Raw genomic sequence first — 55,587 nt, 5'->3', positions numbered from 1 at the left:
TTCAACGATTTAGGTCGGTGCATCATCAGGTTACTCAGCCGTCGCGTCGTACAGGGGTAGGTGGCGGTAGTATACCTCGAGGGACAGAAGGTTTAAGGTGGTCACATACAGTCTTCCACCGTATTCGCCCCAAGCGTCTGGGATCGGCCCGAGCGGTTCCCAGGATCCGGACCACTCTCCATCTTGCATCTGGGTTCGAATCAACATGGGATAGAGATCTCTATACCACGCCTTCCACTTTTCTCCACCCGCATGGAACATGACTTGGGTGGCGTAATACCAGTAGTACGTATCGCGAGACGGATTGGAGGGAGTCCCTTCGGCAGGGAGAAATCGCAAAAGCCAATCGGTGCCGCGACGCATGTTCGGATGGTCTCTCTTCCAGCCGGTGTAGAGACGCATGAGGAGACCGACGCTCGTCATGGCAGGGGTGGGGATGCGGCCGTGTTGGGTGCTCGGCGTGTTGGCTTGCCAGTTGTATCGATATAAGTAAGGAGCTTCTCGCATTTGCGAATTCTCCAACCATCGTTCGATTCCTTGGTAGGCTTCTTTGGGTACGGAGAGACCCGCCAGTTCCGCGCTTTGAAACGCCATCATCACCCAGCCGGTCACGCTGGTATCCGATCCGATCTTGGGTGTGTAGCGCCATCCTCCCCCGTCGGGATCTTGGCTTTCGACGAGAAAGTCTATGGCGGCTTGCGCACCGGACCGGATCGATTCGTCCTGCGTCATTCCGTATGCTTCGCACAGAGCCAGACTTGCCATCGCGTGGCTGTAGAGCCACGCGTTCGCGTCGGAGACTTCGTCCTCGCGACGATACAGATCCCCATTGGGTTGTTGGCCTGCGAGGAGCGAGTCGATGGCACCTTTGCAGACCCGTTCGTATTTGAATTGCCGATGGGTGTAGCCTGCCCCTTGAAAGGCCAGCAGTGACAGCGCGGTGGCGGCAGTGGTGCTTCGCATGCGAACGGGCTGGTCAAAGTCTTCTAAATGCCAAGAGCCGTCGGTCCTTTGATGTTCGGCTAGAAACTCAAGTCCTCGTTCGATGGCGAGTTCGGTTTGAGGAGCCAAGGGGCCGAGGCTTTGAGAGGCTTGGGTTTCTCGCTCGCGAATGCGCTGGATCCGCTGCGAGAAGGCAGGAGTTGGAACCGGGACACTGGAAGCGGCGATGCGAGGACCGCCCGGGTCCGGGCGTTTCCATGGGAGCGAGGAGTCTCCTGCGGGTACGAGCGAGGGCAATTCCGAAATGCGAAAGGCGGGAGCCTGCAGTCCCGCCAAGGGAGGTTGGCTCCTTCTCGCCAAATCCGAGCTCGATGCAGGTTGGGGAGGCGCATCGAGGGGTAGTCCGGGGGCGGGAGAAACGGCGGTCTCTCCACCAGGTCGATTCGCACGCGGAGATCGAAGTCCCGTATCGCGAGGAGCTGTGGCATCGATTGGGCCGATCGGTGGGCTCGAGGGAGATGGGACATCGGGTACGGGAACCGACGATGCCAAGGGGGTGGAGGCGTTGGTCCCCATTCTGACGGGGCTGGATTGGAGCACCTCGGTCGTCTCCAGACGCTGCATACTCTCTGAGATTTCTCTTTCCACGGACTGCGAACTGCGGGGCGACAATGTCGGTGGCTTGGCGATAGAGGGTGTGCGATTCTCGATCGAGGTGGGATCTGGGGCTGGAGCGAGGGGTGTTGCCCCAGAGATTTGCGTTGGTGACGTTTCGATCTGCTTCGGTGCAACGATTTGCTCAGTCAAGGGCTCGATGGGGCGGAGTTCCGGGACTTCGATGGTTTCGGTGTTGAGAGTGGACTGGGGGATATTTTCGGGACGTTCCCAATCGCGAGCTTGCGAAGCGAGTGTAGGTTCCGCGGCGCTTTCACGCTTTCTTTCGACGGAGAAGGTTCGTTCGGCGATACGGCTTTCCGGTGCCTCTTGCGGGACAGCCAGGCTGACTTCGGCATGTTCGACCGTCTGTTGTTTTTCAGCGGGGACCGGTTCGAGCGGCGGCGGTTCCAATGGAATCGGTTTAAGATAGTCGGGTCTATCTGCAGGTTCGGATGGTGGGGTAGGTTCGTAAGTCACCGGAGTACGTTGCACTTGGTTGCGAACGGTCGTCTGCTGAACCATGGAATCGGGGGATCCCCAGCCGGAAAAGAGGATCCAATGACGGGCGGAAAGGAGCAGTGCAAGGTGAAGTGCAACGCTCGCTAAGAGTCCGATTTGCAGCGATCGTTCGACGATCTCATTGGAGAGGACATGGGTAAGCATGGAGAGGCCGATCAATGCTGTCGGAACCCCGAGAATGTACGTCCAAGCATTGCGAAGGGGATTGGGATCATCGAATGGCAGGAGCGTCAGAACAAGGTACAGTACCAACCCACCGAGCAAGAAGTAGGCCGTATCGAGCAGGAGTAGGCTGGTCGGATTGTTGGCAGATCGGGAGCTCATGGTTCTGGTTCCGGCTCCGTGGCGATTTTGTATTTTGGGACACAGAGCTTGGTGCACAAGTCCATGACGTAAACCACCGTTTGCACCTCCGCGGATTTGTCCGCGCGAATGATAACCACTTGTCCGATCGGGTTGTCCGCGACCGATTGTCGCAAAACAACTTCAAGCTCCCGCAGGTTCAAGGTCTTTCCATTGACGGTGTAAATTCCTTGACGATCCACGTGAACGACCAACTCGTTAGGTTCCAGGGTCATCGGTAGCGCATTGGCGGCCGAGGGGAGTTGGACGGCCAGTTCTCGGTCTTCTTGGGCAAAGCGGGTTGCGACGAGAAAGAAGATGAGGAGCAGGAAGACGACATCGATCAGCGGAGTCAGGTTGAGCGACTCCAACGCTTTCCCTTTGCGAATCGAGATCGGCATAGGACTGATTGGAAAGAGTGGATTTGTGTGATCTCGGGTGCCACGCGCTCCCTCGATAGATCCCAAGTATATCGGAATACCAGCTTATTCATTCCGAAAAATCGTTAGTCAGCCATTCTCCGGGATGGCGAGAAACCTTCTCAGGGCTTGACTTTTTGTGTAGGTCGAGAATGATGCTTGCGGCTAGGCCGGCGCCAAACGATTACAATAACCAACCGATCTGATGCGACTTTTTTCCCGACAGGGAGTTAAGTCGCATCTTTTTTTGCGTTGAAGGAGAAGAGAGAGATGACTGAATTCGTGTCGATGACTCGGGATGGATACAACCGGATCAAGGCAGAGATTGAGAGGCTGGAAACGGTCGAAATGCCGCTGATTGCGGAGAAGATTGCCGATGCGCGAGCCGAGGGGGATCTCAAGGAAAACGCGGAATATCACGCGCAGCGAGAGAACCAAGGAATGCTGCAGGCAAAGATCAATGCTCTCAAATCCAAGCTGAGTCGCGCGCACATCGTCGACACAAGTGCTTTGCCAAAGGATCAAGTCGCTTTTGGAGCGACAGTGAAATTAAAGGACTCGTGGGGCGATGAAGAGGTCTACACGCTCGTTGGCGCCGGCGACGAAGACTATGAGAACGGGAAGATTCTCTCGAGCAGTCCTTTCGGCGTTGCCCTGATGGGCAAAAAGGTCGGCGAAACGGTCGAGATTCAAGCTCCGAGGGGTACTCTCAAATACGAAGTCCTCTCCATTGCATTCGAGGAATAAGCCGGACTATGGCCAAAGCATCCATGCCTTCGGAAGAGGGAACCAAAGATGTATCTCTCGGACCAGCCTGCGTGGTCCTCGGGATTTTCTTGTTGGTCGGCGTGAGCATATTCTTCGTCTACATGTCGATCATGTTGATGGGGAATCAAGGAAAGGCGGCTGCCCGCTCGGTTCGCGAGCAATTGATACCTTGGGTGGAACAATCCCTTCTGAGCCAAGGGGATCGGCAGTCGATCATTTCCAAACTGGATGACGTTGCCGGCCAGATGGAGCGAGAAGAACTCACTGGCCGTCAGCTCACGCGACTGGGGATCCGTCTCACCGAGAGCACTATCCTTCAATGGGGTGCCGTGGAGCAATTGAATTTGATCGCGCAACGCTCCGAACTTTCGGCGGAAGAAAAGGCTGAATTCGCACTCACCTGCGATCGCTGGCTCCACTGCGCGGCCACGGGGCGATTGAACATGCAGGATATGGAATTTGGAACTCAAAACGTCTGTGTGAAGGAACATCCATCAGGGCGGCTCAAGCCGAGGGACGACATCGATGAGTCAAGTCTTCGGGAGTTCATGAGCCGAATATCCACGATGTGCGATCGATTCCAAATTCCAAAAGAAGAGTTCACAAAGAGCGTTTCGCAAGTCTTCCTCGAGGTGATTGAAAGTGGACTTGCAGAGAAGTGAACCACCTGAGCCGCTTCCTTTTGGTGCCGAGCATTTCATGCGACGGGCCATCGAACTAGCACAGCAGGCGTCCCTCGAAGACGAAGTGCCGGTCGGCGCCATCATCGTGCATCGGCACTCCATTATTGCCGCTGCCTACAACCAGCGTGAACAGCTGGCCGATCCCACCGCCCATGCCGAGATGATCGCTATCACGCAAGCCGCTGCGCAGTTGCATTCGTGGCGGCTCGAGGAGTGCGAACTCTACGTCACGTTGGAGCCATGTCCGATGTGCGCGGGCGCGATCCTACAGGCCCGTATTCCTCGTGTCTTCTACGGAGCCTTCGACCCCAAAGCAGGGGCCGTCGACTCTCTTTATCACTTGCTGACCGACAGCCGCCTCAACCACCGTTGCGACGTCTATGGCGGTATTTTGGCAGAGGAGTGCGGTCGATTGTTGACCGAGTTCTTCGAATCCAAACGAAGGCTTGGAAAGAAGTAGTTTCCGTCGGGAGCTACGCCGTTGTGCTGAACGCGGCATCAAACCATCGGACCAAGTCGCGGTGCAGCGATTTGCCCAAGAACCAGGCGTTTTGCGCATAGCGAGGTGCGAGACGCCGTGGATCGGTAAAGGTTCGATAGAGCCACTCCGCTCCAACGGTTTGGAGTAGGCGGGGTGCTCGCTTGGCTTTCCCTGCCACGAAGTCAAAGGATGCTCCGACTTGGATAGCGAGCGGGACTTGCAAAGCCTCCAAGTTGTCTTCGATCCAGAATTCCCCTTTGGGCTGCCCGAGCGCAATGAGGAGAACATCCGGCTTGGAGTCGCGAATGCTTTGAATCTGGTCCTGCTTTTCTTTCTCGCTTAACGTTCGGAAGGGCGGGCAGAGAACTCCGGCAATGCAGCAACCCGGGTACTTTTCGGTGAGAACGCGCGCGGCCTTCTCCGCGATTCCTTCTGCAGCCCCATAGAGAAAAATGCGAAGCTTGGTCCTCGCGCTTCGTTCTGCGATACGGTAGATCAAATCGGCTCCGGTAACCCGTTCCGGAAGCTGGACTCGTTCCAAGCGGCTTCTCCACTGAACCGGTTTTCCATCGCAAAGGACCAGTGCCGCGCGCTCGGTGAAAGCCCGCAATCTTGGGTGTTTGTCGCAAAGCATGGCATAGTTCAAGTTTGCGGTAATCGCGACACTAGGCTTGCCGGCGGCGACGATGGCTTCCAGGCGGTCGAGCGTTTCTTCCATGGTGATCGCATGGAATCGAACTCCCCAGACTCTCGTTTCGGGTAGAGGAGGCAACGGAGAGTGTAGGGGCTCGGGACGTTGCGTTTCTGTCTGAAGGAACTCATGTCGCGATCTTTCAATTTCCAGTAGGCGCGACTCGAGCTTCCTCTCTATCTCGTTGCCGTCAATGGATTGTTCCGGGGTACGGAATGGTGCGATCGCTAGGTCGGCGCTGCTAGAGGTCGGAGGCTTTCTGGGAACGCGCGGCAGGAAGACCGAGGTGGGTATGTGAGAGTAGGGGAGCGATTCGTTGGACTGGTTCGACATGATGGCATCCTCGCGGGAAGATTGGGGCTCAAGCCACCTTCGGACGAATCTCTGGCAGGTCGACGAAGCTGGCGCTGAACCGTAGGTCATGCCATCGCTGGACGCAAATCGACTTGGTATGCGTCCCTTAGCAGTCCGCGCAGATGGGACGGTTGAACCGATTAATCCATATGCGCGGCCGAGGGTGCTCGCGAGGCAAAGCCCGCTGGCGATTTCAAAGAAGATCGGAGCCTGGGTCAGCCCAATCGAGCATGCCAACCCGTCGCATGCTCCTCTGCCAACACAGGTGCATCAAATAGTTTTGAGAGATGCTCGCTTCGAAAGGATTCACGCTTCGGCATATCGGAAAAGATCGCGCCGCATTTCAGCATGACGACACGTTCGAGTTGTGGGATGACTTCTTCGAGATGGTGTGTCACTAGCAGTAGTTGAATTCCCTGCTCGGCCATGGCGGACAATCGAGTCAGCAAGCGACTTCGGGATAGCAAGTCGAGTCCAGCGGTTGGTTCATCGAGCAGGAGAGCTTGGGGGTTCAGCACCATGGCGCGAGCGAGCATCACGCGACGTCGTTCACCCGTGGAAAGCCAAGCAACATGTTTGACGCTGCTGGGGTCCAATTCAAAAAAGCGGAGCCAGCGTTGGGCTGCTTCGATCCGCTCGGGTGTGTTTTGCTGTTCGGTCGTCTCCAATTCCGAGGAATCGAATCCCGTGAGAACTGCTTGGAGAGGCGTCAGTCGGCCGCTTCGGCCTGAGGTGAAATGAAAATCGATTTCCGACGAAACGAATCCCAGTTTTTTCCGGAGCTCCCAAACATTCCAATCTTCTTGGCCGAAAAGCTTCACCGTCCCGGTCGATTGTTCCAGGACCGATGGGTAATGGAACCGCATCAGCAGTTTCAGGAGGGTTGATTTGCCCGATCCATTGGGGCCGAAAACAACACAATGTTTTCCCGATTCGATGCGGAGAAACGGAATTCCAAGCAAACGGACACCATTTCGTTCGACCGCCACATCGGAGAGCTCAGCAAGAGGCTCGGGCATCAGTTGATTCCGAAGGGCCCGACCCATTGATCGCGGGATGGTTCTGGGGCCAGGTTGCAAGGCGAACCGGTGACGATACTCATCATGAAACGATTCGCAGCGAGAAGCATCGCGGTCGAGAGTTCGTCCGATTCGTCAAAGGAATCCAGTTCACTTTGAAGTTGCCAGAATGTGTAGTTCAATGCGGCGCGGTGAGCTAGACGCATCGCCTGGTTCAAGCATTGTTCCGAGCAAAGGTTGGAGCCCTTGCGTTGCGCGAATAAGAAAGGTAGGTCTCGCGCGTCTTTCCAGTTGGAAAGCGAACCACCCAAGACTGGCGCGGGGCCGCTTAACGACACCACACCTGCGATCCGTTCGGCGTACTGCAATCCAATCCATTGTGCGAGGGTCCCGCCTCGGCCAAAGCCAGCGAGAAAGATTCGACCAGGATGGACGGGCAGGGTTTCCAGGGCAGCTGCAATGCACTCCCAAACGATGTCTTCCGCGTACGCATAGTCAGCGCGGGTATCGCCCCAGCGAAAAACGCGACGCTTCGCATGGCTCCGAATATTTGCTCGGGGAGCGACACCGATGTAGTTCTGATCGCTCAGGGACTCCATGACCGGAGTCAATTCCATCTCACTGCTGTCGTCACTATGAAGCCAGACGACCAACGGGTAGTCGTAGGTGGGTGTGAAGCTTTGGGGCAAGAAGATTTGGTGGGCAACCTCGATGGGCAGAGAGGCTTCGAAATCATCGATCGGTAATCCTACGGCTGGCTTTCGGTCGGAGTAGGAAACGGACGGAGCCAGCAGAGTAGGAAGTCGATTCATCGAAAGGTTCCTGTGAGTGCCTATTCGTGGAGTCGCGTGGGGTCGCGGCTGGGATGGTGAAGGTTTTAGAGGAGGAAATCCCGTGCCGTCAATGGCGTATGCAGGAAGAAATTCGGTCGGCGCTCCGTCCGACCGAATGCTTGCATTTGAACAGAAGAAGCTACGCCGAAGCGAGCAATTGACCCATGGTCGCCACGAGGGACTTGACCGCATCGACGCTCTTTTGGAACGCTGCTTTTTCGGAGTCGGTGAGTTGAAGCTCCACGATCTTCTCGACACCGCCGCTGCCGATCACAACGGGCACGCCTACGTAGTAACCGCCAACGCCATATTCGGCGTTGCAGAGAGCCGCGCACGGAACCAATCGCTTCTTGTCACGGACCACGGCTTCCACCATTTGGGCGGTTGCTGCGGCGGGCGCGTAGTAGGCCGATCCTGTTTTGAGGAGGGAGACAATCTCGGCCCCGCCATCGCGCGTTCGCTGCACGATTTGTTCAAGTCGTTCGGGGGTGATGAGTTGGGTGACTGGGATCCCCCCCACGCTGGTGCAACTCGCGATGGGAACCATCGTATCGCCGTGTCCGCCCATCAGCATGGCCGAAATGTCTTCGACGCTCACGTTGAGTTCCATCGCGAGGAAGGCGCGGAAGCGAGCGGTGTCGAGTACGCCTGCTTGGCCGATGACGCGGTGCGAAGGGAATCCAAGAACTTGGTAAGCGCGCTGGACCATCGCATCGAGGGGATTGCTGACGACGATAACCACGGCGTTCGGGCTCGTCGCTTTGACTTGCTCGGCCACATTCGTAACGATCTTCGCATTGGTGCTGAGCAGATCGTCGCGGCTCATACCGGGCTTTCTCGCAATCCCCGCGGTGATGACGACTACATCGCTGTTTGCGGTCTCGGCGTAGTCGGTAGTCCCGACTAGGCGACTGTCAAACCCCATGATCGGGGAGGCTTGAAAGAGGTCCAGCGCCTTCCCTTTGGGCATGTTCTCCGTTTGAGGGACATCGAGCAAAACAACATCGCCCAGTTCGTTGGCCGCGCACCAATGAGCACAGGTTGCACCGACATTACCAGCCCCAATGATCGTAATTTTCGCGCGTCGCATAAGATATTGCCCTGTAGTGAGTTGTCTATGACAATGGAGGTCGATTTGGATCGACGAAGTATGTCGCTGTGGGAGCGACCGTCAAGAGGCATTGAATATCCCGAGAGATCGGCAAACCGCTTCCCCATGCAGTTCTATCAAACCCGAATCCAGTTTCCGGCGGTGCGCAGAGGCTGCCATCTCATCACGGAAAAAATCCTGGAGTCCCTTCCCGAGTTAAGGAAAATCCAGGTCGGAACGCTACATTGCTTTCTTCAGCACACATCTGCCAGCTTGAGTATCAATGAAAACGCGGATCCGGATGTTCGAGTCGATATGGAATTGGCCCTGGATCACGTGGCCCCCGAATCCTTGAACTACATTCACACCATGGAGGGGCCCGATGACATGCCCGCTCATGTGAAGTCGACTTTGATAGGCTGCAGTTTGCAGATTCCCGTCACCGCTGGCCGCCTCGCCTTGGGGACGTGGCAAGGCATCTACCTTTGCGAGCATCGCAATCAGGCAACTCCGCGGTCGATCGTCTTAACGTTGATGGGAATCGAGCGAGCCTAGGGCGGCGGTAAAAAAACCGGTGCCTATCGAAAAAAATTTGCGATCCCAGAACAGTCCGTTCAGCCGGCAACTTACGGTCGCATAGTTCGCTTGGCGGCCGGATGATGGAGGTGTTTTCCACCTCCGCTCGCCCGATCTGGGGAGAAACCTCTTAAGCGAGTGGTGTGAAGCGTGAATCTTGGGTGAAGGTCTGTTGAAGACTTTCCGAAGCCCGCTACTCTACAGAGATTCCGTTCCCTTCTTCTCCAGGGCACGGTTCCTTTCTTGGCACGGCGGCCGCTATCTTCTTTCCGAATTTCGATTTTTATATCGGAGTAGTTATGCCTTTCTTTCGTCGACCACGCCGCGGTTTTACGCTGGTGGAGTTGTTGGTGGTTATTGCGATCATCGGTATTTTGGTTGGGTTGTTGCTCCCGGCCGTGCAAGCAGCCCGGGAGGCGGCTCGCCGAATGGCTTGCTCCAATAACATTCGCCAGCTTGGGCTGGCCATTCACAATTTCGAGTCTGCCAATCGCAAGCTCCCCCCGTCGAGCGTTCAATACACCAACACGCAGACCTTCACCTCTCCGGTCACGGAGCTCAGTCAATTCATCAAGGCTGGTACCACCGGCTTGAGCGGGGCCCACTATGCCAAGGGGTGTTTCATGGGTTCCATCCTTCCGTACCTGGAGCAGCAGAATGTGCTGAATCAGGGCACGGGTTATGACGTACGTCTGGACTGGTTTGATCCCGTCAACCGACCGGCTGCCTCCAGCGTGATTCCCGTGTACATCTGCCCGTCCAATCCACGATCCGATCGGTTTGTCGACACAGCGCGGCTTGGTTCCGGGGATCGAACGACGTTCGCAGGAAGCGTGGATTGGCGTCCCGCGACGGCCGACTACATGGCGGTCACCCGCGCGTCCAATAACGCGACGGTTTGGAACAATGTGACGGGAAGCAATCCCGCCTTCCCCGGAGCCGATGGAGTCTTGGGGATCTTGGCTGCCAATCGATTTTCGCGATTCGGTTCGGTATCGGACGGATTGAGCAACACGATTATGATCGCGGAGGCCGCGGCCCGCCCCGCTCGTTGGGAAATGGCGCGACAACTGGAGGAGTACGCCGGTGGCACCACGGCGTATATGAACGGACCGTGGGCGCACTCGGGCAACGATATCGCCGTCGACGGTGCGTATCTGTGGACCGATACGACAACGGGATTTCGCCGCGCTTCGAATCTCAATGCGAGCAACTTGACGGCCCCTCGCTGCGCTTTGAATTGCACCAACCAAGGAGAGATCTATTCCTTCCACACCGGGGGTGCCCACGCCTGTTTGGGAGACGGATCGACTCAGTACTTGAGCGCGAACATCGACCTGCGAGTCCTCTACTTCCTGTGCGTTCGCAGCGATGGAATGGTCGCGAGCATGAACGAGTAACAGTCGCTACAGACGTTGCAATGAAACCCCTTTTTAATGGTTAGAGCCCAGCATTCCGCTGGGCTCTGTCTCTTTCTGGGGCAATCGGTTTGCAATTCAAGTCCTGGTGTCGACAATGGAGGGACCGCATCGCCAAGGATCCCAAACGTGAACGACCCCCGCATCCGCCCCGACCAAACGCCTGAGTCCGATATTCCACCTCCGGGCGGTCCGGTTCGATTTCGGACCTTACGCTATTTGTCATCCTTAGGGCCGACCGAACTCATCAGCGAACTATGGGATTTCCTGGGGGCTTGGTATGCCACGCGAAACTGGAAGGCGATTCTCGCGATTATACCCCCGCTCGTTCTTCTCATGACGCTCGGCGGTTTCGTCCTAGCGGGGCGATTGCGATCGAAGGAGTCTCTCAAAGCGTGGTATCGCGAGCAGGCCAGCCAGGCGGTGGGGCTTCAGTTGGATGGCACTCCCGCGGAGAACACCGATCAATTCCAAAAGGAACGAACTCCCGAGGAAGAGGCCCGTATCGACCTTCTTTTTAAAAGGATCTTGCAGTTAGGGGACGACAATCAAGAAGCCCGTTACTTCGTCGCCGTTCACAACCTGCGCCAAGGAAAAGTTGCAGTTGCCCGCTCGATGATGGAGAGTTTGGCCCCCGCCGACGCGATGGGGCTCGATCTCGCTCATGCTTGGCTCGCCGAGGACATGTACCGCAGATCGGTGCAAGGGGAGGCGATCAACCCGGTGGTGATCAAGCACCATCTCAAGTGCTCGCTCGAGAATCCACGCATCCAATACGATCCACTTCTATACGTTCTCTACGCGAAGCTTTTGGAACAGGATGGGGATGTCGATGGTGCGGCGCGGGTCCTAAGTCGAGCGAGCGATCAGGAGCCCAAACTGCAGTTGGAACCGATTCTCCTCTACGCTCGACGAGGGCTGGGGAATCAAGCCATCGTCGCGGCCGATGCTCTCATCGCTCGACTCAGTGCCAGGACCAGCGATCCGCGGATCAGCGAGGAGGATCGCATAGCGGCTTTCTTGACGATCGCGCGCGCCTACCAGATTACCAATCGCGTGGACGAGACCGTACCCGTGCTTCAAAAAGGTCTTACACTTGCTCCCGATCATCCGGATTTGCGGCGAACACTTTCCGACACCTATCGGATCAAATTCCGTATGAGCATGTCGAGTGCGCAGGGACGAGGGCAGGCCTCCATGGATACGCTCAATGCTGCCATCGCCGCCGACCCAACCAATGTTGCCATCCAATCGGAGCTTTCACTCCTGAGTCAACTTGGGATAACATCGACGCAGGCCAATCGCGACGAACTCATCAAATTGATCGCCCGCCAGGGGGCTTCGACGACGGTCCGAATGCTTCTCGCGGAATCCGCCTTTGGACGAGGGGATTACGCCGCTGCGATCAACGATTACGAACTGGTTTTGGCCGACCTTCCCACCATGACGATCGCGTTGAACAATCTCGCGATGCTCTATACCAAGGTCGATCCCCCTCGTTTGGATAAGGCGAAGGAGACCATCGATCGCGCCATCGCTTTGTCGCCCGACGTCGCCGAGTTTCTCGATACGCAAGGAGACGTTGCGGCAGCATCCGGAAACGCCGCGGCGGCAATCGAGGCGTACATCAAAGCGTTGGAACGGGGACCGGAAAGAATGCAGACTCGCGATAAACTCATTGCGATCTACGAGAAAGAGAATCGTGCCGAGGAGGCGCAAAAGCAAAAGGAGATTCGCGTTCAAGTTGAGAATCGAATCAAAGCGATGCAGGAACAGATGGCCAAAGCGCAAGCGGCCAATGCAGAGGCGGTGAAACAAGACGCTGCACCGAACACCTCGCCGAATTCGGATCCGCCAACGCCACAGCCAACAACTCCGTCAGCCGATCCCGCGGCGGATTCTTCCGCAGAGCGAGAGAAGCCGCTTCAGTAGGCTGGAGCCATCGGCCTGTTTATTCGTCGCGGAGACCTAATCGAGAGAGCCAGTTGCCTCGGGGACGCCGATTTGGAATGGACTCTTCCCCGTTTTCTGGAGTGCTTTGCATGGGCTGCATGGCTTCCAGGCTTCGCAGTTTCTCCTGCAGCTCCAGTCGTTCGCGCGCCAGTTTTGCGCGCTCGAGCGACATTTCGATTTCTCCTTGACGCTGCTTCTGCTCCCACTCTTCCTGGAGTTGTTTGAGCCGCTGTCGTTCTTCGACGATCAGCTCATCGGCTTCGATGATCTGGGCAACAGCAGCCGCTCCGACCGCCATTCCATTCGACGCAACCGCTTGCTGTTCTAGCAGACTTTTCAGGTCGGCGATTTCACGGTCTCGTCGCTCGACTTCATGGGTGGTACGTTCCAGGATTTCTTGGATTTCCAGCGTTTTCTTTGCATCCGCAGTGCCTTCGTTCGACTCCTCTTCCAATTGGCGCAACCAAGCCTGTTTTCTCTCTTCCCAGCTCCAAGCCTCTGTCGAGAGACTTTTTGGCGATTGGAATTGAGCGAGTCGGGTGCTCAAGTCGTTGCACTGAAGTCGCAACTCGACGCTTTCGTGACGAGCTTCGATCAACTGGCTTCGTACTTCCGCCAACTGCTCCTGCAGTTCACTTTCGTAATCGCTCCCGATGCTGGGACCGACTTCGTTCTGCAGCAAAGCGACTTGCTCCTGCAATCTGTCCACTTCCAAACGCAGCTCGCGCTCCCGCTCCATCGCATCATTGCGAATGGAGTTGGTGAGCTCGGCGATATCGTCTTTCTCAATAAAGTCGAGCAATGCTTGGTATTCGGTGCGGGCGTTGGCCAGCAGATTGTTCAGTCTCGCGTTTTCGAGCTTCAGCGATTGGATCAATTGGTCCATCGACTCGAATTCCACCTCGCGATGGAGTGCAGGCGATTGCGCGAGCTTTGCCTCGGCCGTGTCGATCGCATGCTGCAATTGTTTTTGCATACGCTCGATGTCGATGCGTTCGCGTTCTAGTTCGCCGGCCTTGCGAACGATTTCGGCTAGCTTCTCATCGATGCGAAGAATGAGAAGATCGGAGATAACCACTTCGGCCTCTGGGGGAGCATCGGTCTCTTCGAGCTCGGTGGCCTCTTCGGGCCCAGGGGCCTCTTCGGAATGGACCGAGATCGCGTCTGCCAGGGCCTGGATTCGTTCCACGGACTGCTCCAACTGGAAAACAGTCGGTTCGATGGGGGCAGGGGGATCTGGAATGGGCGAGTCAGGGGCTGGCGAATCGATGACCGGATTTTCGTAGCTGGTCAAAGTCCGCACAGCTTCGCCACGAACCGGCATTACCGGTTTGAGTTTTCTTTGAAGCTTTTGGGATCTACGCCGACTGCTTGACATGTTATCAATTCAAAAGGAATCCAGCGGGTCTAGAATTTTCCTATGGGAACGATAGGTTACTTCTGAGCGATGCAAGCCAATTCATCGCGAGTTGGTGAAGTGGGACCGAGAATCCGTGGCAAGCTTTACCGATTATTCCGACCGCGCGATTGGAACTGATTAACCCATGAGCCCATCCAGTGCACAAGATTTGTCCGAACTGAGCTTTGAAGATGCGATTGCCTCGTTGGAGCAGTCGGTACGAAAGCTGGAAGGAAATTCGCTAGGCTTGGAGCAATCGCTCGCGGAATATGCCAAAGCGGCGACTCTCATCGCCCACTGCCAATCGAAACTCCATTCCACCAAAAAGAAAATCGAGCAGCTCAAGAGTGTCGCGCGGAGCGGCACCGCTGTCACCGAAGCTTGGGAGGATCCTGAAGATACCGAGGAGCCAAAATCGAAGAGGCGCAAGCCTACCTAGCGGTTTTTCCAAGCCCATCGATGTAGATTCCGCGAATCGGCATACCGTGCTGCCGATCCCGACGCACCCAGCACGACGATGAGAATGCGTTCGCCCTCTCGCTCGCTGCATGAAACCAAGCATGCCCCGGCAGCGTCGGTCGTTCCGGTCTTCACCCCGAGATACCCGTCGATGTCGAGGAGTTGGTTGGTGTTTCTCCATAGGACTTCGCGCTGGTAGCCTACGGTGCTCGATAGGGTGCAGCGATACTCGCGGCACGAGATGATTCCGCTGAGAATATCCGACGCAATCACTTTGCTGGCGAGCGTAGCCAGTTCCGCACAGGTGCTCTTGTGGTCCGGGTGTGTCAAGCCGTGTGGGTTTTTGAAAGTGGTCTTCTTCATCCCGAGGGTTTGCGCTTCGTGGTTCATCGCGGCGACAAACATGTCGAGCGGGTCGCGAGACTCGTCCCAATCTGCAGGTTTGAGACGCTCGCCAAAATGCTCCGCAAACGCAACCGATGCATCGTTGCCCGAGGGAAGCATCAGGCCGTACAGGGCTTCGCGTACCTTCAGGGATTCCCCAGATCGCACATCGGAGGTCGAGCCTATGGTTCCATCGGCTCGTTCCGAATAGGTCATCACTTCGTCCAAGATCGCGGGGTTCTTTTCTGCCTCTTTGGCGATGAGCCACGCGGTCATCATCTTGGTCGTGCTGGCGAAGTCCAAGGGGGTATCATGCTGGCTTCCGTCGATGATCTTCCCTGTTTTCGTATCGACAGCGACCCACGCTTTGCACGATACGAAAGGAGCTCCGTCGAGCGTGTCCGCCGCCCGTTTCTCCGGCAAGGGCCGAACGGGTTCCGGATCGGAAGATGCGATCTGGATCGGTCCTAGTTTCTCCCAAGTATTGGCATCGACCAGTCCCGTCTCGGGGAGTTGGTTGGCGGTTTGAAAGCGTTTGACAGCGGATTCGGTCATACCGCCGAAATCGCCATCCACCGTCAGATCGGGGGAGGGGCTGAGTTTCTCGTTCAGTGCGCGCTGCAAGGCTTTGACGGTGTCGCCGCTCGCGCCGATCTTGACGACCTCAGGTTTGACCGCAGTCGAGGTCCCGGGTGGATTGAACCATTCATACGCGGTGGAGCCTATCTTCGCGCAGAGCAGTTCGGCCGCGTTTGCATTGCCCCAACTAGTGTCCTGATTCTTGGCCGTCAGAACAACAATCGCGAGGGTTCCTTTCGGGGTCTGAAACAATCCTGCATCGGTCCGGACGTCGTTGACGGAGCCGGTTTTGTGGAAGGACTTTACGGCTTTGGGCAAATCGCGAACCAGTTTCGAATCATCCTCGCAGCTGGCGAGATGGGTGAGCATTTGCTCCGACGCTTTTTCGGAGACGAGCATTTTCGCATGCAGAAGCTCGAGCAAACCGAGCATTTCGGCGGCGGTGGTACTGCCGAGACCGTACTTCTGGCTTCGCTCGGGTGCGACAGATGTGTCGCGACGAAAGACTTTGGAATGAAGGCGGGTTTCGCGGAATCCCAACTGGAGCATGGTCTTTGACGTGTTCTCCATTCCGATTTGATCGAGGACCAAGTTGGTCGCGGTATTATCGGAATAGCGGATCATGAGGCGCGCGATCGTTTCCAGCGGGATTTGAGAGCCCGATTGAAAATGATCGGTCAAGATGCCAGAACCGGGAACCTTGTCGGAATCTTGGAGGGTGACCAAACGATCCAATCGCAGATTACCTGCATCGACTTGGCGGTATAACTCCACCAGTACAGGAAACTTGATCAAGCTCGCCGTGGGCATGACAGTCGTTTCGTTATGTTGGTAGAGCTCGCCGGTATCCAGGTTTTTGATCGCGACGGCAACTTCTCCCTGGTGATTGCGAATCAGCGGGTCGAATTGGGATGCGAGCTGCGCATAGCTTATGGCGCTAGGATGCACCCAAGCGATCGCGATACAAATAGCTATCCAGTTCATTCGGAGATGAAACATCGAATGCAGCATCCTTATAACCCTTGCGAGTAAATTCCCAACACGCAGTACACTATTTGATCGGTTGATTGTCTTGATTGATCGGCTGATTGCCTTGATAGAACTCGAGCAGATCGCGACGAAGTTTTTGTAGAGAGGGTTCGTAAATATACATCATGTGTCCTCCCTCGTAGAACTTGGCCGAAATATTAGGACGCAGGGATCGATCGAGCATCAAGTGATCGACGGTGTTCATCATGGCAAAGTGGGGTGTCGCGAGATCCGTGTAGCCGCAGGCCAAGAAGAGTTTCAAGTACGGGTTGGAGGTCATGGCCTTTCGGAGCGTATCGGTACCGTCCACGTATCGGCCTTCGAATCGGCGATAGCTCCAGGGTTGGACGTTCCCGGTCAAGATCTCGTAGACGCGATCTTCGGTATAGCGTAGTTCTGTGCGAACATAATCGTTAAAAGTCGCGGTAAAAGGACCGAAGATCGCGGCACCGCTCGCATCGTATTCGTAGGACTCCCCTGCGTTGTCGCGATCGATCCCTTTGTAGCGACTATCGAATCTCCCGACCGTTCGTCCTTCCTCGCGAAGCAGTTCCTTGGCGAATCGGTCCATGTCAATTCGAAGGTTGGATCGCTGGATGAACTTCGGTGCAAGACCGGTTAAACGAGAGGTTTGCTGGGCGATCGATTCGATTTCCTCTTCGCTTAATCGGGTGCCATTCAGCAGGGCGCTCGCATAGGGCCCCGATGCGAACTTCTCAGCTTGAGCGACCACGTCGCCGACCGGTTGAGATTGCAATTCCGGAGCGAGTCGTTTGTGGTACCACGCGGTCGCCGCATAGGAGGGCAGGAAGGCGATGTAGGGGAGATCGTTGCTCCCGCCAAATCGGAGCGTTTGGAAATTGATCACCCCTGAAACGATCACGATCCCGTTAAGTTCCATGTAATAGCGGTCCTGCAGATAGCCAGCCAATCCAGCGGCTCGGATACCGCCATAGCTTTCACCCAGTAGATACTTGGGGCTGAGCCATCGTTCGTATTTCGAGGTCCAGTCGTAGATGAATTGCCCGACGCTGCGAAGGTCTTCTTCGTAACCATGGAATTGCTCTTTGGATTCGCCATCGGCGGGACGCGAGTAACCCGTGCTGACCGGATCGATGAACACCAAGTCCGTTGTGTCGAGAAGGCTGTAGGTGTTCGATACCAGGCCATAGGGAGGACGGATCGGAGTCGCGTCGTCGGGAAAGACGATCCGTTTAGGCCCCAGCATCCCCAGGTGAAGCCACACGCTGCTGCTTCCGGGGCCGCCGTTGAAGCAGAAGGTGACAGGGCGTTTTTCCTTGTGCGGAATGTCGGTGCGCGTGTAGGCGACGAAGAACATCTCCGCCTTGTTTTTCTTCCCATCCTCTTTCAAGACCAATTTGCCGGTGATGGCTTGATAGGGAACTACTTTTCCATCGATTTCGACTTGCCCTTCCGTGACAACCGTCTTGTCGCCGGAATCTTTCTTTTCCTTTTCCTTGGCATCGTCTTTGGACTCGGAGGAGTCTTCTGCCGCTCTCGCATCCTCTTTCGTGTCTTTTTCTTGGCCGGAGCCTTGCGCGGTCGCTTGGGTTGGTGCGAGGACGGTATTGAGAAGGAGAAGGAGGGCGAAGAGTCCCCAAGGGGAGAATAGAGTGCCGAAGCGAGACATAGAGAAACCTATCCAGAAAGGCAAAACACGAAGGTCGGCGAGGGGGCCGAGTCAAACGAGAGGAGATGGCGGGAGCGATCCCACTCCAACATGGTAGTCCGATGCGATCGATCGAGAAGCGGTCTGGGGCGAGCAAACTTGTTTTTCAGTGAGAGGGATTCCTGTTAAACTGTCGGGGTTGCCCGCGGCTTTTTCGTTGCGTGCCCTGTTCGATTTCCCTCGCTTTGGCTGACCCATGTATCTTCGACTCGCCAAGAGAATGCTGCTTGAAACCGACAAGCGACTCCTTTGGAAGCTTGCTTATCTTGCTGGCTGGCGCGGTTTGTGGAGTGTAGTGAAGCACAAACGGCGACTGAAACGGGGTGAGTTTTTTCCACCGTTTCTGTATTTGTCCATCATCAACACCTGCAATCTTCGTTGCCAAGGTTGTTGGGTCGATGTGGCGGGAAAGCAGACGAAGATTGAATTGGACGCCATGAACCGGACCTTGAACGAAGCCAAGGCGATGGGGAATGCCTTCTTCGGGATTCTCGGAGGAGAGCCTTTTCTCCACAAAGAACTGCTCGATATTTTTGCGGCCCATCCCGACGCGTATTTCCAAGTCTTCACCAACGGCCACTTCATCACCGATGAGGTCGCCAAGCGGCTTCGGGAGCTAGGCAATGTCACTCCCTTGATTTCCGTGGAAGGGTCGGAGATTGTCAGCGATCAGCGCCGAGGCAGGTCGGGGGTTTATAGCAAGACGATGGAGGGCCTGCAGAATTGCTTGAACAACAAAGTTATGACAGGTGTGTGCACCAGTGTGTGCAAAACCAACATCGATGATTTGCTGAACGATCGATGGGTCGATCGTTTGATTGAAATGGGAGTGATGTACTGTTGGTTTCACGTCTATCGCGTGGTGGGGCCGGAGAGTTCTCCCGAACTAGCGCTCGACACAGAAGGGCTGCGACGGGTTCGTGAGTTTGTGGTTTCGACACGCGTTCGCAAGCCGATCATCGTCATCGATGCGTATCACGATGGAGAAGGGCGAGCGCTTTGCCCGGCCGTGACGGGGTTCACACACCATATCGGACCGAGCGGTTCGATTGAGCCATGCCCGATCATCCAGTTGGCGACCGAGTCGATCCACGATGAGCGGCCGCTGCGAGAGGTCTTCCAGAAGAGCGAGTTTTTGAGGGATTTCCGGGAGACGGTGGCCCAGAACACGCGAGGTTGCGTGGTTTTGGAACGCCCGGACTTGCTTTTGTCCCTCGTGGAAAAACATGGCGCAAAAGACACCACGCAAAGGCAAACAGCGCTCGAGGAAATTGCTAAAATCACTCCTAGGCGGAGCCAATACGTTCCGGGAATGGAAATTCCTGAGCGATCCTGGGCTTATCGACTGGCAAAATGGTTCGCCTTTCACGATTATGGAGTGTACTCCAAGAACTTCCATCCGTCCGATTGGGTCGATCCCGACTCGTGCGGATGCGATCCCGCCTCCAGCTCGAGTTGTTCGAGCGAAACGCGCTTGTCGTCCAGTGCGCCTGCCGATTATTCCCTTTCTCACCCCACCCCAACCCCTACCCACGAATAATGATGAGACGATTTAGAAATCGAATGGCCCGCAAAATGGGTGCGCTGATTGCCGGCGCAGCAATGCTTTCCTCTTCGATGGCTTGGGCTGAAGACGTCCAGCTCTTCAACGGAAAGGACTTCAGCAATTGGCATGGCCGGTCGACGATCGATCCGAAGGTATACGCCACCAAGCCCGACGCGGAGAAGATGAAGTGGAACAAGGAGATCGATACCCACTGGAAAATCGATGGGAACGAAATCGTCAATGATGGAAAGGGTGCATACCTCACGACCAACGACGACTACGCAGACTTCGACTTCGAATTCGAGTACAAGATTGTCGCCAACTGCGATTCCGGCATTTACTTGAGGGGGATTCCTCAAGTTCAGATTTGGGACCCCACCTCGGAAGCCAGCAAGGTGCATGGTGCCGAAAAAGGAAGCGGAGGATTGTGGAATAACCCTGCGGGATGGCCTGGCAAAGATCCCGTCGTTCGCGCTGACAAGCCTGCTGGTCAGTGGAACAAGATGAAGATTCGTCTCATCGGTGAACGATGCACGGTGTGGTTAAACGATCAGACCGTAGTCCAACATGCTCGGCTCCATAACTACTTTGCCAAGGGAGAGCCTTTGCCCAAGTCGGGACCGATTCAGCTTCAGACCCACGGCGCGGAGATTCGCTTCCGAAATCTGAAGCTCACCACTCACGACGCCGATGCGGCTAACAAGCTTCTGGTTCAGGACGAAGTGGCTGCGATGGAGAATGCCAAGTTCGAGAGCTTGTTCAACGGCAAGGATCTTACCGGATGGGCCGGTGCGAAGGACAATTACACGGTCGTCGATGGGGCGATCCAATGCTTGAAGGGCAAAGGTGGTGTGCTCCATTCGGAGAAGGTCTACAGCGATTACGTCTTCCGAGTCGATTTCAAACTGCCACCCGCCGGAAACAACGGTTTGGCCATGCGATACCCGACCAAGGAAGAGCGCGCTGAAAAGTACAAGAACAACGCGGACGGCGCGTACATCGGCATGTGTGAATTGCAAGTTCTCGATGATGGCCACGCCAACTACAAGTCAATCGATCCTCGCCAAGCCCACGGAAGCGCCTATGGAATGGTCGCGGCAAAACGCGGTTACTTGCGACCTACCGGCCAGTGGAACCACCAAACGGTTCGCGTCGCGGGATCCAAGGTGACGGTCGAGTTGAACGGCACGACGATCTTGGACACGGATTTGAGCCAAGTCTCCGAGTTCATGGCCAACACCCCTCACCCAGGCAAGGACCGCACCAGTGGTCACGTTGGATTCGCGGGGCACTCGGATGAAGTTCAATTCAAGAATGTGGAAATCCTCCCCTTGAAGTAGTCTTTCTGGACATGGCGTTGCACCGGAGTGGGATAGCCTGCTTCGGTGCAACGATTTCACTATCGATGAGTTGAAGGAATGAAGAAGCTTTTCTGGGTTGGGTCGTTCGGAGTTTTGTTGACGGCCATCGCATGGGCGGAGGAACCGGGCAAGGTTCTGCCGGTGAAGGATGCGCAAGCGACCGATGCGGCGAGCATGAAGCCGTATAAGGAGTTGATTGAGCACACCAATGCGTCGCTCGAATTGCTCCCTATTCCAGGGGGCAAATTCCAAATGGGGAGCCCCGAAACGGAGCCTGGCCGCCGCGCGGACGAAGGTCCGGTTCACGAGGTAGAAATCTCTCCATTTTGGATGGGCAAATACGAAATCACTTGGGATGTGTACGACGTCTGGATGTCGGACTTGGACGTTTTTGCCCGCGAAGTGAATCAACTCCAAGAAACGACGCGCGACAAGCTGGCGGATACCTATCAAAAGAGCCAGCCCACCAAACCGTATTGCGACATGTCGTTTGGCATGGGTCTCAAAGGGTACCCGGCGATTTGCATGACACAGCATGCCGCGAGAACTTTTTGCAAATGGCTTACGGCGAAGACAGGTCGCTATTACCGTCTCCCGACCGAAGCGGAGTGGGAGTACGCGTGCCGAGCAGGAACGACATCTGCTTATTCGTTTGGCGACGATCCCGCATTGCTGGAGGAGTACGCTTGGTTCGAAGACAACTCGGAAGAAAAGTACCAGAAAGTCGGTCGAAAGAAGCCCAATCCCTGGGGATTGTACGACATGCACGGCAATGTCGCGGAGTGGGTGCTCGACGAGCACCAACCCGAGGGCTTTTTACTGGACAAACTACGTAAGAAGAATCCTTTGCTGGTCCCGATGGTTTTGTATCCCCGCGTCGTCCGTGGTGGGGGATGGGACAAATCGGCCGCCGATTGCCGCAGCGCAGCCAAAGAGGGATCGACCGAGGATTGGATTGCCCAGGACCCCCAGGTTCCTGTGAGTATTTGGTATCTCACCGACGCGCTCCATGTCGGGTTTCGAGTGGTCCGTCCACTGGAAGAGCCGACCGCTGAAGAAAAGGAAAAGTTGTGGGAGTATTCCGAACCGATCCTAAAAGAAAGACCTGTGCCGCTCGAGCGGTAGAAGTCACCTCATTTCCACCTACCCACTCTCGTACCTTCCCAATAACCCACCTCACTTTTAAACAATCCGGTGCACCGATGACCCTCTCCCCTGATTCTCCCAATTCGACTCGCAGGACATTTATGAAGACCTCGACAGCGGTGGCCGCGACAACGAGCGTGGCCGCGTCGAGTTTCGCTCGTAGCGTGCATGCTGGCGAAGACAACACCATCCGCGTTGCATTGATCGGGTGTGGAGGCCGAGGATCGGGCGCCGCAGCGAATGCGTTGTCGGTCGACAATGGACCGATCGAGTTGGTCGCGATGGCGGATGTCTTCGACTACAAGCTGAAGCAATGTTATGAGAGTTTGAACAAGCAATTCCAAGACAAAGTGAAGGTGCCGGACGATCAGAAGTTCATTGACTTCGAAGGCTACAAGAAAGCGATCGATTGCCTTCGCCCGGGTGATATCGCCATCATGGCAACCCCACCGGCTTTTCGTTGGGTGCAGTTTGAGTATGCAATTTCGAAGGGGGTCAATGTCTTCATGGAGAAACCCGTCACGGTCGACGGTCCTTCCAGTGTGAAGATGCTTGAACTCGCCAAGAAGTCCATTGAGAAGAACCTCAAGGTGGGGATCGGTCTGATGTGCCGTCATTGCGACGCACGGCGCGAGCTCTACAGGCGGATTCAGGACGGCCAAATCGGTGATATCCTCATGATGCGGGCCTACCGAATGGCAGGACCCACGGGTTCGGCAGCGACGACGAAGAAGCCGGAAGGGATGAGCGAGTTGCTTTACCAGATCAATCGCTTTCACGGCTTTCTCTGGGCCAGCGGTGGAGCCTACAGCGATTTCTTGATCCACAACATCGACGAGTGCTGCTGGATGAAGGATGCTTGGCCTGTCAAAGCTGCAGCCTCGGGTGGTCGTCATTATCGCAACGACGACGTCGACCAAAACTTTGACACCTATTCGGTTGAGTACACGTTCGCGGACGGCACCAAACTCCTTCTGAACGGCCGGACGATTCCTGGATGCAAGAATGAGTTCGCCAGCTATGCGCACGGGACCAAAGGCTCCGCGGTGATTTCCACCGCAGCTCATACCCCGGCCAAGTGCCGCATTTACAGCGGACAGAATATTGGCAAACGAAGCGAGTTGGTTTGGGAGTTCCCTCAGCCCGAGAAGAGCCCATACCAACTGGAGTGGGACCACTTGGTCGCCGCCATTCGCGACAACGAACCGTACAACGAAGTCGAGCGCGGTGTTCAAGCGTCGGTGGTCACCAGCATGGGACGTATGGCAGCTCACACCGGGCAAGAGATCACGTACGACGATATGCTCAATTGCAAGCACGAGTTTGCACCGGGAATCGAGAAACTGACGTTCGATAGCCCAGCTCCCTTGCAGCCACTCGCGAACGGCTTATACCCCGTTCCGCAGCCTGGGATCGTCACGGATCAAGAGTATCAAAGCTAGACACTCTTGGGGTCGTTTCAAAAAACAATCGAGCGTGCCGGAGCGGCACGCTCGATTGTTTTGCGATGATGCGAAGTGGATTCCGCAGAGTGCGAAATCATCACATGGGTTGGGTCGATTTGGAATCGCTCAGAGGCCCGAGAACGATCGTAAAGTCTCCGGTGAGTAGTTGCTCGCCCTCTTTTTTAGTTGGGTCGACCGGCTTTTTCTCAAGGTGTGCCGTGACGGCATCCCGTTGTGCGACGTTGAGCGACATGTAGATCCCGTCTTTGCGATTCCATTCCTCGAATTGCCCAAAGTAGAGTTGGGTGATCAGTTCCGGGCGATCGGGAGAAACGACTCGGAAGTGAATATGCGGGGTTCTGCCTGGATATTTGCCCGGTAGAATGGTTTTGAATCGAAAGGCCCCGTCGTCCCCGGTCACCAATCTTCCCCAGTACTGGAAGTTAGGGTCCATCGGGCGATCGTTGCTATCCTGTGGGTGGTTGTAGCGTCCCGTCTTGCACGCTTGCCACACCTCGACGATGGTTTTCGAGAGAGGGCGTTCGGAGTGGCTGACAACTTTTCCGCCGATTGCGATGATCTCGCCATCGGCTACCGGAGACTTGTCATCCCGGCGTGTGAGGTCGAAATCGAAAAAGGGTTGTTTTTCGATTTCGGGGATCGGGTAGAAGGGACCCTTCGTTTGGCTAGGTGTCGAAACACGATCGTGTCCCCAACCATTCCGTGCAGAAAGGATTCCCAGCAATCCGCTACCGGATGCTGCTCGGAGGAAAAGACGTCTGGAGTTCGCCATCGGATTGCCCTTGATTGGAGAAGAAAGATATTCTGGGTAGGGAACGGGCTCGACCCAGTCGATTATTTTAATTGTAACGAATCGTCCGAGAAACATTGTCGAACTAATAGAGGAAGTTCTTCCGAGGCTTTCCTCCTGACTCAGTGTGTTCTAACTTTGAGTCGATCGACCGTTTGGGACAAGCTTCCTTAAGGTTAGCCAGGATTGAATTTTGCAAGTGCGCCCTACCGAACCATCCATTTCCCAAGCCCCTTCGTCGCCCCAGGAGACTTCTGTTTCCTGGCGGTGGGTGGCTAGCTCAAGCCGCCGTGAAAAGTCGGTCGAGGGGATGATTCTGGGATGTGCAATAGGTGAAGCGTTGGCGATCCCCCGTGACCGAATGCCACGCCGCCGAGCTCTCAAGATTTTCGGGGCAACTCCAATCCGTTTCCAGTTTCAACCTGGTGTTGGCGTTCCAGCGGAGCGAACACATGGCTTGTTGATGACGATCCAAGCCATGTTGGAATCCCGGGCAGACTACCGAGCCTTTGGTCGCAAGCTGCAGCGTCGATTGAGTTGGTATCGCATTTCCTTTCCCATTCGAACGCTCGGGAGATCGCTGCGTCCCGCTCTTGCTTTGACCGATAGACTCGCTATGCCGAAGGGATTGGCGGGCGATCCTCTGATTCGGAGTGTTTCGATCAGCCTGTTGATCCAAGGTTCTCAGCATGCTCTTCCTTGGATTGAACAAAGCACTCGCATTTCCCTGCGCGACAGCAGGGCTGAAGAAGCTTGCTTGCTCATTGCCCATGCAACGCAGCTCGCACAGATGATGGACCCGGGCGAGACTCCCCTTTCCCCCATCGATGCTTTTGCGAAGCTGGAGGGAATGACCGAAGACAATGAACTAAGACAAGGCCTTGAGCGGTTGCGAGGATTTTGGAAAAAGGGGTTGAGCGTCGGCCGAGCCGCCAAGGGGATGGGTTGGGGGGAAGGGATCCCGAGCGACCTTCGCGCTATTGCGCTGATTGCGATTTACGCTTGGCTGCGACATCCGAATCGATTCCGACTGGCCGTCGAGCGAACGGTCCTCTTAGGAGGCGAATGCTCATCAGCCGCAGCCTTGGTCGGAGCACTGAGCGGCACGACCCTTGGAAAGCGAGGCATTCCGCCCGAATGGCTCAAACGGATCAGTTTGTTCCCGCATGACAGGCACTGGCGGGAGGATCTGATCAATCGGGTCAAAGACTGGCCTCACGGCGTCGAGGATATTCAAAAAGCGCGTTCTCAGCCCTCTCGCATCCTCGGACAGCTGCTTCGAAACGCCTCTTTTTCGTTGTTCAAACTCATTCATCTTGCGATTCGCATCCCCTCGAGGCTCGTCCCCTACCGGTAGAGTCTGTTTGCTTAAAATGGGATGGCTAGGTAATATGGGCAGCCGCTTCGGCTTCTGACGGAAACACTGACTTCGCTTGTTTCGCGGTGCCGAACATGAACAGAGCACGGCGATCGAGTCCTCCTCCGCCACGCTCTCGTTTCCCAACCTTAGCGATTCCCATCATGGCGTCCGATTTTCGATTGAAAGAACAATTGCCGCGTCTGACCGATGCGATTGTCCGGACCTACACGCCCCACGACCGAATCAACCATTTGGGACATTGTCCTCTCCCCAAGTACGAAGTCATCTTGGAGATCCTCGAGGACCTCAAAGACATTCTTTACCCGGGCTTTCGCCGCCGAGAGGGGCTCCATGCTGGAAACGTGAGTTACCACGTGGGGGATTTGATCGACAAGTTGCACGACAGGCTCACGACGCAGATCGCTCGAGCCCTGCTCCATGCCGATCGTGTTGAGAGCAAATCGAAGCTCGCCAATCCCTGCGACTCGAAAGAGGATTACGAAGCTCGCGGACAACTCATTGCTATCGCACTCCTGGAACGCATTCCCGCTCTTCGAGCTATGTTGGCCAAGGATGTGGAAGCTGCGTACGACGGGGACCCGAGCGTTACCAATCGCGACGAGATCATCTTCTGCTTCCCCGGTTTGGAGGCAGTCACCATCTACCGAATCGCGCACGAACTCGTTCACTTCGGTGTCCCGTTCATCCCGAGAATGATGACCGAATGGGCGCACAAGCAAACGGGTATCGACATCCATCCAGGTGCGAAGATCGGCGAATATTTCTTCATCGATCACGGAACAGGCGTGGTCATCGGGGAAACATGTGAAATCGGAGATCGAGTTAAGATCTATCAAGGCGTGACGCTAGGGGCGTTGAGTTTTGTCACCGATGCAGATGGCCAGCTCGTCCGAGGTGCGAAACGGCACCCCACCATTGAAGATCGTGTCGTCATTTACGCCAATGCAACGATCCTCGGAGGTCGGACAACCGTTGGCCATGATAGCGTTATTGGATCGAGCGTCTGGGTCACGAGCAGTGTCGCTCCCCATTCCACAGTGGTTTTGGAAAAACCTAAGCTTCGGATTCGCAGCACCACGGAGGACGTTTTGCCCGAGCTCAATTACCAGATCTAGGAGTTATTGTGTCGAGTCTGGTTTATCAAGAAGATGCCGAGTCGGGCGATGATGTTGTTATCACCGGAATGGGAGTCTTTTCCCCGCTGGGGCATGACATAACTGAGCACTTTGAGAAGCTTGCTCAAGGCCTCTCGGCCGTTCGGGTGGTCGAGCCCATTCAGGGGGTCGATGGATCGTTTTGGTTAGGGGCCACCATCGAAGGGTTCGATCCTAAGCAGCATGTGCAACCGCGCAAGGCGATCAAAGTGATGTGTCGCGAGATCCAGCTTGCATTTGGTTCTGCCATGCAAGCCTGCCATGCTGCGGGAATCTCGTCTGGTACGGTCGAACCCGATCGCATCGGAACCGTGTTCTCCGGCGAGATTATCTTGAGCGATCTTCAAGACGTCGAAGAGATCGTTCGGCGCTGTGCCATTGAGGGAGTCATGCCTCACGAACGATGGTCCGTCGAAGCGATGGAAAACATGTATCCCCTTTGGATGCTGAAGTCTTTGCCCAATATGGCGGCTTGCCATGTCGGCATTGCGCTCGACGCTCGCGGTCCGAACAACACCGTGACCACCGAGGGGACCAGCAGTTTGGGGGCAATGTTGGAAGCCATCAACGTGATTCGCCGAGATAAAGCGGATGTGATGCTCGTCGGTTCGACGGCTTCACGCGTCAATCCCTCTCGTCTCCTTCAACGCCACGAAGAAGACTTTTCACGCAGGCACCTTGACGGTGCAGCCGCTTGCAAACCCTTTGATTCTCTTCGCGACGGAACGGTCCCGGGTGAAGCCAGCTCGTGCATGGTCCTTGAACGACGTCGACACGCGCTCGCCCGCAATGCACCCATCCTCGCAACGATCCGAGCCGGGGTAAGCAGGTTTAGCCCCTCCCCGACGGGCCGTTGGGGGGGAGTCGAGCGGGCTACCATGGCTGTCCTCCATGCTTTGCTTCAAAGTTCTGGGGCGCGTCCCGAGCACATCGACCACATCAATGCATCGGCAAACGGAACCCAAATCGGCGACGCAGCGGAGGCTCGGGGGATCGCAGCGCACCTGCCGGGTGTGCCGGCTGTTTCCTACAAGGGAGCGTTTGGTGACTCGATCAGTGCCTCCGGGCTGCTTGAGTGCATCTCTTCGTTAAAAGGGATGGGAGAGGGAGTCATTCCTCCGACAACCAATCACACCAGCACCGATTCGAATTGCCCCATCGATGTCATTCGCGGAAAGCCCAAATCGCGCACGGTCAATTCCTTTGTGAAGCTATCCCATACTCCAGCGGGACGGTGTGCCGGAGTTCTCGTGAGCGTCTCGAAATAGTTGGCGGACCGGTCGGACTACGCCAATCCGCGAAGCATCCCATGCCAAAAAAGTTTGGGAAGCGCATAAGCCTTTAACAAATACATCGATAGTCGCTCTTTGGATTGGTCAATGGGGAAGGTCTCTCGCGGTGTTCCTTCATAGTCGAATTCCGCCAAGACGAGTCTTCCGTATCCTGTAACGATGGGGCATGAAGTGTATCCATCGTACTTTGCTTCCAGAGGCTTGGACTCGAGGGCTGAGATCAAATTCGCGACCACCACGGGGGCTTGCTTGCGAATGGCGGCCCCGGTTTTAGAAGTTGGGAGTCCGCTGCAGTCTCCTACTCCGAACACATTCGGAAATTTCGGCGACTGAAGCGTAAACGGATCGACTTCCACCCAACCGCTCGCATTGGCTAAGGGGCTCGCTTTGATGACGTCGGGTGAGCTCATCGGCGGGGTAACGTGAAGCAGGTCGAAGGGGAGAGTAACGGTGTCCCCGATATCGATTCGATCGAGTTCCACGGTCTTTTTCTCTGGATCGATGGCGCGAAGATTGTGTCGCAATCGAACGTCGATCTTCTTGCGTGCAACGACTTGTTCAAGGGTCGTGCGGTATTTTTCGATCGCGAACAGAAATGGCTGGGCCGTTGCGTAGATGATATTGGCTTTGGCCCTTACTCCGCGTTTTCTCATGGCATCGTCTGCGAGATACATGATTTTTTGGGGAGCACCTCCGCATTTCACAGCGGTGTTTGGCATGGTGAAAAGTGCGTTTCCACCGCTAAAGCCCCTGATGCACTCCCAAGTGTAATCGACGTGTTGATACGAGTAATTGCTACAAATCTGCTGACTCCCGAGACCTTGACGCAGGCCAGGGATCAAGTCCCAGTCGATTTGGATCCCCAGGGCAACGATGAGAAAATCGTAGGTGATACGTGTCCCCTCACGAGTGAAGATGGCATTTTCACCCGGCAGGATATCTTGGACCGATTCGCGGACCCAGGTCGCGTCCCGAGGGATAAAGGCTGATTCGTCGCGTTCGCTCTGCTCCTTAGGAAAGACTCCGGCCCCGGAGAGGGTCCATAGAGGTTGGTAATAATGCTTTGTCGATGGCTCAACAATTCCGATCTGCACCTTGGGGCGCTTTCGCTGCAATTGGGCGGCTACTGTAATCCCGGCTGTCCCGCCACCCAAGATGAGTACTTGGAAGTGATTGGTGCGATCTAAACGATTCATGGTTTCAATTTCTACGAATGGAGTAAGCGCATCAGCTCAGAGCTTGGTAAAGCACCAGGCAGGCCACGGCGAGGATTGCTGCTGCAAAGAGACGTTGCAAAACGGGACCAGCCAATCGCGTCGCTAGAGCCGTTCCTGCAAACAGACCCAAGACGCTCCCCAAGGTAAAGAGCGATGCGATTTCGACGGAGAGATTCCGACCTCCTGCGATTTGCGAAACCACTCCTGAAAGACTGACCAGGGTGATCACGAGCAGCGATGTTCCGATCGCCCTTTGCATTCCCATACCCGCAAAGGTAACCAACGCCGGAACGATGATGAAACCGCCTCCGACTCCAAACATTCCGGTTAGAACTCCTGCACCCAAACCCACTACCGCTAAGAGAATGGCGCACGGGGAGGTCATTCGCAGCTTCCCCTCCGGATCTCGTTTGCAGGTCGGTCCAGGATCGTCATCGCGATGCGGTAAAATGGGGAGTTGAGAAGACGGTGTCTTTGCCTTCCATGCCATTCGGCCAGCGATGGCGATCATCAAAATCGAAAAGAGAACGATCAGAATGTTCTCGGGAACGGCATCTGCGATCTTTGAACCAATCGGTGCACCGATCATGCCGGCCAGCGCGAATACGACACCAGTTAGTATTTCGACTTGCCCTTTTCTCGCTCGGTAGAGAAAGCCGACGAGCGAGGTAGAGCCAACGGTAAGAAGCGAGACGCCAACGGCTTCTCTCGTGGGTAGACCGATCAGATACACCAAGAGCGGGACCGCGAAAATCGCCCCTCCGCCACCGGTCAGGCCCAAGGAGAAGCCGACCAAGGATCCAGCTAAAAGCGTGATGACAATCATCATTTCGTTTTCTTCCTAGATCGAAGGGGCACAATCGCACGCAACTATGCGGTGGCTGTGGGTAACCCCGATGCGACCCACGCTCGGTAACCACCTTCCATATTGGTTACCTGAAATCCTTCTCTCTGCAGGATGCTGGTAGCGATGGCAGATCGTCCGCCTCCCAAGCACTGCGCGACCACGGGTTTCGATCGGTCGATGGTTTTGATCTCTTTGAGAAGTCGCCCCAGGAACCGGTGTTCCGCGCCGGGGATGTGCCCCTCCCGGAACTCCGTTTCTGCGCGGACATCCAGCACTCGGACCTCCTCGGATCGAATTCGATCCGAGAGCTCCTGCGGGGACGCGGATAGGTATTTCTCGGTCATCTGATTCGACTTCGACACGTCGTTAACGTCTGCAAATCCTCGCACCGAATCGATTCCAATCGACCGCAACCCGACCAAAAGCGACTGCAATCGATCGGGTGACGCGATGAGGTAGGCTGGGCTTCTATGGTCTGCTAGAAAGCCAGCCCACTGCACCAAGCTTCCCTCGGGCAAATTGATCGTGCCGGGCAAATGCCCAGCCGCGAACTCCTTCGACGGTCTCACATCGAACACGATATGCACCGGAGCAAGCTCAGCGGCTTCTTGAGGTGAGAGTTTCTTCAACTCCGGAAGATTCTTGATCAATTCGGGGCCCACCTTATTCACATGCTTCATATTGGCAAAATAGAAGGGTGTCTCGGGTTGATCTTTTAGGATGTAGTCGATAAACGATTCCTCATCGTGGAACTGCAAGGCAGGATTGAACAGCCTTTCGTAACCGACGGTCGAAGAAGGGATCGCACCAAGTCCTTTGCCGCAGGCGCTTCCCGCTCCGTGAGCGGGCCAGACCTGCAAGTGATCGGGAAGTGAACGAAACTTTCCAATCGAACGATAGAGTTGTCTCGCCCCGACATCCGCGCTTCCCACCACGCCCGCTGCGGATTCGAGAAGGTCTGGGCGACCGATCGAACCTACGAACACGAAATCACCCGTAAAGATCCCCATCGGGACATTTGCACCACCACCCTCGTCGGTCAAAACAAAAGAGATGCTCTCCGGAGTATGTCCCGGGGTATGCAATACTTCGAGTTTGACCTTCCCCACAAAGAACGTGTCGCCGTCTTGGAGAAGCCTCGTCGAATGCTTGTCTGCAAACAAGTACTTCCAATCGGCCGGCCCCTCATCGGATAAAAAGAGCGTTGCACCGACGCGGTCCGCAAGTTCTCGTGAACCGGAAACAAAGTCAGCATGGATGTGAGTCTCTGCGGCTCCAGTAATCTTCAGGCCTTCCGCCTCAGCGGCATCTAAGTAAGGATCGATGTTGCGACCGGGATCGATCACGATCGCTTCCCCGGATCGCTGGCATCCGATCATGTACGAGGCATGAGCAAGCGACTTGTCGTAGAAATACTTCAGCAACATTTAGAACCTCGGATCATTCTGTCTATTGATGTGTAAATCGTTTCCGCATTCGCAGCGGGACGAAGGCAACGCAGTTCGTGTTTGTGGATCATCGTTATCGGGAGGCGGGTGCTTTGACTGAACAGCTAGTCGGCGAGTTGGAGTTGCTAGCCCCGACGCGGTTCCAGGGCATCTTGGCGATCAACATGCCCATGGCGCAGCTATCGGTGATACCGGCGAAGATCAAGCCTGCACCGACAAACCCGGAAAGTCCGATCCAATAGGGATGAACAAATCGGCTGAGCAGTATCCCGGTCAGGACGAGCGATCCTGCGGCGATGCGAACTTGTCGTTCGAGAGACATTGCTTTCTTACCGCGGACCACAGGCAACCCGGCTGCCACGCACGCATTAGTTCCCCCTTCAACATTCACCACATTCAATCCCGCTTGCTCCAGCTTCGCGCACGCCTGCTGACCCCGTGACCCTGAGCGGCATATGACATAGATGGGTTTGTCGCTGGAGGACTTGCGCCCCGCTGTCACTTCTTGGGCTCGCAGCTGATCGAGCGGCATGTTCTTGGCGACGGACACGTGGACTTCGCGAAACTCAACAGGCGTTCGGACATCGACCAAATCGATCGTCTCGCCCGACTGGATCAATTGATGGAGTTCGTTAGCTTGAATCGTTTTCATCGTCTTGATAAACCTTGTGAATAAAGTGAGTTGCGAACAACAACGAACGGAACCGTCCGAACGTGCCAGTTCAACCGGCACGAAGAGGGTAGAGCAGGCAAGCCCGAATTGGTTACAATCTTTTCCGTGAAACAGAAGTTTCCTACCGTAATGACTTCCTTGAACAACCAGACCGTCCTGCTACGAATCCATCTACTCGGGAGCACAAATTGAGCGAAAAACCAGAAGCCACAGAGCTTTTGCGACTCGCGAAGCAAGGTGACTTTCAAGCGTTTCAGTCGCTGATTCATGAGTTGCAACCTCGTGTCTACGGGTTGGCTTACAGAATGCTTCATCAGTCGCAGGATGCGGAGGATGTCACGCAGCAAACGTTCGTCGCGATGATTGAACATCTTCGCGACTTCCGCGAGGAATCATCTCTGTCGACTTGGGCGTTGAAGATCGCAAGCAACTTTGCCTTGAAATTGATTCGAAAAAGAAAGGGACACGCCGCGTTGTCGCTCGACAACGGAAGGGAGGACGGATACTCCGACATGCCCCACCCCGAGTACATCGCTCCATGGAGCCGTCCCGCGGATGTGATTGCGGCCGATGCAGAAGTCCAACGCGAAATCCAAGCAGCCTTGCGTCATTTGGACGACAAGTATCGAACGGTATTTGTGATGCGCGACATCGAAGGCTTCTCCGTCCGGGATACTGCAGAGGCGTTGGGACTGACCGAATCGACGGTCAAGGTCCGGCTGCTTCGTGCGAGGCTTGCATTGCGAGAGATTTTGACGCGTCGCTTTGGGGATGAAACCCAGGTGATGATTCCCGATCACAAACACGTTTAATCTTTTATTTCCTGTAACTATTTCTCCTCTCGCAGATCCAACACACAGGGTTGGCAATCTGGGGGGACAAAACTATGACGTGTGAAGAACTACTCAAAGCATTGAACGAATACGTCGACGGTGCGGAGCTTACCGAGATTTGCGAAGAATTCGGCGAGCATTTGGCGGGTTGCAATCCTTGCCAAGTTGTCGTCGACAACATTCGTCAGACCATTGCGTTGTACAAGGCGGGGGTGCCGTACGAAATGCCTGCCGAATTTCAAAATCGTTTGCAGTCCTCCTTGCGATCGAAATGGCTCGATACCTTTGGAAAGAGCTAAAGGTGTCCATTGCTCCCAATGGGGTTTGAAAGGAAGTCGAATGACGCGAATCGCAGTTTTGCTCAGTCGTTATTCAGGACGCGGGGCGCTGATCGCGATCAGTATGCTTTCTGTTCCGTCCCTGGCGCAGGAGAAATTGCCGAACAAACCGTTGCTCCCTCCTGGCGAATTGGGGGCATGGGTTCGGTTAGGCGAAGAGATTGTCGAGAAGACAACCGAGCATCCGCTTTCGAAGCCGTTTCTCGGCAACGACTTGAACTGCACGAGCTGCCATCTTCAAAACGGTAGGCATCCTTCTGCGGGCAGTTTTTTAGGAACTGCCACAGCGTATCCTGCTTGGGCCCCTCGCGAGCAGACCGTGGTCACTTTAGAAGATCGGGTCCTCAATTGTTTCATGCGGAGCTGCAATGGCGTCCGCCCACCTTTGGGCAGCAAAGTCTCGATCGCCATCCAGTCTTACATCACTTGGTTGTCCCAGGGGGAATCGATGCGGATGAATCCTCAAAGGCCGGTTGGCCCCCGAGCCGTCTCGCTTTTAGCCGCCAAGCCGGACAGCGGGAGCCTGGAGCGTGGACGCGCCCTTTACGCCCAACGCTGCGCCGATTGCCACGGGGCGGATGGAAAAGGGGATACCGACAACCCACCGGTTTGGGGTGAACGCTCTTACAACGATGGAGCCGGCTTGGCAAAAGTGGAAAACTTAGGAGCTTGGCTGAAGGTCGCCATGCCATTGGACGATGCCACACTTACGGAAAAGGAAGCGATCGACATAGCGGTCTTCGTCAACAGCCACGAGCGACCCCGTTTCGAACTCTCCGCCCACCTACCCCCCGCTGCGGAAACAGGCGTTTACAACGGCGAAAAGCCGTAGCGTGCCATACGACCCTCCGTTTTTGGCCAATCGGAATAGTCTGGGCACCCAGACGCGGAACAGTGTATACTGAGGGAGAACCGCTTCCAGGTTCCCCCCCACCCACCCCCCCTGTCTTTCTGACAACCCCTCCTATGCCTGTCCCCTTCTTCGCTCGAAAGATGCTTGTCCTCGCGATGACTTGGCTCGCCCTGGTTATTGCATGGGCCTACTCGATTTCTATTTCGATTGCAGCCGATCCTCATGCGGGTTACGTTCCAAAATTCGAACTGGATATCCAGCCCATCTTGACCGCTCGGGGCTGCAACTCCGGACCGTGCCATGGCAAATCGCGCGGTCAAAACGGGTTTGCTCTCTCCCTGTTCGGCTTCGACTCCAACATGGATTTCGACTCCGTAGTCAAGAACGCTCGCGGTCGTCGGATTCACGCGGCGGTCCCATCGGAGAGTTTGCTGCTCACCAAAGCGACGGGGAAAGAACCGCACGGGGGCGGAATTCGGATCCAGCCAAACGATGCCGATTTCCAAACGATCGTCAGTTGGATTCAGACCGGAATGCAGCGTGCGACTCCCGAGGATCCCACCCTCGCGTCCTTGAGAATCCAGCCTGATCCCACAACCTTGTCTCCCAAACAAGAAATCGATTTGCATGTCGAGGCGACTTACTCGGATGGCACGGTCAAAGATGTAACCCACGTTGCCGCCTTTCAATCGAGCGACTCCGGGATCATGCAAATCAAGGAAGGGAAATTGAAGGCTGGTGAGCATGTCGGAGAAGCCACGATTATGGCTCGCTTCATGGGGCAGATCACGACTTGGAACACCGCGGTGCTCAAGGCCAAGTCGATCCCAGACGCGGCCTTCGACAATCTCCCACGACAAAACTTCATCGACGATCTCGTCTATCAAAAGCTCCAAATCTTGGACATGCTCCCTAGCGAGCCCGCCTCGGATACGACTTGGCTTCGCCGTATCTATCTGGATGCCATTGGACGGGTCCCGACACCTGCAGAAGTGGAAGAGTTTCTTACGGATGCGAGTCCAGACAAGAAGCTTCGTTGGATCGATCGCGTTCTAGACCAGCCGGAGTATGCCGACTTTTGGGCTAACAAATGGGCCGACTTGTTGCGTCCGAATCCCTATCGAGTGGGTATCAAAGCCACCTATAGTCTGGACTTGTGGTTGCGAGAAGCGTTTCGGCAGAATTGGTCCCACGATCGGTTTGTACGCGAATTGCTTACAGCCCAAGGGAGCACTTGGAAAAACGGCGCCACGACCTTTTTCCGCGATCGGCGCGAGCCCGATGAGATCACCAGCGTGGTCAGTCAGCTCTTTATCGGTGTTCGGTTGGAATGCGCGAAATGCCACCAGCATCCGTTTGAAGTTTACGGTCAATCGGACTTCTACGGCCTTGCTTCGTTCTTTTCCAAGATCGGGCACAAGGGAGTGGGGCTCTCGCCCCCCATATCGGGAGGGGAAGAAATCTTTTTTGTGAAATCCAAGGGGGAGGTTCGCCATCCGCTCACCCAACAAGTCCTTGCACCGAAGCCCCTTTTGAAAGACCCCGTCACCCTGTCCGAAGACGATGACCCTCGTATTGCTTTGGCCGATTGGCTCGTTTCACCGGACAATCCTTACTTTGCGAAGGCGGCTGCGAACCGAGTTTGGGGGGAAGTCATGGGGATGGGAATTGTCGATCCGGTCGATGATTTCCGGGCCACGAACCCTCCCAGCAATGCTCCCCTTTTGGAGGCGCTCGCGGAACACTACAAAGCGGTTGGATTCGATACCAAAAAGCTTTTGAAGGCGATCTTCACGAGCCACATCTATGGACTTTCCTCGATTCCTAATGAAAGCAACGCGTTCGATCAACGCAATTTTTCGAAGCACGTTCGCAGGCGGATGCGAGCCGAAGTGTTAGCGGATGCCGTTTCGGATGCCACGGGGGTGCCCACTTCCTTTTCGGGAATGCCGCATGGAACGCGGGCCGTGCAGCTATGGACATTCCGGATCAATTCGGATTTCCTGGATGCGTTTAGCCGTCCCGACCCGAACCAAGATCCTCCCTGTGAACGCATTGGTGACACGACGATGTCCCAATCGCTTCACCTGATGAACTCGAGTCAAATTCAGGAAAGATTGACTTCGGCCGACGGGAACTGCGCCGCGTGGGCTAAGGAGTCTTCGCCCGAGATCGCCCTTCGAAAGATCTATTTGCAGTTGTACGCACGATTGCCGAATCCGCAGGAAACGGAGACGCTGCTCAGCATTCGGAAGGATCTACCCGACGCAAAACGCTGGGTAGAGGATGTTGTTTGGTCGATGATCAACTCGCCCGAATTTCTATTTATCGATTAAGAGGATGATGACCATGAAGCGACGAACCTATTTGCAATTGGGGCTGGCGGGGTTAGCGGGCGGTAGCTTTTTGGATCTCCTCGCGCTGCGTAACGCGACGGCATCCGACACGTCCAAAGCTGGGGCTCCAACCAAGCAATGCAATTGCATCTTGATTTGGATGGATGGCGGCCCCACACACTTTGAAACGTTTGATCCAAAGCCCGACGCTCCGTCGGAGATCCGGGGGGATTTCCGACCGATCTCAACCAATGTGCCTGGAATCCAAATCTGCGAGCACATGCCCAAGCTCGCTTCGATGGCGGACAAATACGCGATCATTCGGTCCGTGTGCCATAACCAAGGAAACCATGGCGCCGGCAATCACTATATGATGACAGGTGCTCCCCCCCGCATTCCGGTTGGTTGCGGGGCTTTCGTCAGTTTTCACCCCAGTCTCGGTTCGGTGGCAGCATACGAGCGAAGCGCCCCTCACGGATTACCCGCGTACTTCACGATGCCCTCGATGTCTCGATCGGGAGGACCGAATTTTCTTGGAGCAAAATACGCACCGTTCATCGTAGGGAACGATCCCAACAGCAAGAACTTCCGAGTGCGAGATGTCGAGCTTCCGGGTGGTCTCGCGGAAGACCGCTTTGCGGCTCGCAGGGACCTGCGCAAGCTCGTGGATCGCATGCCGCGCTTCGAAGTCGGAGCTGCGATCGATCCGGTATCTTCCTACGACGACAATTACGAGCAGGGCTACGAATTGGTCCAGACTCCGGAAGCTCAAAAGGCTTTCGATGTTGATTCCGAGCCAGATGTCCTTCGAGAAGCCTACGGCCGCAATGCTTTCGGACAACGGGCACTGCTCGCAAGACGACTTGTGGAAGCAGGGGTTCCCTTCGTGACCATCTACGATGGCGGATGGGATCATCACTCCGATTTGTTCGGAGCTTTGGAAAAACGTTTGCCTTCGTGGGATCAAACCGTCGCCACGCTGATCAACGATTTGGATCAACGCGGTCTTTTGGAAAACACCATGGTCATCGCGTTGGGCGAATTCGGACGGACGCCGAAGATCAGTACCTTGGCAGGGCAAACAAAGCCGGGGCGCGATCACTGGGCCAACGCCATGTCGATCTTGTTCGCAGGAGGTGGGGCGCGAGGTGGGCAAGTCATCGGTGCAACGGATCGTCAGGGCTATGCGCCAATCGAGCGAGTTCTTTCACCGGAGAACTATGTCTCGACCGTCTATCACAAACTGGGAATCGATCCCAATAAGATCTATTACACACCTGCGGGGCGACCAACGCACCTTGTCAGCGACTCAACACCCATCGCCGAATTGATGTAAGGGAATTCCGACATGAAGTGCCGAGCCGGTTTTCGTGTTGCGTTCGCGTTGCTTGGGATGGCCGCGATTGGGGCGGGGCCCTCTTCACTCGCCATCGGGCAAGAAGGCTCGGGTGCAGGTCTTCGTTCGGCTTTGACCTTTCATGCATCGTTTGACAAACATGTCAACGCAGACTTTGCAAAAGGGGATGGGCGATTGCGAACAGCCGTCTCTTCTGGCAAACGGGAGTCTGCGTCCGTGGGGCTACCGCGCGAGGGGAACGTGATTCACGAACCGGAGCGTGGCAAGTTCGGAGGTGCCATTCGCTTTCAGAATGCGATCCAACCGATTGTTTTTTACGAAGGGGCGAAGAACCTCCCGATGCCCAAGCCCCATTGGGAGTGCACGGTTTCTTTTTGGCTTCGTACCAAGCCACAGGCCGATCTCCGCGAGGGGTTCTGCGATCCCATTCAGATCACTTCCAAGCAGTGGGATGATGCTGCGGCCTTTGTGGAATTTGAGAAACGCGGGGATCGAATTCCCTTTCGATTGGGAGTTTATGCGGACAAGAAGGTTTGGAACCCGAATGGGCGTCCTTTTGAAAGCATTCCCGCGGAAGAGCGTCCTTTGGTGACTGTCGACGATTCCCCTTTTCATTCGGGGGATTGGACCCATGTCGCGTTCACCCTCGATGGATTCAACACGGGTGAACCGACCGGCGTGTCGAAGCTATATCTCAATGGGAAACTCGCGGGTCAGTTGTCGTCCCGCGTGCAGACCTTTACTTGGCAGGAAGAGCAATCGGCCATCATGATCGGCCTCAGTTATGTGGGTCTCATGGATGACCTTGCCGTGTTCCACCGAGCTTTGACGGCTGAGGAGATTCAAATGCTAGTTGGACTTCCTGAGGGGATCCGCAGCCTTCCGTGAAGGGCGATACACCACTCTGAGTGATGAGGAACCGAACGACGGTTCGGTCGCAACGCAGAATGAGCAAAACGGGTGTTGTTTAGCGTTTGGCATGCTGCTTGCATCCATCGTCATCAGGGCTACACCGGGCGATTGGGACTTTCCTGCATCGCGGTGCTAGCAGAATTCTCTTCACGAAACGGGAGACTGCGATGAATACAGTAATCGGTGCATTTCGCACGCAAGCAGAAGCTCAAACGGCGGTCAATGAACTCCTCGCGATCGGGCTTGATCACAATCAGATTGGTGTCATAGCCAAACGGCCGAGTGGGGATGCTTCGCGTCCCATCAATGGAGTCTCGCCTGACGATTCCACCGAGGGAGCTGCGATGGGGGCGGCCACCGGTGCAGCCCTTGGTTTAGGAGCTGGAGCTTTGTGGGGATTGGCCGTTGTCGCGGGAATGCTCCCCGCGATCGGTCCGGTGATTGCCGGGGGGACGTTTGCGGCTCTCCTCGCGAGCGCGGCGACGGGCGCGACCGCGGGAGGGGTTGTCGGGGCGCTAACGGGCTTCGGGCTCTCCGTCGAAGATGCGGAGCATTATGAGCAGGAATTGGACAGCGGACGAGTGGTCGTCACCGTTCGCACCGATCGAGTCTCCGAAGTGCAGCAGATCCTTCGCAAGCACGGAGCGTACGAACGAAATCCGGTTTCTGCGTAGTTGCCTTAGATTTCAGGCTCCAAATCGGGGGTATTTCCATGGAGGAAATCGAAATCGCATCCCAAGTTGGCTTGGGTGGTGTGTTCGGCGAAAAGCTTCAAGTAGCCTCGCGACCATCGCGGTTCAGGTTTCTTCCATCGAGCCTTCCGATTGGCTAGGGTTGCATCGTCGACGAGCAGCTGCAGCGTTCGGGCTTCGACATCGAGCGAGATGAGATCGCCGTCTTCCACGAGTCCCAGTGGACCACCAATGTAGGATTCGGGAGCGACGTGCAGAACGCAAGTTCCGTAGCTAGTTCCGCTCATGCGAGCGTCGGAGATGCGAACCATATCACGGATCCCCATTTTCAGAATCTTGTCTGGAATTGGGAGCATGCCCCATTCTGGAAACCCTGGCGCTCCGATCGGGCCGCCCGTCTGCAGTACCAGCACGGTATCGGGCGTTACCGGCAGTGCTGGGTCATTGATTCGTAGTTTCATGTCGGCGTAGGACTTGAAAACCAATGCCGGGCCAGTGTGAGAATGCAGCTTGGGATCGGCGGCGACCGTCTTGATCACACATCCATCGGGTGCCAAGTTACCGCGAAGGACATAGGTTCCGCCCGTAGGCCAAATGGCCCGATCGCGGTCTCGAATCACCTCGTTGTCGATCACTTGGGCTGGCGCGATCTGTTCTCCCAACGTCACTCCATTGACGGTTTTGGCATCGAGGTGCAGCGTATCCCGCAATTGATTGAGCAATGCAGCCAAGCCGCCGGCGTTGTAAAAATCCTCCATCAAAAATCGGCCACTGGGGCGAAGATCGGCGAGGACCGGAATGCGTTTGGAGATGGAATCATAATCGTCGAGCGTGATTTGGATGCCGGCTCGTCCCGCCATGGCAATCATGTGGACGATCGCGTTGGTTGAACCGCTCAAGGTGAGTTGCGTGATCATCGCATTGACGAAGCTCTCACGCGATAGAAAGTCGAGTGGTCTGAGCTGGGTGGTTGCTAATTCCACGGCGCGGCGGCCTGTTGCGACGGCCAGTCGGCTGTGTTCGGAGAGGACGGCGGGGATGCTACCCGCGTTGGGGAGGGTGACTCCAAGTGCTTCAGCGATGCAGGCCATGGTGGAAGCGGTCCCCATCGTCATGCATGTTCCCGCCGAGCGAGCGATGCAGTTTTCGATCTCCTTCCACTCGCCATCGCAGAGGTTACCTGCGCAGCGTTCCGCCCAGAATTTCCACGCGTCGGTTCCGCTGCCAAGGGTCTGGTCCTTCCAGCGTGCTTTGAGCATGGGGCCAGCGGGGAAGAAGACAAAGGGCAAGTTGGCTGAGATCGCTCCCATGATCAAGGCAGGGACGGTTTTGTCGCACCCTCCCATCAGGACAACCGAGTCGATCGGATGGCATCGCAGGACTTCCTCGGCCTCCATCGCGAGCAGGTTTCGGTAGAGCATCGTGGTGGGTTTCATCAGCATCTCCCCCAAGCTCACGACGGGGACTTCGACGGGAAACCCACCGGCTTGGAGGATGCCACGCTTGATTTCTTCTGCCCGGGTCTTGAAGTGGGAATGGCAGGTATTCAAGTCGCTCCAGGTATTGAGGAGGGCTACCACCGGCCTGTCCATGAAATCCGCATCGTCGTATCCCATTCCCTTCAGCCGGGAGCGGTGTCCGAAGCTTCGCAAGTCATCTTTCGCAAACCAACGAGCGGACCGAAGGGGGGGACTCGGTTGGGAGGGGGAGGGCTGGCCTGACATCTAGGTTTCCTGTTGCTTATGGGGAACTTGACACCATAGTGATACCAGGAATCGCCTTCTTGTTCTATCCACTCCCTCCACCGGCAGAAGCCCCCCCTCTTGGGGGGCGAGGTGCTGAACGACAAGGTGTCGGGGCTGGAAAAGAAAGTTTCCACCAATTCTGTCGATAGCTAGCAACGGCCTTTCGCTTGGAGTATCTTGGGTGCACGCAGGTGTTTTATCTAATTTTTTGAGCAGCGCACAACATGGCAAAGTCGATCAAAGGGATAACGCGGATTGAGTACGAAGGTGTGACAACCCGCGGTTGGATGGTGCGGTTGACACGCGCCGGCGAACGGCAGCAGGAGTTCTTCAATGATCGCGCCTATGGTGGAAAGGCCAAGGCGCTCGCTGCTGCGAAGAAGCGGTATGAAGAGTGGGTTGCCATCGCTCCTCCGATCCAGACCTCAAAGAATCTGAAGTCATCTCGCAACACGAGCGGCAAGGTTGGGGTTCACTTGGTCCGCAACGTGGACCCGCGTTGGAAGAATGCAGAGTCGTTCGGCTACTGTGCGATGTGGACCGACTCCGACGGGAAGCGTCGAAAAGTGAGTTTCGCATGGAATACGTACGGTAAGAAAAAGGCGTGGACCCTCGCTTGTTTAGCGCGCGACTTGGAAATCACCGATCGCGACGCACTCGTAGCGCAGGCTGAGAAAGCGCAGAAGAAGAAAAAGAAGTAGACGGTGTCGCTCGCCTTGCAAGAAACGGATGACTTCATCGGCGAGACCCTCTCGCGTCCTCTGCATGTCCTCTACCAGGACGAGCACATCCTCGCTGTGTTCAAGCCTGCTGGGTTGATCGTTCACCGCAGCAAGTTGACTTTGCCGCACGAACCTGTGCTGCTGCAAGCGTTGAGAGATCAGATCGGGAAATTCGTATATCCGGTCCACCGATTGGATCGTCCTACGGCGGGAATCGTTCTATTCGGGCTTCACAGCGAAGCTGCCGCGAAACTGGTACAGCGATTCACCGATCGCCATATTGCCAAATACTACCAAGCTCTCGTGCGAGGTTTCACCGACGATACCTTTGTGGTGGATCGTCCGTTGCAGGACAAATTTGGCGAGGAGTGGGATCCTGGTAGTACGGAGGGGAATCCTCTTCAAGAAGCTTGCACGGAGTTCCAGTCTCTGCAACGTTTTGAGGTGCCTTGGGAGTCGAACGGCTTTCCCTCCAGCCGCTATTCGTTGCTAGAGATCAAGCCCATTACAGGGCGATGGCATCAGATTCGCCGACATCTCAATCATGTTGCCAATCCCGTCATCGGCGATCATCGTCATGGCGACCATCGCCATAACCAAATGATGCACCAAATGACAGGCGTGTATCGAATGCTGTTGACCGCCGTGCGGATTGACCTACGTCATCCTTACACGGATGAGATGTTGACCGTTGCTGCGGGGAGAGGTTCGGAGTTTGATCGAGCGATTGAAGCCTTGCGAGCGTTGTCCGTTTCATGACCGTTGCTAGGAGAATGGGAGACTGGTCCGTTCCCGCGTCCGATTCCTCTTGAGATTGGGAAATGCGTAGCGCATGAGTGATTGGTTTTCTTTTCTGTACCATCGATTCAGAGAGCGTCTTTGGATCAAGCCTGCGGCGATCAGTGGAGTTTCACTCGCCGCGATCTTTTTCGCTAAGTCTGCTGATGCATGGGGGCTGGCGTCCGTGGCACCAGAGATTTCCGTTGAGTCCGTTAGAACTCTTTTGCAGGTGATCGCATCGAGCATGTTGGTGATGGCAATATTCGCCGTCGGGTCGATGGTTTCCGCCTACGCCTCCGTAGGTAGTTCTGCGACGCCTCGCGCGTTTCCACTCATCATCGCCGACGATGTTTCCCAGAACGCGCTAACAGCATTTATCGGGGCATTCTTGTTCAGCATTGTCGCCCTCTTTGCGTTGGAGAATGGGTACTACGATCGAGGCGGGCGTTTTGCGCTGGTGTCGCTGACGTTTATCGTGTTTGGAGTCGTCATTCTCACCTTTTTATGGTGGGTGGATCGAATCGCGCGTCTTGGGAGGTTGAATGCGACGATCGATAAAGTGGAATCGGCAACAGCTCGAGCGATGAAGAGACGTCGCAAGTCTCCAAGGTTGGGAGGAGCGAAATGGGCCGAGCCTGATGGGCCATCTGAAGCGATTTATGGAGAGGAGATCGGTTATGTCCAGCAAGTGAAGATGGCTGCACTGCAGTCGATCGCAGAGAAGTATGAATTGCATATCCATGTCGGAGCGTTGCCAGGGACCTTTGCCACTCCGGGCCGACCCTTGGCATACGTTCGCGTTTCTCCCGACCAGTTGGAAGATGTGAAGCGTGGGATTACGGCGGCATTTGTCGTCGGTCGTGATCGGGTATTTGATCAAGATCCGCGATTCGGATTGGTCGTGCTATCGGAGATCGCTAGCCGCGCATTGTCACCTGGTATCAACGATTCGGGATCTGCGATTGCCGTGATCGGCGCATTGGTACGACTGCTTGCTTTTTGGTGTGAGCCCGTTGATTACGAGCAGGCCGAGGGGGTTGAATTCGATCGAGTCGCGGTACCTTCACTGAAACTAGATGACCTGTTCGACGACGCATTCACCATGATTGCACGGGACGGTGCCCGGGCAGTTGAAGTCGTTCTACGGCTGCAAAAGGGTCTGGAATCTTTGGCGGTTGTCTGCGAGGCAGAATCGAAGCAGATTCCTCTGAGTCATGCAAGGAAATCGATCGCGCGGGCGGAAAAGGCGATGGAACTTTCCGATGACTTGGAAGCCGTGAAGAGCGCAGGCCGATTTGCCAACGCGGGATAGCCATTTTGCATCGTAGCTGCCAAGCCCCTTTCGGTTGGAGCTTGTACAGCACGGCGGCCTCGATCGTGGCAGCGTCTCGTCCGATTAGCGGATGATCTGCTTTTGTTGGAGCAGCGCGATAACCGCTTCCACGCATTCGGAGAGCGATTGTTGGCTGGTGTTCAGTACCAAGTCAGGAGTTTCGGGAACTTCGTATTCCGATGCGGCACCTTGTTCAAGCGATTGGGCTGCTTCTGATTTCAGCGAAGCGAATCGTTGCGCTCGGACCGTTTCATCCGCCGTGCAGTGGATGACGAAGAATCGATCCTTGCCAACCACGTCGGAGACTCGATCGCGAACCGATTGGCTTGGGGCGACGAAGGCGGCCAGGCAAAGAAGTCCGTGTTCGTTGAAGAGCTTGGCGATGTGTGCGGAGCGTCGAAGGTTTTCACTTCGCTCTTCGACTGAGTATCCAAGGTCCTTGTTCACTCCGCGTCGCATGCGTTCACCGTCGAGCACGGCGACAGCTCGACCGTTTTCGAACAGGGAGCGTTCGAGGGCGAGAGCGATGGTGGTTTTGCCGGAGCAGGGTAGGCCCGTGAAGAGGAGAGTCGCTGGCTTTTGTCCGAATCGAGCGACACGTTCCTCATCGCGAACTTGGGAAACTTCGCCGTTGGTGGCGGACTGGTTTTCATCGGAGGTTTCCCAAGCGGCCAGCGTTTGTTTGGCGGAATCTCGATCGGAGATCATGCCAGCGCCGACGGTCGCATTGGTGATTCGATCGATGATGATGAAGGAGCCTGTGGCGCGATTGCGTCGATAGGCATCGAAGTAAATCGGCTGGCTCAACGTGACGGCGCATCGACCGATCTCGTTGAGTTGCAGGTCGGGAGCGGGTGTTCGGTGGAGGGTATTGACGTCGACTCGATACTTGAGGGAATCGATCTGTCCGGTGACGGTTTGCGACGTTTGCTTGAACAAATACGTCTTGCCTGGGACCATGGGTTCGGCGGCCATCCAAACGATGGTGGCATCGAAGCTGTTGGAGACCTTGGGAATGTTACCCGGACGGACGATCATGTCCCCGCGTGAGCAATCGATTTCATCTTCGAGCACGACAGTGATAGATTGGGGCGCAAAGGCTTCCTCGAGGTCACCATCGAATGTAACAATCCGCTTCACCTTGCTCGTTCGTTTGGAGGGGAGGACCATGATCTCGTCCCCTTTGCGAATGATGCCCGAGGCGAGAGTACCGCAGAATCCCCGGAAGTCCAGGTTGGGGCGGTTGACGATTTGGATGGGGAGTCGGAAGTCTTCGAGGTTGCGATCGGATCCGATGTAGACCGTTTCCAGGAAGTTCATGAGGGTGCTGCCTCGATACCAGCTCATATTGGGGCTGGGATCGACCAAGTTTTCGCCGTGGAGCGCGGCGATCGGGATGAAGTGCAAGTCGGGCAAATCGAGTCGAGAAGCGAAGTCTCGGTAGTCGCTGCAGATCTTTTCAAAAGTCTCTTGGCTGTATCCCATCAAGTCCATCTTGTTGATGGTCACCACGACGTGGCGAATACCCAGGAGAGAAACGATAAAACTGTGTCGCTTCGTCTGAGTGAGGACTCCATGTCGCGCGTCGATCAGGATGATCGCGAGATCGGCGGTCGAGGCACCGGTTGCCATGTTACGGGTGTACTGCTCATGGCCGGGGGTATCGGCGATGATGAACTTCCGTTTGGCGGTCGAAAAGTAGCGATAGGCCACGTCGATCGTGATTCCTTGCTCCCGTTCGGCGCGCAAGCCATCGGTCACGAGAGCGGGGTCGAAGCCACCGCCGGTCGTTCCGTGTACTTTGCTCTCGGTCTCAAGTTGGGCGATCTGGTCCTCATAAAGCATCTTGCTGTCGTAGAGCAAGCGTCCGATCAGGGTGCTCTTTCCGTCGTCGACGCTTCCGCAGGTGATGAAGCGGAGCAGCTCTTTGCGTTCGTGCTGCTCGAGGTAGGCCAGGATATCCTTGGCGATCAAATCACTTTGGTGCGACATATTGTTTAGAAGTACCCTTGAATCTTTTTGAGTTCCATGCCGGCTCCGCCGCCATCTTTGTCGATCACGCGACCTTGCCGCTCCGAGGTTTTGGTCAGAAGCATTTCCTGGATGACTTGGGGCAATGTTGTCGCGTCCGATTCGACCCCTCCGGTGAGGGGGTAGCATCCGAGGGTTCGGAACCGGACCATTCGTTCTTCGACGACTTCGCCGGGTAGCAGTTGCATGCGTTCGTCGTTGACGTGGATCCAGATCCCGTTTCGGTTCACCACTTTGCGAGGTTTGGCCATATAGAGGTCCGGGAGAGGGATGTTCTCCATGTAGATATATTGCCAGATGTCGAGCTCGGTCCAATTGGAGAGAGGAAAGACCCGAATGCTCTCGCCCGGGTTGACCTTCGCGTTGTAGAGGTTCCAGAGTTCGGGGCGTTGGTTTTTGGGGTCCCAGCGGTGGAATTTATCTCGGAAGGAGAAAACCCGCTCTTTGGCGCGGGATTTTTCTTCGTCGCGTCGGGCACCTCCAAAGGCGGCGTCGAAGCCGTACTTATTGAGAGCGGCCTTCAGCGAATCGGTCTTCATGACCTCCGTATGCTTTTCGCTGTTCTCGAACGGGTTGATCCCCAGTTTGAGACCTTCTTGGTTGATATGGACAAGAAGTTCGATCCCCAGCTCGTTTTTCACGTAGCTGTCTCGAAAAGCGATCATTTCCTTGAATTTCCAAGTCGTATCGACATGGAGAAAGGGAAATGGAGGTTTGTCCGGGTAAAACGCTTTGAGGGCCAAGTGGGTCATGACGGCGGAATCTTTTCCGACCGAGTAGAGCATGACGGGGTTTTTGAATTCCGCGGCAACTTCGCGAATGATATGGACGCTTTCGGCCTCGAGTTGCTTGAGGTGAGTCAGGTGATAGGAGTTCATTCCATCCTCGGAGTTCGGTTTAGGCGATCTGTAACGGTGGAGTGTCGAAATTTTGGGGCCAGCGTCAACCCGAGAAGGAGGATCGCGACCATTCGGCCCAAAAAGGTTCGGACTTGACCGACTAAAAAAATCGTTTTGCGATTGACGACTTTTCCACCCCTCCCTATCTTTTCCCCTCCCGCGAGCGACGTGGGGTTTGGGCCGCTGGCTCGTATTCCAATGCCAGCATTTTCGGTGTTTTTCTGAAAACGGTGAGTAGAGTGTCCGGAACGCATGAAGTTATTCGAATCCGAATGGAGGCTTACGACCATGCGGTGTTGGATCAAAGTGCTCTGGAAATCGTAGACACCGCAAAGCGAACGCACTCCGAGGTGCATGGACCCATTCCGTTGCCAACCAGGATTGAGCGTTATACCGTTCTTTCCGGCCCAAATATCGATAAAAAGGCTCGTCAGCAGTTCGAGATCAGAACTCACAAGCGATTGATCGATATCAAGCAGGCAACCGCCAAGACCATTGAGGCTCTGAACAAGCTGAGTTTGCCTGCAGGGGTAGACATCAAGATTAAGGCAACGTCGCGATAGTTCGCGGTTTTGAAAACGTATCCATCAGGTATTCCACAATGAACGGAAGCTTGAGGGGTAACCACCAAATGGGCGGCTGCAATCTGTTTTGAGCTGACCCCGGTCGACCGACTGCAATGGTGAGTCCCAGCAAGCAAACGATTTACGGAAAAAGACGATGAGCAAAGGTATTCTCGGCCGCAAGGTCGGTATGACGCAAATTTATGAACAAGATGGCCGTGCGGTCCCGGTGACGGTGATCGAGGCTGGGCCTTGCCACGTCTTGCAAGTCAAGACCGTAGATCGTGATGGGTATGAAGCGATTCAGTTGGGTTTCGCGGACAAGCCTCGCCGTTTGGCGTCCCGTTCGGTGCGTGGGCATGTCGCTGCAATCTCGAGCAAGCGATCGGCGAAGCTCAAGGCGGCGGGTGGTGCACCGGCAACCAAGCCTGAGTGCGAGCCAAAGCGATTCATCAAAGAGTTTCGTGGTGCACCGGCTGCGGAAGTGGGTTCCGAGATCAAGGTTTCTGTGTTGGACGGCGTGCTGGCTGTCGACGTAACCGGCACCAGCAAGGGTTACGGATTCTCGGGTTGGATGAAGCGGCATAATTATTCCGGTCAGCGGGCAACCCACGGTGTGAAGAAGGTGCACCGCCATCCAGGGGGTACGGGCGCGGGGACTTATCCCGGTCGTGTTCGCAAGGGTCGCAAGGGAGCGGGTCATTACGGTGTGGACCGTGTGACGATGCGAAATCTCAAGGTTGTGCGGGTAGATGCCGAAAACAACCTTCTTCTGGTCCGCGGTGCTGTTCCTGGCCCGACGGGTGGTTTTGTGATTGTTCGTGAGACCAATATGCTCGGTTAAGGGCTGTGAGGCTGAACTGGGCGACTCGAATAGAGTAATTCGAACGCAGAATTCGAAAACACGATTCGAAAACAGTGCTGAGCTGTCGGAATTAAGGCAAATAAGAAATGACAACACTTCCTGTATACGACCTCTCGGGCAACAAAGTCGGCGATTATGAAATCGATCCGGCTTCCATTGCTCCGAAGATTAGCAAGCAGTTGCTGCACGACGTCGTCGTGATGTATTTGGCGAACCAACGTCAGGGTAGCAACAAGACGAAGACTCGCGGCGAAGTCGCCGGGTCGACCAAAAAGCTTTACAAGCAAAAGGGTACGGGTAATGCCCGTGCTGGTGCTAGGCGAACGCCAGTGCGACGTGGTGGTGGGCATGCGAATGCTCGTCAGCCTCGATCGTATTACTACCGATTGCCTCGCAAGGCCGTTCAGGCTGCCACGCGAATGGCCATCGCTGCGAAGATCAGTGCGGGCTCTGTTGTGGTTGTGGACCAATTGAAGATGGATGCACCAAAGACCAAGGTGTTGGCGGGTGCGTTCAAGGCGTTGGGGCTGGAAGGTCAGACCAAGACGCTAGCAGTTGGTTCTCTGGACCGAAACGTTTACTTGAGCGGCCGAAACATTCAGGGTTGCACCATTAGCCCTGTCTCGGATTTGAACGCATTGGTTGTTTTGCGTCCTCGCAAGTTGGTTGTGACGCGTGAAGCGTTGGATTGGTTGAAGACTCGGGCAACCGCCTAGTTTTTGGCCTGAATGCTAGGTTGGGACGACGACAAATAGATGACGCCGTGACGAGCCCTCGGGTGGTCGGGCGAATTAACAGCAAGAAAAGCGGACTCGTTTAGGCGAGAGAGAAAATGGCAAAGCAGCCACCGAAAACCAGTATGACCTTGACCGCTCACCAGATCGTCATTCGACCTTTGGTGACCGAAAAGGGAGTGCACAAAGCGACCCGTCAAAACCGTTACGCATTCGAAGTGAATCCGTTGGCGGACAAGACTGAGATCAAAGAAGCGATTGAAGAGCTTTTTAACGTCAAGGTAGTAGCCGTTGCGACGCAAAATCGCGCTGGCAAGACCCGGCGGTACCGAGCCAAGGCAGGTGTGACGAAGGCTTGGAAGAAAGCGATCGTCAAGTTGAGTAACGAACACAAGATCGACTTCTTCTAGGAGACGACTGAGATACCATGGGAATTCGAGTATACCGACCAACATCGCCAGGACGACGCAATTCGTCTGTTAGCGATTTCGCAGAGTTGACACCAGGCGCGAAGCCTGAGAAGTCCTTGCTCAAGCGATTGAAGCGACACGGCGGACGAAACAATCAAGGATTCATCACCGCGCGACACCGTGGTGGTGGGCACAAACAAATGTACCGGGTCATCGACTTCCGTCGCATCAAAGACGGGGTTGCTGCCAAGGTCCATTCGATCCAGTACGACCCGAATCGCTCGGCTCGCATCGCGTTGCTTCATTACGCGGATGGTGAGAAGGCATATGTGGTCGCTCCGGATGGGTTGAAGGCAGGCCAGACCTTGCTCAACGGTGCCGATGCACCGCCGACGGTCGGGAATTGCTTGCCGATGCGAAACATTCCACCGGGAACGGAAGTTTGCTGTGTGGAGATGACTCCTGGACGCGGTGCGGCTTTGTGTCGATCCGCGGGGACGTCAGCTGTTCTGATGGCTCGAGAGTCCGGATGGGCTCAGTTGCAGTTGCCAAGTGGCGAAGTTCGCCGTGTACCGGGGCAATGTCGAGCGGTCATCGGAAAGATTGGAAACAGCGAGCACGATGCGATTCGGATCGGTAAAGCGGGACGAAATCGTTGGAAGGGCTGGAGGCCTCACGTTCGCGGTACTGCGATGAACCCGCACGATCACCCGCACGGTGGTGGTGAAGGACGAACGAAGGGTGGACGCCACCCAGTGAGCCCGACGGGCAAGTTGGCGAAGGGTGGATCGACACGTCGACCGCGCAAGCCAAGCAACACGGCGATCATTCGTCGCCGCAAGTCGGTTCGTTACGGTCAATTGAAACTTAAATAGTTTGTAGGGAAGAGTTCTGACGTATGGGACGTTCGACAAAAAAGGGGCCTTTCGTAGACCCCAAGCTGTTTGCGAAGTTTGCGAAGCTCCGTGAAAAGGGTGATAGCCAGCCTATCACCACTTGGGCGCGTCGCTGCACGATCGTTCCAGAATTTGTTGGGACGACCTTTATGGTACACAACGGCAAGGCCCACATCAAAGTGTTCGTGACCGAAGACATGGTCGGTCACAAGCTGGGCGAGTTTGCCCCGACGCGGACTTTCCGCGGACACGGTGGCAAGGGCGGCAAGAAGTAACGACGTTTTGAAATAGGGAATCATCATGGCTTTTCGAGCCGTTCATCGATACGCACGCATCAGTGCCAGAAAGGTCCGACCTCTGGCAAACTTGGTACGTGGCAAGTTTGCGGACGAAGCGCTGGAGCTCCTTCAGTTCCAACCCCATCGCGGTGCGAGGATGTTGGAGAAGGTGATCAAGAGCGCTGTCGGGAATGCACAAGACACCGAGCAAAACGGCGGTCGATCGTTCTCCGCGGAAGAGTTGGTGGTGGTCGATGCCCGCATCGACGGCGGACCGATGTTCAAACGCTTCCAGCCTCGCTCGCGAGGACAAGCGTTCACGATCCTAAAGCGATCGGCCCACATTTCGGTAGAACTCAAACGACTTGAAGAGCTGTAGGAAACGGAACATGGGACAAAAAGTAAATCCAATCGGCTTCCGTACCGGGATCGTGATGGGCTGGAAGAGCCGCTGGTATGCAAGCAAGAAAGAGTTTGCGGAGCTGTTGGTCGAAGACCAGAAGATTCGTAAGTTCATCAAGAATCATCCAACCAAGCCAGCCTACCGAGAAGCGGGCATCGATCGGATTGAGATCGAACGCACCCGCGACGAAGTCCGGTTGATGGTTTTCGTGGCCAAGCCAGGTTTGATCATTGGTAAGAAGGGGACCGAAATCGAGATCCTTCAAGAAGAGCTTCAGAATCTGATCGGTCGCCGAGTGAACCTCAAAGTAGAAGAGGTTTACCGACCCGAGATTCAAGCACAGTTGATCGCAGAGGATATTGCGAAGCAATTGATGAAGCGAGCGAGCTTCCGTCGGACCATGAAGCGAGCCATTGAAACAGCGATGGATTCCGGTGCACTCGGGATCAAGATTCAGATGTCGGGTCGGCTCGGTGGGGCGGAAATGGCTCGTTGCGAAAAGGGCAACGCTGGCGCACTGCCTTTGAGCACGATTCAAGCGAAGATTAGTTATGGGTTTGCTGAAGCCGCTACTCCGCAAGGAAATATCGGTATTCAGGTATGGGTAAATCAAGGTTCTTACGCGGGAGAAGCTAACGATGGCGCTGATGCCCAAACGGGTCAAGCACCGAAAAAGCCAAAGAGGACGTATAAAAGGTAACGCGACCCGCGGTAACAAGGTTGTCTTCGGTGACTTCGGTCTCCAGTGCCTACAAGGCGGTTGGATCCGAGCACAGACAATCGAAGCGGGCCGTATCGCCGGTAATCAATACGTTCGTGGCGAAGGTCGACTCTACATTCGAGTATTTCCAGATAAGCCAGTTTCCTCCAAGCCTTTGGAAACCCGGATGGGTAAGGGTAAAGGGGAGCCGGAGTACTGGGTGGCTGTGGTCAAGCCTGGGACGATCCTTTATGAGCTGAGCGGTGTTTCCGAGCAGCAAGCGAAGGTTTGTTTCGCGAGATTGGCGGCTAAGATGCCGGTACCTGTCCGGATGGTTCGACGCCGCCCTGCATAGGGTGGTGGCAAGTCGTTCGGTTCGTCCTGGCGACATTCAATCCGGAATCCAGTCGAGCCGGAGAAAAGTCGGCGGGGACTTGGTTCCACATAAGATTTGCGAAGAAGATTGAGATCATGAAAGCGTCAGAACTACGAGAAATGAGCGACGAACAGTTGGAGCTGACAGCAGTTGATGCTGCGGAAACGATGTTCAAGCTTCGTTTGCAATCGCAGACGGAACGAGTCGATGTCCCGACCCAGATGCGACACAACCGTCGGTTGATCGCTCGGGTCCGAACGATTCAAACCGAGCGGGCAAATAAAAAGGCTTAGTGAGCACGAGCCTTGACCATAGTCCCTTCCGAAACAGTTATTAACAAACGTTAACAGATTATGCCACGTCGAATTTTGATCGGTGTAGTAACCAGCGATAAGACAGCGAAGACCCGTCGGGTTGAGATTGAGCGATTGGTGCGACACCCACGCTATTCGAAGATCATCCGTAAAAAGACTGTTTGCCATGCTCACGACGAGAACAACGAGTCGCGAGTAGGGGACAAGGTTGAAATCGAAGAATCGAGACCTTTGTCGAAGCTCAAGCGATGGAATTTGATTCGCGTCGTCGAGAAGAGCAAGTCGGTTGAGAGCGTTGCGAACGACGCGTAAGGCGACCTGGGTTCGGGGCTTAGCATTCATCAGAAATCAAACGGACAGAAGTTCGGGATAGTCGAAAATGATTCAACAAGAAACACGATTGGTGGTTGCCGACAACACCGGTGCACGCGAGGTGATGTGCATCAAAGTGTTGGGCGGTACCCGTCGCCGCTACGCGAGCTTGGGCGATGTCATCATCTGCTCCGTGAAGAGTGTTATTCCGGGCAGCGAAATCAAGAAGAAGGCTGTGGTTCGGGGCGTGATCGTGCGAGTGTCGCAACCTTCGCGTCGCGCTGACGGCAGCTATGTCCGATTCGACACCAACGCGGTCGTGTTGGTCGACAAGGACAATAACCCCCGCGGGACGCGGATCTTCGGTGCAGTCGCACGGGAGCTTCGCGAGAAGAGTTTCACAAAGATTGTTTCGTTGGCGAGCGAGGTAGTTTAAATGTTGATCAAGGTAAACGACATCGTCGTCATGCTCTCCGGTAGTGACAAAGGTCAAAAGGGTCGCGTTATCAAAGTCGACCGAACGGAGAACAAGGTCGTCGTCGAGAATCTCAACAAGATTTTCAAGCACGTAAAACGATCGCAACGGAATCCACAGGGTGGTCGGTTGTCGAAGGAAGCGCCTGTCGATGTTTCGAAAGTCGCTTTGGTTTGTCCGCAAACCGGAAAGCCGACACGGATCGGTGTTCGGTTCCTTCCCGATGGCACCAAAGAGCGATACAGCAAGAAGAGTGGGGCGACGATTAGTGTTATCGCTCCGGCGCGTGCATCGCACGCACAAAAGTCTTAATTCATTCGGTAGGTCCTTAGAAGATAAGAGCCCTTTGGCTCGTTAGAAACATGGCACCGCGACTTCAAGAACTGTACTTCCAAACGATTCAGTCCGAACTCGGCAAGGAGTTGGGCATCAAGAACGTTTTGTCGATCCCTCGCATTGAGAAGATCTCCATCAACATGGGGGTTGGAGAGGCGATGCAAGACAAGAAGTTCTTGGAACTGGCTGCCGACGCGATGACGGAGATCGCAGGTCAAAAGCCGGTCCTGACGATAGCCCGGCAATCGATCGCAGGATTTCGATTGCGAGAAGGCGTTGCGATCGGTTGCAAAGTAACGTTGCGACGGGACCGCATGTACGAGTTCTTGGATCGACTGATCAGCATTGTTTTGCCTCGGGTGCGTGACTTCCGAGGAGTGAGCCGAACCGCCTTCGACGGCAACGGCAATTACTCCATGGGACTTTCCGAGTGGTTGGTGTTTCCGGAGTTGACCGGGGACAAGTTCGCGAAGGCACAGGGCATGAATATTGCCATCGTTACTTCCGCGTCCACAGACGACCAAGCGCGTCGGTTGTTGGAGATGTTCGGGATGCCTTTCCGGGCTCCCAAGGTAAAGAAGACAGCCTAGTTTAACAGTCGAAAGTATGCGTCGATTTGGGTAGTCTCGACTCGAACGCAGTAACCCTAACCACCCGTTTTCCTAGTACTAACCGGATAAACTACCCGTGGCAAGCAAAAGCAAGATTGCAAAAGCCAGTCGAGAGCCAAAATTCTCCACCCGTCGCGAGAACCGTTGCAAGTTGTGCGGTCGGCCTCGCGCTGTGTATCGCAAGTTTGGCATTTGCCGAATTTGTTTCCGTCAGCTTGCTGACAAAGGTTTGATCCCAGGTGTACGCAAGTCGAGTTGGTAAGAAGCGGGGAGCTATAGAATATGATCAATGACCCAATCTCGGATATGTTGACCCGAATTCGAAACGCTGTTCGCATTGAACGCCGTTTCGTCGATGTGCCTCTCTCTCGTCTTCGCAAGGGAATTGCGGACGTTCTGAAGCGAGAAGGCTACATTTGGGATTACGCCGAAGTAGAAGGAGAGCCTGCCAAGATTCTCCGAATTGAACTCAAGTATGGACCGAATGGTGAGAAGATCATTCAAACCGTCCGACGTGTGAGCAAGCCAGGCCGACGCGTTTACGCCAAGTGCGGTGAGCTCAAGCCGGTTTTGAACGGCATGGGTATCTCCATTGTTAGCACATCGCGAGGTGTGATCAGCGATCGGGAAGCTCGCCAGCAGAAATTGGGCGGCGAAGTCTTGGCTGAAGTTTGCTAGTGGATTGAAACAAAGAAGTTGACGGTCGAGGTGATCGTCGATGGATTCTCTAACGCAACAGGAAGACTGGTGAGCCAAAGCTGCACCATACATTCCGAAGGTAATTAAAGATGTCGAGAATTGGAAAGTCGCCCATCGCTGTCTTGGATGGCGTCAAGGTATCTGTGGATGGACAGACGGTGAACGTGGAGGGTCCGAA

General features: G+C 55.4%; 60 protein-coding genes (2 of these 60 running past the window's edge). 41 read left to right on the top strand and 19 right to left on the bottom strand.

Features of this window, described 5'->3' with window-relative positions:
- The 3 genes in view from VN12_RS19615 to VN12_RS19605 are tightly spaced (at most 7 nt apart) and all read right to left on the bottom strand, a layout consistent with a single transcriptional unit that may run on beyond the window.
- A protein-coding gene (locus tag VN12_RS19615) for a gamma-butyrobetaine hydroxylase-like domain-containing protein (protein WP_240491448.1) crosses the window boundary here: on the bottom strand, positions 1-23 show its start. The gene continues 304 nt to the left of window position 1, outside the view; 23 of the gene's 327 nt are visible here — the first part of the coding sequence; the start codon lies at positions 21-23; the stop codon falls past the left edge of the window.
- A gap of 7 nt (positions 24-30) precedes the next feature.
- Positions 31-2,442: a prenyltransferase/squalene oxidase repeat-containing protein gene (locus tag VN12_RS19610; RefSeq protein WP_146678400.1), complete on the bottom strand. Its 2,412-nt coding sequence runs from the start codon at positions 2,440-2,442 to the stop codon at positions 31-33.
- Positions 2,439-2,861, bottom strand: coding sequence for an ExbD/TolR family protein (locus VN12_RS19605; protein ID WP_146678399.1), 423 nt, complete (start codon positions 2,859-2,861; stop codon positions 2,439-2,441). The genes VN12_RS19610 and VN12_RS19605 overlap by 4 nt, the downstream gene beginning before the upstream one ends.
- A 288-nt stretch (positions 2,862-3,149) precedes the next feature.
- On the opposite strand from VN12_RS19605, the gene greA reads away from it, so the two are divergent.
- Genes greA through tadA form a run of 3 tightly spaced genes read left to right on the top strand, consistent with a single transcriptional unit; the run spans position 3,150 to position 4,790 of the window.
- Positions 3,150-3,626 (top strand): transcription elongation factor GreA, encoded by a 477-nt coding sequence (gene greA / locus VN12_RS19600; RefSeq protein ID WP_146678398.1) that lies wholly within the window; start codon positions 3,150-3,152, stop codon positions 3,624-3,626.
- A gap of 8 nt (positions 3,627-3,634) precedes the next feature.
- Complete coding sequence (locus tag VN12_RS19595) at positions 3,635-4,309, top strand: hypothetical protein (protein ID WP_146678397.1); 675 nt, start codon at positions 3,635-3,637, stop codon at positions 4,307-4,309.
- A gap of 37 nt (positions 4,310-4,346) precedes the next feature.
- Positions 4,347-4,790 (top strand): tRNA adenosine(34) deaminase TadA, encoded by a 444-nt coding sequence (gene tadA / locus VN12_RS19590; RefSeq protein ID WP_146680002.1) that lies wholly within the window; start codon positions 4,347-4,349, stop codon positions 4,788-4,790.
- Positions 4,791-4,803: 13 nt separating this feature from the next.
- Here tadA and VN12_RS19585 read toward each other — a convergent pair whose 3' ends face one another.
- From VN12_RS19585 to mdh, 4 genes are all read right to left on the bottom strand, one after another.
- A complete protein-coding gene (locus VN12_RS19585) occupies positions 4,804-5,835 on the bottom strand; it encodes a WecB/TagA/CpsF family glycosyltransferase (RefSeq protein WP_168164513.1) in 1,032 nt (343 codons plus the stop codon).
- A 236-nt stretch (positions 5,836-6,071) separates the two neighbouring features.
- Positions 6,072-6,875, bottom strand: a complete 804-nt coding sequence (locus tag VN12_RS19580) for an ABC transporter ATP-binding protein (RefSeq protein ID WP_168164512.1) — start codon at positions 6,873-6,875, stop codon at positions 6,072-6,074.
- A complete protein-coding gene (locus VN12_RS19575; RefSeq protein WP_168164511.1) occupies positions 6,875-7,687 on the bottom strand; it encodes an alpha/beta hydrolase in 813 nt (270 codons plus the stop codon). The genes VN12_RS19580 and VN12_RS19575 overlap by 1 nt, the downstream gene beginning before the upstream one ends.
- 160 nt (positions 7,688-7,847) lie before the next feature.
- Positions 7,848-8,798, bottom strand: a complete 951-nt coding sequence (mdh, locus tag VN12_RS19570) for a malate dehydrogenase (RefSeq protein ID WP_146678393.1) — start codon at positions 8,796-8,798, stop codon at positions 7,848-7,850.
- Between the two features lie 126 nt (positions 8,799-8,924).
- Here mdh and VN12_RS19565 point away from each other — a divergent pair, with 126 nt between their 5' ends.
- The 3 genes from VN12_RS19565 (at position 8,925) to VN12_RS19555 (ending at position 12,724) form a co-directional block, all read left to right on the top strand.
- Entirely contained in the window at positions 8,925-9,353 is a 429-nt protein-coding gene (locus VN12_RS19565) for a secondary thiamine-phosphate synthase enzyme YjbQ (RefSeq protein ID WP_146680001.1), read from the top strand.
- Between the two features lie 320 nt (positions 9,354-9,673).
- A complete protein-coding gene (locus tag VN12_RS19560; RefSeq protein ID WP_146678392.1) occupies positions 9,674-10,774 on the top strand; it encodes a DUF1559 domain-containing protein in 1,101 nt (366 codons plus the stop codon).
- 147 nt (positions 10,775-10,921) lie between these two features.
- Positions 10,922-12,724, top strand: coding sequence for a tetratricopeptide repeat protein (locus VN12_RS19555; protein WP_168164510.1), 1,803 nt, complete (start codon positions 10,922-10,924; stop codon positions 12,722-12,724).
- 19 nt (positions 12,725-12,743) lie between these two features.
- Here VN12_RS19555 and VN12_RS19550 read toward each other — a convergent pair whose 3' ends face one another.
- Entirely contained in the window at positions 12,744-14,123 is a 1,380-nt protein-coding gene (locus VN12_RS19550; RefSeq protein ID WP_146678390.1) for a hypothetical protein, read from the bottom strand.
- A gap of 166 nt (positions 14,124-14,289) precedes the next feature.
- Between VN12_RS19550 and xseB the strand changes: the two genes are divergently transcribed.
- On the top strand, positions 14,290-14,583 hold the full coding sequence (gene xseB, locus VN12_RS19545; RefSeq protein ID WP_146678389.1) for an exodeoxyribonuclease VII small subunit: 294 nt from the start codon (positions 14,290-14,292) through the stop codon (positions 14,581-14,583).
- Here xseB and VN12_RS19540 read toward each other — a convergent pair.
- Positions 14,580-16,565, bottom strand: a complete 1,986-nt coding sequence (locus tag VN12_RS19540; protein WP_168164509.1) for a serine hydrolase — start codon at positions 16,563-16,565, stop codon at positions 14,580-14,582. The genes xseB and VN12_RS19540 overlap by 4 nt on opposite strands.
- A 52-nt stretch (positions 16,566-16,617) precedes the next feature.
- Complete coding sequence (locus VN12_RS19535) at positions 16,618-18,246, bottom strand: S10 family peptidase (protein WP_146678387.1); 1,629 nt, start codon at positions 18,244-18,246, stop codon at positions 16,618-16,620.
- A 235-nt stretch (positions 18,247-18,481) separates the two neighbouring features.
- On the opposite strand from VN12_RS19535, the gene VN12_RS19530 reads away from it, so the two are divergent.
- The 4 genes from VN12_RS19530 to VN12_RS19515 all read left to right on the top strand — a co-directional run bounded on the left by VN12_RS19530 (position 18,482) and on the right by VN12_RS19515 (position 23,780).
- On the top strand, positions 18,482-19,825 hold the full coding sequence (locus VN12_RS19530) for a radical SAM protein (RefSeq protein WP_146678386.1): 1,344 nt from the start codon (positions 18,482-18,484) through the stop codon (positions 19,823-19,825).
- Between the two features lie 23 nt (positions 19,826-19,848).
- Positions 19,849-21,171: a DUF1080 domain-containing protein gene (locus VN12_RS19525; RefSeq protein ID WP_240491201.1), complete on the top strand. Its 1,323-nt coding sequence runs from the start codon at positions 19,849-19,851 to the stop codon at positions 21,169-21,171.
- Between the two features lie 78 nt (positions 21,172-21,249).
- Entirely contained in the window at positions 21,250-22,317 is a 1,068-nt protein-coding gene (locus tag VN12_RS19520) for a formylglycine-generating enzyme family protein (RefSeq protein WP_146678385.1), read from the top strand.
- A gap of 122 nt (positions 22,318-22,439) precedes the next feature.
- Positions 22,440-23,780 (top strand): Gfo/Idh/MocA family protein, encoded by a 1,341-nt coding sequence (locus VN12_RS19515; RefSeq protein WP_240491200.1) that lies wholly within the window; start codon positions 22,440-22,442, stop codon positions 23,778-23,780.
- Between the two features lie 100 nt (positions 23,781-23,880).
- On the opposite strand, the gene VN12_RS19510 is transcribed toward VN12_RS19515, so the two are convergent.
- The gene (locus VN12_RS19510; protein ID WP_168164508.1) at positions 23,881-24,576 is read right to left on the bottom strand and encodes an intradiol ring-cleavage dioxygenase; all 696 of its coding nucleotides are present in this window, start codon (positions 24,574-24,576) and stop codon (positions 23,881-23,883) included.
- A gap of 289 nt (positions 24,577-24,865) precedes the next feature.
- Between VN12_RS19510 and VN12_RS19505 the strand changes: the two genes are divergently transcribed.
- A complete protein-coding gene (locus VN12_RS19505; protein ID WP_146678382.1) occupies positions 24,866-25,951 on the top strand; it encodes an ADP-ribosylglycohydrolase family protein in 1,086 nt (361 codons plus the stop codon).
- Between the two features lie 25 nt (positions 25,952-25,976).
- Here the strand turns inward: VN12_RS19505 and VN12_RS25940 are convergent, their stop codons facing one another.
- The gene (locus VN12_RS25940; protein ID WP_168164507.1) at positions 25,977-26,117 is read right to left on the bottom strand and encodes a hypothetical protein; all 141 of its coding nucleotides are present in this window, start codon (positions 26,115-26,117) and stop codon (positions 25,977-25,979) included.
- Here VN12_RS25940 and VN12_RS19500 point away from each other — a divergent pair.
- Both VN12_RS19500 and VN12_RS19495 read left to right on the top strand, forming a co-directional pair.
- Positions 26,116-27,090 (top strand): serine O-acetyltransferase, encoded by a 975-nt coding sequence (locus VN12_RS19500; protein ID WP_146678381.1) that lies wholly within the window; start codon positions 26,116-26,118, stop codon positions 27,088-27,090. The two genes, VN12_RS25940 and VN12_RS19500, sit on opposite strands and share 2 nt — an antisense overlap.
- A gap of 8 nt (positions 27,091-27,098) precedes the next feature.
- Entirely contained in the window at positions 27,099-28,397 is a 1,299-nt protein-coding gene (locus tag VN12_RS19495) for a beta-ketoacyl-[acyl-carrier-protein] synthase family protein (protein ID WP_146678380.1), read from the top strand.
- A gap of 17 nt (positions 28,398-28,414) precedes the next feature.
- Here the strand turns inward: VN12_RS19495 and VN12_RS19490 are convergent, their stop codons facing one another.
- The 4 genes from VN12_RS19490 to VN12_RS19475 form a co-directional block, all read right to left on the bottom strand.
- Positions 28,415-29,617, bottom strand: coding sequence for an FAD/NAD(P)-binding oxidoreductase (locus tag VN12_RS19490; protein ID WP_146678379.1), 1,203 nt, complete (start codon positions 29,615-29,617; stop codon positions 28,415-28,417).
- A gap of 31 nt (positions 29,618-29,648) precedes the next feature.
- Positions 29,649-30,467 carry a sulfite exporter TauE/SafE family protein gene (locus VN12_RS19485; protein ID WP_240491199.1) on the bottom strand — a complete coding sequence of 273 codons (819 nt, stop codon included), beginning with the start codon at positions 30,465-30,467 and terminating at the stop codon, positions 29,649-29,651.
- Positions 30,468-30,508: 41 nt separating this feature from the next.
- Positions 30,509-31,912 (bottom strand): MBL fold metallo-hydrolase, encoded by a 1,404-nt coding sequence (locus VN12_RS19480; protein WP_146678378.1) that lies wholly within the window; start codon positions 31,910-31,912, stop codon positions 30,509-30,511.
- A 94-nt stretch (positions 31,913-32,006) separates the two neighbouring features.
- Positions 32,007-32,585 (bottom strand): rhodanese-like domain-containing protein, encoded by a 579-nt coding sequence (locus VN12_RS19475; protein ID WP_146678377.1) that lies wholly within the window; start codon positions 32,583-32,585, stop codon positions 32,007-32,009.
- A 209-nt stretch (positions 32,586-32,794) separates the two neighbouring features.
- Here VN12_RS19475 and VN12_RS19470 point away from each other — a divergent pair, with 209 nt between their 5' ends.
- The 7 genes from VN12_RS19470 (at position 32,795) to VN12_RS19440 (ending at position 39,909) form a co-directional block, all read left to right on the top strand.
- Entirely contained in the window at positions 32,795-33,418 is a 624-nt protein-coding gene (locus VN12_RS19470) for an RNA polymerase sigma factor (protein WP_168164506.1), read from the top strand.
- A 74-nt stretch (positions 33,419-33,492) separates the two neighbouring features.
- On the top strand, positions 33,493-33,738 hold the full coding sequence (locus VN12_RS19465; RefSeq protein ID WP_146678375.1) for an anti-sigma factor family protein: 246 nt from the start codon (positions 33,493-33,495) through the stop codon (positions 33,736-33,738).
- Between the two features lie 40 nt (positions 33,739-33,778).
- Positions 33,779-34,609, top strand: a complete 831-nt coding sequence (locus VN12_RS19460) for a c-type cytochrome (RefSeq protein ID WP_146678374.1) — start codon at positions 33,779-33,781, stop codon at positions 34,607-34,609.
- 134 nt (positions 34,610-34,743) lie between these two features.
- Positions 34,744-36,966: a DUF1549 and DUF1553 domain-containing protein gene (locus VN12_RS19455; protein ID WP_146678373.1), complete on the top strand. Its 2,223-nt coding sequence runs from the start codon at positions 34,744-34,746 to the stop codon at positions 36,964-36,966.
- Between the two features lie 13 nt (positions 36,967-36,979).
- Positions 36,980-38,302 carry a DUF1501 domain-containing protein gene (locus VN12_RS19450; protein WP_240491198.1) on the top strand — a complete coding sequence of 441 codons (1,323 nt, stop codon included), beginning with the start codon at positions 36,980-36,982 and terminating at the stop codon, positions 38,300-38,302.
- 12 nt (positions 38,303-38,314) lie between these two features.
- A complete protein-coding gene (locus VN12_RS19445) occupies positions 38,315-39,211 on the top strand; it encodes a LamG domain-containing protein (protein WP_146678371.1) in 897 nt (298 codons plus the stop codon).
- Between the two features lie 191 nt (positions 39,212-39,402).
- Complete coding sequence (locus tag VN12_RS19440; protein WP_146678370.1) at positions 39,403-39,909, top strand: hypothetical protein; 507 nt, start codon at positions 39,403-39,405, stop codon at positions 39,907-39,909.
- 5 nt (positions 39,910-39,914) lie between these two features.
- On the opposite strand, the gene araD is transcribed toward VN12_RS19440, so the two are convergent.
- Positions 39,915-41,651, bottom strand: a complete 1,737-nt coding sequence (araD, locus tag VN12_RS19435; protein WP_146678369.1) for an L-arabinonate dehydratase — start codon at positions 41,649-41,651, stop codon at positions 39,915-39,917.
- A 245-nt stretch (positions 41,652-41,896) separates the two neighbouring features.
- Here araD and VN12_RS19430 point away from each other — a divergent pair, with 245 nt between their 5' ends.
- From VN12_RS19430 to VN12_RS19420, 3 genes are all read left to right on the top strand, one after another.
- On the top strand, positions 41,897-42,373 hold the full coding sequence (locus VN12_RS19430; RefSeq protein WP_146678368.1) for a transcriptional regulator: 477 nt from the start codon (positions 41,897-41,899) through the stop codon (positions 42,371-42,373).
- 3 nt (positions 42,374-42,376) lie between these two features.
- Positions 42,377-43,153, top strand: coding sequence for a pseudouridine synthase (locus VN12_RS19425; RefSeq protein WP_146678367.1), 777 nt, complete (start codon positions 42,377-42,379; stop codon positions 43,151-43,153).
- A 73-nt stretch (positions 43,154-43,226) separates the two neighbouring features.
- Positions 43,227-44,486 (top strand): DUF2254 domain-containing protein, encoded by a 1,260-nt coding sequence (locus VN12_RS19420; RefSeq protein ID WP_146678366.1) that lies wholly within the window; start codon positions 43,227-43,229, stop codon positions 44,484-44,486.
- 84 nt (positions 44,487-44,570) lie between these two features.
- On the opposite strand, the gene cysN is transcribed toward VN12_RS19420, so the two are convergent.
- Positions 44,571-46,499, bottom strand: a complete 1,929-nt coding sequence (gene cysN, locus VN12_RS19415; protein ID WP_146678365.1) for a sulfate adenylyltransferase subunit CysN — start codon at positions 46,497-46,499, stop codon at positions 44,571-44,573.
- A 5-nt stretch (positions 46,500-46,504) separates the two neighbouring features.
- Positions 46,505-47,416: a sulfate adenylyltransferase subunit CysD gene (gene cysD / locus VN12_RS19410; RefSeq protein WP_146678364.1), complete on the bottom strand. Its 912-nt coding sequence runs from the start codon at positions 47,414-47,416 to the stop codon at positions 46,505-46,507.
- A 260-nt stretch (positions 47,417-47,676) separates the two neighbouring features.
- On the opposite strand from cysD, the gene rpsJ reads away from it, so the two are divergent.
- The 17 genes from rpsJ to rplF all read left to right on the top strand — a co-directional run.
- Positions 47,677-48,000: a 30S ribosomal protein S10 gene (rpsJ, locus tag VN12_RS19405; RefSeq protein ID WP_146678363.1), complete on the top strand. Its 324-nt coding sequence runs from the start codon at positions 47,677-47,679 to the stop codon at positions 47,998-48,000.
- A gap of 157 nt (positions 48,001-48,157) precedes the next feature.
- Positions 48,158-48,844 (top strand): 50S ribosomal protein L3, encoded by a 687-nt coding sequence (rplC, locus tag VN12_RS19400; protein WP_146678362.1) that lies wholly within the window; start codon positions 48,158-48,160, stop codon positions 48,842-48,844.
- Between the two features lie 107 nt (positions 48,845-48,951).
- Complete coding sequence (rplD, locus tag VN12_RS19395; RefSeq protein ID WP_146678361.1) at positions 48,952-49,581, top strand: 50S ribosomal protein L4; 630 nt, start codon at positions 48,952-48,954, stop codon at positions 49,579-49,581.
- A gap of 116 nt (positions 49,582-49,697) precedes the next feature.
- Entirely contained in the window at positions 49,698-50,009 is a 312-nt protein-coding gene (gene rplW / locus VN12_RS19390) for a 50S ribosomal protein L23 (RefSeq protein WP_146678360.1), read from the top strand.
- A gap of 17 nt (positions 50,010-50,026) precedes the next feature.
- Positions 50,027-50,884 carry a 50S ribosomal protein L2 gene (rplB, locus tag VN12_RS19385; RefSeq protein WP_146678359.1) on the top strand — a complete coding sequence of 286 codons (858 nt, stop codon included), beginning with the start codon at positions 50,027-50,029 and terminating at the stop codon, positions 50,882-50,884.
- Between the two features lie 23 nt (positions 50,885-50,907).
- A complete protein-coding gene (rpsS, locus tag VN12_RS19380) occupies positions 50,908-51,180 on the top strand; it encodes a 30S ribosomal protein S19 (RefSeq protein WP_146678358.1) in 273 nt (90 codons plus the stop codon).
- Between the two features lie 25 nt (positions 51,181-51,205).
- On the top strand, positions 51,206-51,562 hold the full coding sequence (gene rplV / locus VN12_RS19375) for a 50S ribosomal protein L22 (protein WP_146678357.1): 357 nt from the start codon (positions 51,206-51,208) through the stop codon (positions 51,560-51,562).
- Positions 51,563-51,572: 10 nt separating this feature from the next.
- Positions 51,573-52,286, top strand: coding sequence for a 30S ribosomal protein S3 (rpsC, locus tag VN12_RS19370; RefSeq protein ID WP_146678356.1), 714 nt, complete (start codon positions 51,573-51,575; stop codon positions 52,284-52,286).
- Complete coding sequence (gene rplP, locus VN12_RS19365; RefSeq protein WP_146678355.1) at positions 52,225-52,641, top strand: 50S ribosomal protein L16; 417 nt, start codon at positions 52,225-52,227, stop codon at positions 52,639-52,641. Before rpsC ends, rplP begins: the two co-directional genes overlap by 62 nt.
- A gap of 116 nt (positions 52,642-52,757) precedes the next feature.
- A complete protein-coding gene (rpmC, locus tag VN12_RS19360; protein WP_168164505.1) occupies positions 52,758-52,955 on the top strand; it encodes a 50S ribosomal protein L29 in 198 nt (65 codons plus the stop codon).
- A gap of 60 nt (positions 52,956-53,015) precedes the next feature.
- Entirely contained in the window at positions 53,016-53,288 is a 273-nt protein-coding gene (gene rpsQ, locus VN12_RS19355) for a 30S ribosomal protein S17 (RefSeq protein ID WP_146678353.1), read from the top strand.
- Between the two features lie 67 nt (positions 53,289-53,355).
- Entirely contained in the window at positions 53,356-53,724 is a 369-nt protein-coding gene (rplN, locus tag VN12_RS19350; RefSeq protein ID WP_146678352.1) for a 50S ribosomal protein L14, read from the top strand.
- A complete protein-coding gene (gene rplX, locus VN12_RS19345) occupies positions 53,725-54,075 on the top strand; it encodes a 50S ribosomal protein L24 (protein ID WP_146678351.1) in 351 nt (116 codons plus the stop codon). It abuts the gene before it with no gap.
- 50 nt (positions 54,076-54,125) lie between these two features.
- On the top strand, positions 54,126-54,689 hold the full coding sequence (rplE, locus tag VN12_RS19340; RefSeq protein WP_146678350.1) for a 50S ribosomal protein L5: 564 nt from the start codon (positions 54,126-54,128) through the stop codon (positions 54,687-54,689).
- Between the two features lie 97 nt (positions 54,690-54,786).
- Complete coding sequence (locus VN12_RS19335) at positions 54,787-54,972, top strand: type Z 30S ribosomal protein S14 (protein ID WP_146678349.1); 186 nt, start codon at positions 54,787-54,789, stop codon at positions 54,970-54,972.
- A gap of 20 nt (positions 54,973-54,992) precedes the next feature.
- Entirely contained in the window at positions 54,993-55,388 is a 396-nt protein-coding gene (gene rpsH / locus VN12_RS19330; RefSeq protein ID WP_146678348.1) for a 30S ribosomal protein S8, read from the top strand.
- A gap of 110 nt (positions 55,389-55,498) precedes the next feature.
- Positions 55,499-55,587: the beginning of a 50S ribosomal protein L6 gene (rplF, locus tag VN12_RS19325; protein WP_146678347.1), read on the top strand. Its footprint extends 454 nt past the window's final position; only the first 89 of its 543 coding nucleotides appear in the window; its start codon is at positions 55,499-55,501; its stop codon lies beyond the right edge, outside the window.

This window comes from Pirellula sp. SH-Sr6A (assembly GCF_001610875.1).
Lineage (GTDB): Bacteria > Planctomycetota > Planctomycetia > Pirellulales > Pirellulaceae > JBKCUI01.
The sequence above is the reverse complement of the archived record's forward strand: the minus strand, read 5'-3'. Positions and strand labels throughout refer to the sequence as shown.

Excerpts from the sequence above, each read along its gene's own strand:
- VN12_RS19560 (WP_146678392.1), top strand. The coding sequence starts at position 9,674 with ATGCCTTTCTTTCGTCGACCACGCCGCGGTTTTACGCTGGTGGAGTTG.
- VN12_RS19595 (WP_146678397.1), top strand. The coding sequence starts at position 3,635 with ATGGCCAAAGCATCCATGCCTTCGGAAGAGGGAACCAAAGATGTATCT.
- VN12_RS19565 (WP_146680001.1), top strand. The coding sequence starts at position 8,925 with ATGCAGTTCTATCAAACCCGAATCCAGTTTCCGGCGGTGCGCAGAGGC.
- VN12_RS25940 (WP_168164507.1), bottom strand. The coding sequence starts at position 26,117 with ATGATGGGAATCGCTAAGGTTGGGAAACGAGAGCGTGGCGGAGGAGGA.
- rplX (WP_146678351.1), top strand. The coding sequence starts at position 53,725 with ATGTTGATCAAGGTAAACGACATCGTCGTCATGCTCTCCGGTAGTGAC.
- VN12_RS19585 (WP_168164513.1), bottom strand. The coding sequence starts at position 5,835 with ATGTCGAACCAGTCCAACGAATCGCTCCCCTACTCTCACATACCCACC.
- VN12_RS19450 (WP_240491198.1), top strand. The coding sequence starts at position 36,980 with ATGAAGCGACGAACCTATTTGCAATTGGGGCTGGCGGGGTTAGCGGGC.
- rpsS (WP_146678358.1), top strand. The coding sequence starts at position 50,908 with ATGGGACGTTCGACAAAAAAGGGGCCTTTCGTAGACCCCAAGCTGTTT.
- VN12_RS19510 (WP_168164508.1), bottom strand. The coding sequence starts at position 24,576 with ATGGCGAACTCCAGACGTCTTTTCCTCCGAGCAGCATCCGGTAGCGGA.
- VN12_RS19500 (WP_146678381.1), top strand. The coding sequence starts at position 26,116 with ATGGCGTCCGATTTTCGATTGAAAGAACAATTGCCGCGTCTGACCGAT.
- rplC (WP_146678362.1), top strand. The coding sequence starts at position 48,158 with ATGAGCAAAGGTATTCTCGGCCGCAAGGTCGGTATGACGCAAATTTAT.
- mdh (WP_146678393.1), bottom strand. The coding sequence starts at position 8,798 with ATGCGACGCGCGAAAATTACGATCATTGGGGCTGGTAATGTCGGTGCA.
- cysN (WP_146678365.1), bottom strand. The coding sequence starts at position 46,499 with ATGTCGCACCAAAGTGATTTGATCGCCAAGGATATCCTGGCCTACCTC.
- VN12_RS19515 (WP_240491200.1), top strand. The coding sequence starts at position 22,440 with ATGAAGACCTCGACAGCGGTGGCCGCGACAACGAGCGTGGCCGCGTCG.
- rplD (WP_146678361.1), top strand. The coding sequence starts at position 48,952 with ATGACAACACTTCCTGTATACGACCTCTCGGGCAACAAAGTCGGCGAT.
- VN12_RS19430 (WP_146678368.1), top strand. The coding sequence starts at position 41,897 with ATGGCAAAGTCGATCAAAGGGATAACGCGGATTGAGTACGAAGGTGTG.
- VN12_RS19540 (WP_168164509.1), bottom strand. The coding sequence starts at position 16,565 with ATGTTTCATCTCCGAATGAACTGGATAGCTATTTGTATCGCGATCGCT.
- VN12_RS19475 (WP_146678377.1), bottom strand. The coding sequence starts at position 32,585 with ATGAAAACGATTCAAGCTAACGAACTCCATCAATTGATCCAGTCGGGC.
- tadA (WP_146680002.1), top strand. The coding sequence starts at position 4,347 with ATGCGACGGGCCATCGAACTAGCACAGCAGGCGTCCCTCGAAGACGAA.
- rplE (WP_146678350.1), top strand. The coding sequence starts at position 54,126 with ATGGCACCGCGACTTCAAGAACTGTACTTCCAAACGATTCAGTCCGAA.
- VN12_RS19580 (WP_168164512.1), bottom strand. The coding sequence starts at position 6,875 with ATGCCCGAGCCTCTTGCTGAGCTCTCCGATGTGGCGGTCGAACGAAAT.
- VN12_RS19455 (WP_146678373.1), top strand. The coding sequence starts at position 34,744 with ATGCCTGTCCCCTTCTTCGCTCGAAAGATGCTTGTCCTCGCGATGACT.
- rplP (WP_146678355.1), top strand. The coding sequence starts at position 52,225 with ATGGCGCTGATGCCCAAACGGGTCAAGCACCGAAAAAGCCAAAGAGGA.
- greA (WP_146678398.1), top strand. The coding sequence starts at position 3,150 with ATGACTGAATTCGTGTCGATGACTCGGGATGGATACAACCGGATCAAG.
- VN12_RS19535 (WP_146678387.1), bottom strand. The coding sequence starts at position 18,246 with ATGTCTCGCTTCGGCACTCTATTCTCCCCTTGGGGACTCTTCGCCCTC.
- rpmC (WP_168164505.1), top strand. The coding sequence starts at position 52,758 with ATGAAAGCGTCAGAACTACGAGAAATGAGCGACGAACAGTTGGAGCTG.
- rpsC (WP_146678356.1), top strand. The coding sequence starts at position 51,573 with ATGGGACAAAAAGTAAATCCAATCGGCTTCCGTACCGGGATCGTGATG.
- VN12_RS19550 (WP_146678390.1), bottom strand. The coding sequence starts at position 14,123 with ATGTCAAGCAGTCGGCGTAGATCCCAAAAGCTTCAAAGAAAACTCAAA.
- VN12_RS19610 (WP_146678400.1), bottom strand. The coding sequence starts at position 2,442 with ATGAGCTCCCGATCTGCCAACAATCCGACCAGCCTACTCCTGCTCGAT.
- VN12_RS19480 (WP_146678378.1), bottom strand. The coding sequence starts at position 31,912 with ATGTTGCTGAAGTATTTCTACGACAAGTCGCTTGCTCATGCCTCGTAC.
- VN12_RS19420 (WP_146678366.1), top strand. The coding sequence starts at position 43,227 with ATGAGTGATTGGTTTTCTTTTCTGTACCATCGATTCAGAGAGCGTCTT.
- VN12_RS19605 (WP_146678399.1), bottom strand. The coding sequence starts at position 2,861 with ATGCCGATCTCGATTCGCAAAGGGAAAGCGTTGGAGTCGCTCAACCTG.
- VN12_RS19465 (WP_146678375.1), top strand. The coding sequence starts at position 33,493 with ATGACGTGTGAAGAACTACTCAAAGCATTGAACGAATACGTCGACGGT.
- VN12_RS19445 (WP_146678371.1), top strand. The coding sequence starts at position 38,315 with ATGAAGTGCCGAGCCGGTTTTCGTGTTGCGTTCGCGTTGCTTGGGATG.
- araD (WP_146678369.1), bottom strand. The coding sequence starts at position 41,651 with ATGTCAGGCCAGCCCTCCCCCTCCCAACCGAGTCCCCCCCTTCGGTCC.
- VN12_RS19440 (WP_146678370.1), top strand. The coding sequence starts at position 39,403 with ATGAATACAGTAATCGGTGCATTTCGCACGCAAGCAGAAGCTCAAACG.
- rplB (WP_146678359.1), top strand. The coding sequence starts at position 50,027 with ATGGGAATTCGAGTATACCGACCAACATCGCCAGGACGACGCAATTCG.
- VN12_RS19575 (WP_168164511.1), bottom strand. The coding sequence starts at position 7,687 with ATGAATCGACTTCCTACTCTGCTGGCTCCGTCCGTTTCCTACTCCGAC.
- rplW (WP_146678360.1), top strand. The coding sequence starts at position 49,698 with ATGGCAAAGCAGCCACCGAAAACCAGTATGACCTTGACCGCTCACCAG.
- rpsH (WP_146678348.1), top strand. The coding sequence starts at position 54,993 with ATGATCAATGACCCAATCTCGGATATGTTGACCCGAATTCGAAACGCT.
- VN12_RS19525 (WP_240491201.1), top strand. The coding sequence starts at position 19,849 with ATGGCCCGCAAAATGGGTGCGCTGATTGCCGGCGCAGCAATGCTTTCC.
- cysD (WP_146678364.1), bottom strand. The coding sequence starts at position 47,416 with ATGAACTCCTATCACCTGACTCACCTCAAGCAACTCGAGGCCGAAAGC.
- rplN (WP_146678352.1), top strand. The coding sequence starts at position 53,356 with ATGATTCAACAAGAAACACGATTGGTGGTTGCCGACAACACCGGTGCA.
- VN12_RS19485 (WP_240491199.1), bottom strand. The coding sequence starts at position 30,467 with ATGATGATTGTCATCACGCTTTTAGCTGGATCCTTGGTCGGCTTCTCC.
- VN12_RS19490 (WP_146678379.1), bottom strand. The coding sequence starts at position 29,617 with ATGAATCGTTTAGATCGCACCAATCACTTCCAAGTACTCATCTTGGGT.
- VN12_RS19460 (WP_146678374.1), top strand. The coding sequence starts at position 33,779 with ATGACGCGAATCGCAGTTTTGCTCAGTCGTTATTCAGGACGCGGGGCG.
- VN12_RS19530 (WP_146678386.1), top strand. The coding sequence starts at position 18,482 with ATGTATCTTCGACTCGCCAAGAGAATGCTGCTTGAAACCGACAAGCGA.
- rplV (WP_146678357.1), top strand. The coding sequence starts at position 51,206 with ATGGCTTTTCGAGCCGTTCATCGATACGCACGCATCAGTGCCAGAAAG.
- VN12_RS19520 (WP_146678385.1), top strand. The coding sequence starts at position 21,250 with ATGAAGAAGCTTTTCTGGGTTGGGTCGTTCGGAGTTTTGTTGACGGCC.
- xseB (WP_146678389.1), top strand. The coding sequence starts at position 14,290 with ATGAGCCCATCCAGTGCACAAGATTTGTCCGAACTGAGCTTTGAAGAT.
- rpsQ (WP_146678353.1), top strand. The coding sequence starts at position 53,016 with ATGCCACGTCGAATTTTGATCGGTGTAGTAACCAGCGATAAGACAGCG.